The organism is Pseudoalteromonas sp. PSi26 (assembly GCF_054960575.1).
On the sequence record NZ_JBHNYT010000013.1, the window covers coordinates 1 to 57671 of the forward strand.

The 57671-nt window shown below is 40.6% G+C and carries 55 protein-coding genes (1 of these 55 running past the window's edge); 33 read left to right on the forward strand and 22 right to left on the reverse strand.

Features of this window, described 5'->3' with window-relative positions; translation table 11 throughout:
- Positions 1-135: 135 nt before the first annotated feature.
- Together gppA and rhlB are read right to left on the reverse strand one after the other, a co-directional pair.
- Positions 136-1629 carry a guanosine-5'-triphosphate,3'-diphosphate diphosphatase gene (gene gppA, locus ACFI34_RS13995; protein ID WP_462673917.1) on the reverse strand — a complete coding sequence of 498 codons (1494 nt, stop codon included), beginning with the start codon at positions 1627-1629 and terminating at the stop codon, positions 136-138.
- Between the two features lie 43 nt (positions 1630-1672).
- Entirely contained in the window at positions 1673-2950 is a 1278-nt protein-coding gene (gene rhlB, locus ACFI34_RS14000) for an ATP-dependent RNA helicase RhlB (protein WP_006792443.1), read from the reverse strand.
- Positions 2951-3041: 91 nt separating this feature from the next.
- Here rhlB and trxA point away from each other — a divergent pair, with 91 nt between their 5' ends.
- Together trxA and rho are read left to right on the forward strand one after the other, a co-directional pair.
- On the forward strand, positions 3042-3368 hold the full coding sequence (gene trxA, locus ACFI34_RS14005; RefSeq protein WP_006792444.1) for a thioredoxin TrxA: 327 nt from the start codon (positions 3042-3044) through the stop codon (positions 3366-3368).
- Positions 3369-3550: 182 nt separating this feature from the next.
- On the forward strand, positions 3551-4810 hold the full coding sequence (gene rho, locus ACFI34_RS14010) for a transcription termination factor Rho (RefSeq protein WP_006792445.1): 1260 nt from the start codon (positions 3551-3553) through the stop codon (positions 4808-4810).
- 64 nt (positions 4811-4874) lie between these two features.
- Here rho and ACFI34_RS14015 read toward each other — a convergent pair whose 3' ends face one another.
- The gene (locus tag ACFI34_RS14015; RefSeq protein ID WP_462673918.1) at positions 4875-7685 is read right to left on the reverse strand and encodes a tetratricopeptide repeat-containing hybrid sensor histidine kinase/response regulator; all 2811 of its coding nucleotides are present in this window, start codon (positions 7683-7685) and stop codon (positions 4875-4877) included.
- A gap of 76 nt (positions 7686-7761) precedes the next feature.
- Here ACFI34_RS14015 and ACFI34_RS14020 point away from each other — a divergent pair, with 76 nt between their 5' ends.
- Positions 7762-8337, forward strand: coding sequence for a DNA-J related domain-containing protein (locus ACFI34_RS14020; protein ID WP_462673919.1), 576 nt, complete (start codon positions 7762-7764; stop codon positions 8335-8337).
- A gap of 5 nt (positions 8338-8342) precedes the next feature.
- On the opposite strand, the gene dbpA is transcribed toward ACFI34_RS14020, so the two are convergent.
- The gene (gene dbpA, locus ACFI34_RS14025; protein WP_033019133.1) at positions 8343-9731 is read right to left on the reverse strand and encodes an ATP-dependent RNA helicase DbpA; all 1389 of its coding nucleotides are present in this window, start codon (positions 9729-9731) and stop codon (positions 8343-8345) included.
- A gap of 193 nt (positions 9732-9924) precedes the next feature.
- On the opposite strand from dbpA, the gene ACFI34_RS14030 reads away from it, so the two are divergent.
- The 3 genes from ACFI34_RS14030 to ACFI34_RS14040 all read left to right on the forward strand — a co-directional run bounded on the left by ACFI34_RS14030 (position 9925) and on the right by ACFI34_RS14040 (position 14583).
- Positions 9925-12012 (forward strand): TonB-dependent siderophore receptor, encoded by a 2088-nt coding sequence (locus tag ACFI34_RS14030; protein WP_462673920.1) that lies wholly within the window; start codon positions 9925-9927, stop codon positions 12010-12012.
- 139 nt (positions 12013-12151) lie between these two features.
- Entirely contained in the window at positions 12152-13555 is a 1404-nt protein-coding gene (locus ACFI34_RS14035) for a M20/M25/M40 family metallo-hydrolase (protein WP_462673921.1), read from the forward strand.
- Positions 13556-13641: 86 nt separating this feature from the next.
- Entirely contained in the window at positions 13642-14583 is a 942-nt protein-coding gene (locus tag ACFI34_RS14040; RefSeq protein ID WP_462673922.1) for a tetratricopeptide repeat protein, read from the forward strand.
- Between the two features lie 25 nt (positions 14584-14608).
- Here ACFI34_RS14040 and ACFI34_RS14045 read toward each other — a convergent pair whose 3' ends face one another.
- On the reverse strand, positions 14609-15520 hold the full coding sequence (locus ACFI34_RS14045) for a DUF808 domain-containing protein (protein ID WP_462673923.1): 912 nt from the start codon (positions 15518-15520) through the stop codon (positions 14609-14611).
- Positions 15521-15640: 120 nt separating this feature from the next.
- Between ACFI34_RS14045 and ACFI34_RS14050 the strand changes: the two genes are divergently transcribed.
- The 5 genes from ACFI34_RS14050 to ACFI34_RS14070 all read left to right on the forward strand — a co-directional run bounded on the left by ACFI34_RS14050 (position 15641) and on the right by ACFI34_RS14070 (position 20991).
- Positions 15641-15922: an MliC family protein gene (locus tag ACFI34_RS14050; protein WP_462673924.1), complete on the forward strand. Its 282-nt coding sequence runs from the start codon at positions 15641-15643 to the stop codon at positions 15920-15922.
- A 67-nt stretch (positions 15923-15989) separates the two neighbouring features.
- Positions 15990-18020, forward strand: a complete 2031-nt coding sequence (locus tag ACFI34_RS14055) for a methyl-accepting chemotaxis protein (RefSeq protein ID WP_462673925.1) — start codon at positions 15990-15992, stop codon at positions 18018-18020.
- A 73-nt stretch (positions 18021-18093) separates the two neighbouring features.
- The gene (ubiD, locus tag ACFI34_RS14060; protein ID WP_462673926.1) at positions 18094-19560 is read left to right on the forward strand and encodes a 4-hydroxy-3-polyprenylbenzoate decarboxylase; all 1467 of its coding nucleotides are present in this window, start codon (positions 18094-18096) and stop codon (positions 19558-19560) included.
- Between the two features lie 148 nt (positions 19561-19708).
- Entirely contained in the window at positions 19709-20422 is a 714-nt protein-coding gene (fre, locus tag ACFI34_RS14065; protein WP_462673927.1) for an NAD(P)H-flavin reductase, read from the forward strand.
- A 158-nt stretch (positions 20423-20580) separates the two neighbouring features.
- Positions 20581-20991 carry a CBS domain-containing protein gene (locus tag ACFI34_RS14070; RefSeq protein WP_006792457.1) on the forward strand — a complete coding sequence of 137 codons (411 nt, stop codon included), beginning with the start codon at positions 20581-20583 and terminating at the stop codon, positions 20989-20991.
- 92 nt (positions 20992-21083) lie between these two features.
- Here the strand turns inward: ACFI34_RS14070 and add are convergent, their stop codons facing one another.
- The 7 genes from add to cyaY form a co-directional block, all read right to left on the reverse strand.
- Positions 21084-22085 carry an adenosine deaminase gene (gene add / locus ACFI34_RS14075; protein ID WP_462673928.1) on the reverse strand — a complete coding sequence of 334 codons (1002 nt, stop codon included), beginning with the start codon at positions 22083-22085 and terminating at the stop codon, positions 21084-21086.
- A gap of 269 nt (positions 22086-22354) precedes the next feature.
- Positions 22355-23467: a heme biosynthesis HemY N-terminal domain-containing protein gene (locus ACFI34_RS14080; protein WP_462673929.1), complete on the reverse strand. Its 1113-nt coding sequence runs from the start codon at positions 23465-23467 to the stop codon at positions 22355-22357.
- Complete coding sequence (locus ACFI34_RS14085; protein ID WP_462673930.1) at positions 23464-25296, reverse strand: uroporphyrinogen-III C-methyltransferase; 1833 nt, start codon at positions 25294-25296, stop codon at positions 23464-23466. The genes ACFI34_RS14080 and ACFI34_RS14085 overlap by 4 nt, the downstream gene beginning before the upstream one ends.
- Positions 25297-26235 (reverse strand): hydroxymethylbilane synthase, encoded by a 939-nt coding sequence (hemC, locus tag ACFI34_RS14090; RefSeq protein ID WP_462673931.1) that lies wholly within the window; start codon positions 26233-26235, stop codon positions 25297-25299.
- 35 nt (positions 26236-26270) lie between these two features.
- Positions 26271-27263: a DUF2914 domain-containing protein gene (locus tag ACFI34_RS14095; protein WP_462673932.1), complete on the reverse strand. Its 993-nt coding sequence runs from the start codon at positions 27261-27263 to the stop codon at positions 26271-26273.
- 22 nt (positions 27264-27285) lie between these two features.
- A complete protein-coding gene (locus ACFI34_RS14100; RefSeq protein ID WP_006792463.1) occupies positions 27286-27942 on the reverse strand; it encodes an alpha/beta hydrolase in 657 nt (218 codons plus the stop codon).
- Positions 27939-28262 (reverse strand): iron donor protein CyaY, encoded by a 324-nt coding sequence (gene cyaY, locus ACFI34_RS14105; RefSeq protein WP_006792464.1) that lies wholly within the window; start codon positions 28260-28262, stop codon positions 27939-27941. Before cyaY ends, ACFI34_RS14100 begins: the two co-directional genes overlap by 4 nt.
- 157 nt (positions 28263-28419) lie before the next feature.
- On the opposite strand from cyaY, the gene lptM reads away from it, so the two are divergent.
- The 7 genes from lptM (at position 28420) to ACFI34_RS14140 (ending at position 33436) form a co-directional block, all read left to right on the forward strand.
- Positions 28420-28614: an LPS translocon maturation chaperone LptM gene (gene lptM, locus ACFI34_RS14110; protein ID WP_277053783.1), complete on the forward strand. Its 195-nt coding sequence runs from the start codon at positions 28420-28422 to the stop codon at positions 28612-28614.
- A complete protein-coding gene (gene lysA, locus ACFI34_RS14115) occupies positions 28615-29868 on the forward strand; it encodes a diaminopimelate decarboxylase (RefSeq protein ID WP_462673933.1) in 1254 nt (417 codons plus the stop codon).
- 64 nt (positions 29869-29932) lie between these two features.
- Complete coding sequence (gene dapF / locus ACFI34_RS14120) at positions 29933-30763, forward strand: diaminopimelate epimerase (RefSeq protein WP_010557932.1); 831 nt, start codon at positions 29933-29935, stop codon at positions 30761-30763.
- Positions 30760-31371, forward strand: a complete 612-nt coding sequence (locus tag ACFI34_RS14125) for a DUF484 family protein (RefSeq protein ID WP_462673934.1) — start codon at positions 30760-30762, stop codon at positions 31369-31371. Before dapF ends, ACFI34_RS14125 begins: the two co-directional genes overlap by 4 nt.
- Complete coding sequence (locus tag ACFI34_RS14130; RefSeq protein WP_462673935.1) at positions 31368-32312, forward strand: tyrosine recombinase XerC; 945 nt, start codon at positions 31368-31370, stop codon at positions 32310-32312. The genes ACFI34_RS14125 and ACFI34_RS14130 overlap by 4 nt, the downstream gene beginning before the upstream one ends.
- A 9-nt stretch (positions 32313-32321) precedes the next feature.
- Positions 32322-33032, forward strand: coding sequence for an HAD-IA family hydrolase (locus ACFI34_RS14135; RefSeq protein ID WP_462673936.1), 711 nt, complete (start codon positions 32322-32324; stop codon positions 33030-33032).
- 47 nt (positions 33033-33079) lie between these two features.
- Complete coding sequence (locus ACFI34_RS14140; RefSeq protein ID WP_462673937.1) at positions 33080-33436, forward strand: HopJ type III effector protein; 357 nt, start codon at positions 33080-33082, stop codon at positions 33434-33436.
- 37 nt (positions 33437-33473) lie between these two features.
- Here the strand turns inward: ACFI34_RS14140 and ACFI34_RS14145 are convergent, their stop codons facing one another.
- Positions 33474-33881 (reverse strand): GNAT family N-acetyltransferase, encoded by a 408-nt coding sequence (locus ACFI34_RS14145; protein ID WP_006792472.1) that lies wholly within the window; start codon positions 33879-33881, stop codon positions 33474-33476.
- Between the two features lie 40 nt (positions 33882-33921).
- Positions 33922-34227 (reverse strand): DUF6482 family protein, encoded by a 306-nt coding sequence (locus ACFI34_RS14150; RefSeq protein ID WP_006792473.1) that lies wholly within the window; start codon positions 34225-34227, stop codon positions 33922-33924.
- A gap of 92 nt (positions 34228-34319) precedes the next feature.
- Here ACFI34_RS14150 and ACFI34_RS14155 point away from each other — a divergent pair, with 92 nt between their 5' ends.
- From ACFI34_RS14155 to ACFI34_RS14165, 3 genes are all read left to right on the forward strand, one after another.
- A complete protein-coding gene (locus ACFI34_RS14155; protein ID WP_375277494.1) occupies positions 34320-35012 on the forward strand; it encodes a pseudouridine synthase in 693 nt (230 codons plus the stop codon).
- Between the two features lie 102 nt (positions 35013-35114).
- Entirely contained in the window at positions 35115-35489 is a 375-nt protein-coding gene (locus tag ACFI34_RS14160; protein WP_004588989.1) for a BlaI/MecI/CopY family transcriptional regulator, read from the forward strand.
- A gap of 9 nt (positions 35490-35498) precedes the next feature.
- Positions 35499-36710: a TonB family protein gene (locus tag ACFI34_RS14165; protein WP_462673938.1), complete on the forward strand. Its 1212-nt coding sequence runs from the start codon at positions 35499-35501 to the stop codon at positions 36708-36710.
- A 74-nt stretch (positions 36711-36784) separates the two neighbouring features.
- Here the strand turns inward: ACFI34_RS14165 and ACFI34_RS14170 are convergent, their stop codons facing one another.
- Positions 36785-37168, reverse strand: coding sequence for an MAPEG family protein (locus ACFI34_RS14170; protein WP_462673939.1), 384 nt, complete (start codon positions 37166-37168; stop codon positions 36785-36787).
- A 255-nt stretch (positions 37169-37423) separates the two neighbouring features.
- Here ACFI34_RS14170 and ACFI34_RS14175 point away from each other — a divergent pair, with 255 nt between their 5' ends.
- Complete coding sequence (locus tag ACFI34_RS14175) at positions 37424-38302, forward strand: EamA family transporter (protein WP_462673940.1); 879 nt, start codon at positions 37424-37426, stop codon at positions 38300-38302.
- Between the two features lie 81 nt (positions 38303-38383).
- Here ACFI34_RS14175 and ACFI34_RS14180 read toward each other — a convergent pair whose 3' ends face one another.
- The 4 genes from ACFI34_RS14180 to ACFI34_RS14195 all read right to left on the reverse strand — a co-directional run bounded on the left by ACFI34_RS14180 (position 38384) and on the right by ACFI34_RS14195 (position 43510).
- Positions 38384-38701 (reverse strand): DMT family transporter, encoded by a 318-nt coding sequence (locus ACFI34_RS14180; RefSeq protein WP_006792480.1) that lies wholly within the window; start codon positions 38699-38701, stop codon positions 38384-38386.
- Positions 38701-40233, reverse strand: a complete 1533-nt coding sequence (locus ACFI34_RS14185; protein ID WP_462673941.1) for a GNAT family N-acetyltransferase — start codon at positions 40231-40233, stop codon at positions 38701-38703. The genes ACFI34_RS14180 and ACFI34_RS14185 overlap by 1 nt, the downstream gene beginning before the upstream one ends.
- Before the next feature lie 88 nt (positions 40234-40321).
- Positions 40322-41170, reverse strand: coding sequence for an MBL fold metallo-hydrolase (locus ACFI34_RS14190; RefSeq protein WP_462673942.1), 849 nt, complete (start codon positions 41168-41170; stop codon positions 40322-40324).
- A gap of 57 nt (positions 41171-41227) precedes the next feature.
- Positions 41228-43510 (reverse strand): penicillin acylase family protein, encoded by a 2283-nt coding sequence (locus tag ACFI34_RS14195; protein ID WP_462673943.1) that lies wholly within the window; start codon positions 43508-43510, stop codon positions 41228-41230.
- Between the two features lie 147 nt (positions 43511-43657).
- Between ACFI34_RS14195 and ycaO the strand changes: the two genes are divergently transcribed.
- The 7 genes from ycaO to folX all read left to right on the forward strand — a co-directional run bounded on the left by ycaO (position 43658) and on the right by folX (position 52252).
- On the forward strand, positions 43658-45418 hold the full coding sequence (gene ycaO, locus ACFI34_RS14200) for a 30S ribosomal protein S12 methylthiotransferase accessory factor YcaO (RefSeq protein WP_462673944.1): 1761 nt from the start codon (positions 43658-43660) through the stop codon (positions 45416-45418).
- A gap of 109 nt (positions 45419-45527) precedes the next feature.
- Positions 45528-48884 (forward strand): ATP-binding protein, encoded by a 3357-nt coding sequence (locus ACFI34_RS14205; protein ID WP_462673945.1) that lies wholly within the window; start codon positions 45528-45530, stop codon positions 48882-48884.
- Between the two features lie 51 nt (positions 48885-48935).
- Positions 48936-49565, forward strand: coding sequence for a YceH family protein (locus tag ACFI34_RS14210; RefSeq protein ID WP_462673946.1), 630 nt, complete (start codon positions 48936-48938; stop codon positions 49563-49565).
- A 69-nt stretch (positions 49566-49634) separates the two neighbouring features.
- Positions 49635-50465 carry an ammonia-dependent NAD(+) synthetase gene (gene nadE, locus ACFI34_RS14215; RefSeq protein WP_462673947.1) on the forward strand — a complete coding sequence of 277 codons (831 nt, stop codon included), beginning with the start codon at positions 49635-49637 and terminating at the stop codon, positions 50463-50465.
- Positions 50466-50600: 135 nt separating this feature from the next.
- A complete protein-coding gene (gene folM, locus ACFI34_RS14220; protein ID WP_462673948.1) occupies positions 50601-51320 on the forward strand; it encodes a dihydromonapterin reductase in 720 nt (239 codons plus the stop codon).
- A 17-nt stretch (positions 51321-51337) separates the two neighbouring features.
- Positions 51338-51892, forward strand: a complete 555-nt coding sequence (folE, locus tag ACFI34_RS14225; protein ID WP_010557916.1) for a GTP cyclohydrolase I FolE — start codon at positions 51338-51340, stop codon at positions 51890-51892.
- Between the two features lie 3 nt (positions 51893-51895).
- On the forward strand, positions 51896-52252 hold the full coding sequence (folX, locus tag ACFI34_RS14230) for a dihydroneopterin triphosphate 2'-epimerase (protein WP_008129424.1): 357 nt from the start codon (positions 51896-51898) through the stop codon (positions 52250-52252).
- A gap of 12 nt (positions 52253-52264) precedes the next feature.
- On the opposite strand, the gene ACFI34_RS14235 is transcribed toward folX, so the two are convergent.
- Both ACFI34_RS14235 and ACFI34_RS14240 read right to left on the reverse strand, forming a co-directional pair.
- Positions 52265-52699, reverse strand: a complete 435-nt coding sequence (locus tag ACFI34_RS14235) for a YqaA family protein (RefSeq protein ID WP_462673949.1) — start codon at positions 52697-52699, stop codon at positions 52265-52267.
- Positions 52700-52768: 69 nt separating this feature from the next.
- Positions 52769-53134 (reverse strand): DUF4870 domain-containing protein, encoded by a 366-nt coding sequence (locus ACFI34_RS14240; protein WP_058403704.1) that lies wholly within the window; start codon positions 53132-53134, stop codon positions 52769-52771.
- A gap of 182 nt (positions 53135-53316) precedes the next feature.
- Between ACFI34_RS14240 and ACFI34_RS14245 the strand changes: the two genes are divergently transcribed.
- From ACFI34_RS14245 to ACFI34_RS14260, 4 genes are all read left to right on the forward strand, one after another.
- Complete coding sequence (locus tag ACFI34_RS14245) at positions 53317-54018, forward strand: spondin domain-containing protein (protein ID WP_462673950.1); 702 nt, start codon at positions 53317-53319, stop codon at positions 54016-54018.
- A 10-nt stretch (positions 54019-54028) separates the two neighbouring features.
- On the forward strand, positions 54029-54751 hold the full coding sequence (locus ACFI34_RS14250; protein WP_462673951.1) for a spondin domain-containing protein: 723 nt from the start codon (positions 54029-54031) through the stop codon (positions 54749-54751).
- 90 nt (positions 54752-54841) lie between these two features.
- Positions 54842-55567, forward strand: coding sequence for a response regulator transcription factor (locus tag ACFI34_RS14255; RefSeq protein ID WP_462673952.1), 726 nt, complete (start codon positions 54842-54844; stop codon positions 55565-55567).
- A gap of 10 nt (positions 55568-55577) precedes the next feature.
- Complete coding sequence (locus tag ACFI34_RS14260; protein WP_462673953.1) at positions 55578-57059, forward strand: sensor histidine kinase; 1482 nt, start codon at positions 55578-55580, stop codon at positions 57057-57059.
- Between the two features lie 46 nt (positions 57060-57105).
- On the opposite strand, the gene ACFI34_RS14265 is transcribed toward ACFI34_RS14260, so the two are convergent.
- Positions 57106-57671: the end of a S9 family peptidase gene (locus ACFI34_RS14265; protein WP_462673954.1), read on the reverse strand. Its footprint extends 1609 nt past the window's final position; the window shows 566 of its 2175 coding nt (coding positions 1610-2175); its start codon lies beyond the right edge, outside the window; the stop codon is at positions 57106-57108.

Below are 57671 nucleotides of genomic sequence, written 5' to 3' on the forward strand. Positions count from 1 at the left end.
GGGGTCGCATTATAGGGAGATCCGAAAACAGATCAACCCTTTTTTGTAGAAAACTTGAAAAAACATGCTGTTCGCACGTATTTTAATCGAAACGATTACTTTAAACACTAAAAAGGCCCATAAGAGCCTTTTTAGTTAATGAACGATTAGCTTCCAACCAAGTTTACTTTGCTGTTTAGACTCTTGTTGAAGCTCACTTGCCATTAGTGGATGTTCTTTTAACCAGTCATTTTCGAATGTTAATGTTAACACTTCATTTTTAGCAGTTAATTCAAAGTTTGGCAGAACATCATCTTGTCGTCTCATTGACAAAATAACAGATACCCGCAGCAATCTTACTATGTACTGCGCAAGAAGGTTGTTTGCACCTAACGTGCTAAAACTGTCTTTTGGTATATCAGAGCGATGCGCATTAGCTACTGCCACAATTAATTTGTGCTCTGATTGTGAGAAACCAGGCATATCGGTATTTTCTAGAATATAGGCTGTATGCTTGTGATATTGCTTATATTCAATTAATAAACCGATTTCATGTAACTGCGCAACCGCCTTCAGTAGAGGTAAGCCGTTTAAATGATTAATTGGCCAATCTTCATTGATGCTTTGTGCAAGCTCAATAGCTAAACTAGAAACTCGTGATGCTTGTTTTTGGTCAACATGGTACCGACTCATGAACCCATCAACTGTTCGCTTTCTTATGTCGCTATTATGAAACTCTGGAATCATGCTATATAAAACACCTTCACGAAGTGCACCGCCTGCAAGCCCCATTTTTTCAATTTCTAATGATTCAAACAAAGCAATCAGAATAGCAAGACCCGATACAAATACCAATCGACGGTCTTCACTTAAACCTGGGAGGTCTAGCGCAGCAATGGTTTTAAATGCAATTGATTGCTCTTTTATTGAATTAAGCTTTTTTAAAGTAAGAAGGTCATCAAGGTTTTGTGCCACCATTATTTCTTGAATAGCCTGCACAGTACCTGATGCGCCTGATGCAATTTGCCACCCTGCGGCTTTGTATTCAGGTGCTATATTATCAATAACAGCTCGAGCAGCCTTTATAGCGGTATTGAAATTACTATGTGTTAATAAGCAATCTTTAAAATAACGCTCAAGATAAGTAACACACCCCATGTTGAGGCTCTTATATAAAAGGGCATCAAATTCTTTACCAATCACTACTTCGGTACTTGCGCCACCAATGTCAATAACAAGCTGTTTGCCAGTACATGCTGAAGTGTGCGCTACACCTTTGTATATGGTACGCGCTTCTAGTTCACCACTAATAACATTGATTTTATGGCCAAGGATTTTTTCAGCTTGCGTTTTAAACACTTCAGCATTAGTTGCCAAGCGTAATGTAGCTGTTGCGACTATTGTAATATTTTGATTTGGAATATCTTGTAAACGCTCAGCAAAAAGCGCGAGGCACTCCCAGCCTCGCTGCATAGCCTCAGTACTTAATACATTATCTTTATCAAGCCCTGCGGCTAGCCTAACCTTGCGTTTTACACGACCAATAGTTTGTAAACCGCCAGCCACTGATTTGGCAATAAGCATATGAAAGCTATTTGATCCCAAATCAATAACTGCGTATACATTTTTTTGCGGTATAAGTTGCCCCACCGTTCAAAAACCTCTAGTTACTACTACTTATGCAAACGGTTTATTACGACCGTCCTTTTTGGTAACTATTATTTGGGCGACGTCCGTTGTTGTTACTACGATTACGAGGACCATTTGAATAGTTGCGCTTTCTTTGAATAATAGGCTTAGTTAGGTCATCTAACAAAGCGGCTTTATCGTAATGAGATAAAGGAATGCTGTGCTCTATATATTCTTCAATTTCATGTAGGTTGTATGCATATTGCTCACACGCAAAGCTTATTGCATGTCCTGATGCACCTGCACGACCTGTTCGACCAATACGATGAACATAATCCTCACAGTCGTCTGGTAAGTCAAAGTTAAATACATGACTTACTTCTGGTATATGCAACCCACGCGCAGCAACATCAGTTGCAACTAAAAAGTCTAATTCGCCTTTGCTAAATTGCGCTAAAATGCTTTGACGTTTTTTCTGGTTTACATCACCCGTTAGCATACCAACACGATGACCATCAGCTTTTAACCACGCATACACGGTTTCACAGCTGTGCTTAGTGTTTGCAAACACAATGGCTTTATCAGGCCATTCTTCTTCAATTAAAGTTAATAAAAGCTTAATTTTATCTTCTTGTGAAGGATGAAATAGCTCTTCTTTTATGCGTTTACCGGTTTTTACGTCTGGCTCAATTTGTACATGCTCTGGATTGGTCATGTGTTCAAAAGCAAGTTCTTGCACGCGGTATGATAAAGTCGCAGAAAATAATAAGTTTAATCGCTTTGACGTATCTGGCATACGATCAAACATGTAACGTATATCTTTTATGAAGCCTAAATCGAACATACGATCGGCTTCGTCAAGCACGACAACCTCAATTTCATTAAGGGTGTAACAGCCTTGCTTGTACAAATCGATTAAACGACCTGTTGTGCCAATTAAAATATCTACGCCTTTTTCTAATTGTGCACGTTGTTTTTCGTAATCTTCGCCACCATATACTAAACCTAAGTTAAGATTACAGTGTGGCGCTAAAATTTTTGCATCTTTGTGTATCTGAATCGCAAGCTCCCGAGTTGGGGCCATGATCAGGGCTCTTGGATGTTTACTAGGTGCTTTGCTAGATTGTAATAACCGATGGCACGTGGCAGTTAAAAATGCCAACGTTTTGCCTGTACCAGTTTGTGCTTGGCCCGCGATATCGCGTCCGTCACAAATAAAAGGTAGGCATTTTGCTTGAATAGGTGTGCAATATTCAAACCCATTCTCGGTTAAACCGGCAACCACTTCCGGTGCGATAGCAAAGTCTGAAAACTTTTTATCGGTTAAATGTGTCTTAGTCATAGCGTTTAAGCATAACGTTTAAACTTGCAATAAGAAACAAGAGTGTTTAAATACGCACTAAATATTTCGCCTAACTAAATCGGAGAGCGCAATGAGCGAGAAAATAATCCAAATTACTGACGATAGCTTTGAAGCTGACGTATTACAATCAGACAAGCCTGTACTAGTAGACTTCTGGGCTGAATGGTGCGGACCTTGTAAAATGATCGCCCCTATCCTTAACGAAGTTGCTGATGAATACGACGGCCGTGTTGCTGTTGCTAAACTTAATATTGACCAAAATGCTGGCACTCCGCCTAAATTTGGTATTCGTGGCATCCCTACTTTGCTTCTTTTTAAAGATGGCCAAGTTGCTGCAACTAAAGTTGGTGCACTTTCAAAAACACAACTTATCGAGTTTTTAGATAACAACATCTAATAGACTAGAACTAAAAAAGGGCTTTTTGCCCTTTTTTTGAATTTATTTTGTATAAACACTGGACGCTATGCCAGTGAAATGCTAGTTTATAAAGCCAACTAATCCTTAGTTATATTCAACCAACCTCACTCAACGATCAAAGCGACTTTGAGTATGACAATTGTAATAAAGAACCCACCAATATGCATTTACGCGAATTAAAAGACAAGTCTATAAAAGAACTTGTAAACTTAGCTGAGTCCATGGGGCTCGAAAACGTAGCCCGCTTAAGAAAGCAAGATATCATTTTTACCATATTAAAATCCCATGCCAAAGGCGGAGAAAATATCTTCGGCGGTGGTGTGCTTGAGATTTTGCAAGATGGTTTTGGCTTTTTAAGATCATCAGAAGCTTCTTACTTAGCTGGCCCAGATGACATTTATGTATCACCGAGCCAAATTCGCCGCTTCAGTATGCGTACTGGCGACTCAATTTCAGGCCTTATTCGTCCACCTAAAGACGGTGAACGTTACTTTGCATTACTTAAAGTAAACGAAGTTAACTTTGATAAACCTGAAAATTCTCGCACCAAAATTCTTTTTGAAAACTTAACCCCACTACATGCAAACGAACGTTTCCGCATGGAGCGTGGTAACGGTAGTAAAGAAGATATCACAGCTCGTGTACTTGATTTAGCATCACCAATTGGTCGTGGCCAACGTGGTTTATTAGTAGCACCGCCAAAAGCGGGTAAAACAATGCTACTGCAAAACATTGCACAATCAATTACGCATAATCATCCTGATGTAACGTTAATGGTTTTACTAATTGACGAACGTCCTGAGGAAGTAACTGAGATGCAACGCCTTGTTAAAGGTGAAGTTATTGCATCAACGTTTGATGAGCCTGCATCTCGTCACGTACAAGTTGCCGAAATGGTTATCGAAAAAGCAAAACGTTTAGTTGAGCATAAAAAAGACGTTGTTATTTTACTTGATTCAATCACGCGTTTAGCACGTGCTTACAACACAGTTATTCCTTCATCAGGTAAAGTACTTACCGGTGGTGTTGATGCTAATGCACTTCACAAACCTAAGCGTTTCTTTGGTGCAGCACGTAACGTTGAAGAAGGTGGTAGTTTAACAATTATAGCCACTGCGCTTATCGATACTGGCTCAAAAATGGATGAAGTGATCTACGAAGAGTTTAAAGGTACTGGTAACATGGAACTACACCTTAACCGTAAAATTGCGGAAAGACGTGTATTCCCAGCTATCGACTTCAACCGCTCTGGTACTCGCCGCGAAGAACTACTTACTAAGCCAGATGAGCTACAAAAGCTATGGATTTTACGTAAAATTGTTCATGAAATGTCAGAAATTGACGCGATGGAGTTTTTAATCGATAAACTGTCAATGAGTAAAACCAATGATGAGTTTTTTGATTCGATGAAACGCCAATAAGTACGTTGAAGTAAAATAAAAAAAGCGCCTAGGGCGCTTTTTTTGTATTTATTATAATGTGTATTTACGTTTCATTGTATTTTTGTAATACGGCTTGCAGCTCTGACACAAACTGTTTAATGTATTCTTTATCTTTAATCCCTTTTTGCAATAAGGCGCTGTCTAAATTTTTCGCAGCTGAAGCTATTTCATCTAAGGCAAACATTTGTGCCGCACCTAATATTCGGTGGCTATCTTTTTGCAAAGCATCATAGTTTTCACTTAAAAAATGCTGTGTAATGTTGTCGCTTTCTAAGCTGAAACTTTGTTTAAAGCTTATTACTAAGTCACTGATATCTATGTCACTTGGTGCATTAGGTCCGTCCGAATGAACCTGGTCTAAATTTTCTGCCAAGGTTTTATAAAATAAGTCTTTATCCAATGGTTTTGCAAGGTACCCGTTAAACCCTAATGTAAGGTAGTCGTCAATTTCGTGACTCATTGCATTTGCAGTGAGCGCAAAAATTGGCCGTTGAAAACCACATTTTTTCAATAGCTCAAAGGCTGCTCGACCATCCATTATAGGCATTTGAATATCAAGAAGTACAAGGTCTGGGTATATTTGTAAACATTTCTCTACAGCTTGCTCACCGTTTTCGACTGCAATTACATCAAGCCCTAAAGAGCGCAAATAACGGCTAATAAATCTGCGGTTATCTGCATGATCTTCTGCAAGCAAGACAGTACCGCTTAGTTGCACTTTATTTTGCTCTATTTGCCCAATATCACTTTGTTCACTGGATACTTGCGCACAAGGTAAAAAGAACGAGAATTGACTTCCTTTTTTATATTCACTTTGCACGCTAATATACCCACCCATCATAGAAGCGAGCTGCTGCGATAAACTAAGCCCTAAACCTGTACCACCAAACCGCCGACTAATGCTGTTATCTGCTTGGCTAAAGTATTCAAAAATGAGTTTTAATTGTGAGGAGTTCATACCTATACCGGTATCTTTAACTATCAGTACAATACCCTGCTCTGTTTTATTTAATGCAATTAATACCTGCCCTGACTGGGTAAACTTAATAGCATTGGCACACAAATTAATGAGAATTTGTTTTACTCGCATTATATCAAGGCGGGTGTAAAACTCATCGCCCACCTTATTTTCAAGCACAAGCCTGAGATTTTTTGCTTTTGCCTGAGGGTTAAACATTGCGTGCACATCATTAACCAGTTGGACCATGTCAAAACACGAAACATTAAGCTCTAACCTATTCGCTTCTATTTTACTTAAATCGAGTACATCGTTTATTAAGCTTTTTAAATGATTACTGTGCCGTTGAATAATAGCTAGCTCATCTTTTAGCTGTTCAGGCTCGTATAAACCATTCATTAAATCATCTGTTTGTCCGAGAATCGCCGTTAATGGTGTTCTTATCTCATGGCTAACATTAGCCAAAAATTGACTTTTAACATCATTAGCTGCTCTCAACTCTTGGGCAACACCTTGAAGCTCTGCTGTGCGTTGCGCCACCTGTTCAGCTAAATATTGTTTTGCCCGTTTTTCTGCGCCGCGTCGGTATAAAGCAACCCCTGTCACTATGACTAAAAATAACAGTACAAAAATAAACACCGTTAACTGCGAACGCTGATGCATTTTTAGTTCTTGTAATTTACGGTCTTGTTTCAGCTCTTTAATTTCTTGATTCAATTGTGTGGCTTTAAATTGTTTTTCTAGCACAGCTAGGGCTTTAACAATAGAGTCGCTTCTTAATTTACGTAATTCGTTATTGTACTTTTCATGCAACTGCATTGCATTTTCGTAATTTCCCCTGCTCGCTTCAATCAAAGCGTGGGTGCCAAGCCCATCTCGCATTATGCGATCATTACTATGCTCTTCAAGTAATTCAAAAACACGTTCAATATTCGTTTTTGCCTCATCTAACATTCCCCTTACAAGCTGGACTTTTGCGAGAGTTTGCAGTGCAGTGAGCTCTAAGTTTTTGTTATCAATTTTAAGTGAATACTCTATCGCTAATTGCGCTTGCTCATACGCTAATTCCACTTTATTAAGAATAATATTGGCGTTTGCAAGGTTAGTGTACTGAGTCGCTAACTTATTCACATCGTTGACGGATAGGTAATAACGGGTTGCTAATTGGTAGTAATGCACCGCTAAATCTAGCTGGTTGCTTTCAAAATAAACCACCCCCATATTGTTATGCACCAAAGCAATACCCAAATTATCATCTAACTTGCGAAAAATTTTTAACACATCTTGATAAATACTCATGGCATTTTCATAACGAGATAAGCGTGTATACACGCCCGCTATGTTAAGTAAAATATCGCTTTTATCTTGTTCACTACCTACTTTTTCGTAAATCTCTTTTGCTTTTAGGTAATAATCAAGCGTTGCGACCAATTTATGCATACCAAAATAAGCTAAACCAATATTATTCAATAAATTTGCTTGTTCTAATGCTTGGTTATTAATTTTTGCAATATCAAGCGCGCGGGTATATTGAGTAATCGCTTGTTTAAACAAGCCCTGATAAAAAAGCGCAACACCTTGCATTTTAATTGCACGAAAGTGCTCGCTAGGAAGAAGTGATCCAGAAGTTTCTTGCTCTAATAATTTAAAGTAATTAAAGGCATCGCTAAACTGACCGCTCGACAGCGCAGTATCGGCAAGGCCTGCATATATCAGAGTACGACTTTGAGTTGTAATGCGTTGGTTATTAAGTAATGTGTTACCTAACTCAAGCTTTGCATCCCATTGTTGTTGTTGTTTAAACTCTTCTAATAATGGTTCTGATTGTTGAGCATAACTTGGCAAATAGAACAAACTGCATACAATGAAAAAGAGGCACTTGAGCTTGCCATGCATAACTTTAATCCTTCAAATTGTTACGTGTAACAATGTAATCTGTACTGAAGATACACTAAACACTAGGACCAAAACAATGCTTAACCCACTGATTGACCGAATATTTGACTTAATATTAACCCAAAAAGTGTGGCAAGTTCATATCCTAGCAGCTGAACTTATTAATTGTGGCGCAATTAAGCCTCTTGATAAAAACCCTGAACGTGATTTATTTAAGCGTAATTTTTTAATTATGAATGCACTGTACCAGCTGCAGGAACAACTTCACCCTAAAAGTCTCTTAATATCAACACTTCATATAGAACTCATTGAAACGGACATAGAAAACTCTGCAACGGTTAAATCAAGCTTAAAAGATTATTATTTAGACTGGGGCAATTACGAAGCAAGCGAAGAGCAGATTAATGAACTACTCACAAGCTTTTGGCAGAAGTTTAAGAAGGTAGAGGGCACGCCAACTTTAACAGAAGATCACTTTGACGCACTTTTGGCGAAGTGGCAGCTAACAAATGATTTTTCGCTGAAAGAATTACAAAAACGTTGGCGACAACTTGCACTGGCGCACCACCCAGACAAACCTGCTGGCTGCGAGAATGCATTCAAGCAAATAAAAGTAGAGTACGAGCAGCTTAAACCGGCTGCTCGCTCATAACTTGATTAACGCGTTAGGCGACGAGCACGAATTTTGCGCCCTTTTATATTACCTTCGGTTAATTTACGAAGTGCCGGTTTAGACGCATTACGTTCAACAGCTACAAATGCGACGTTATCAAGAACATTTATTTTACCTACTTGACGCCCAGCAATACCGTCTTTACCCGTTAATGCACCTAAAATATCACCAGCACGCACTTTTTGCTTTTTACCTGAATCTATCATCAGAGTGACCATTTCTGGTTTGTACGGTGGTTTGTCCAACAAATTATATGAAGGCATTGGCTCTGGCTCAAAGTCGCGCTCATAGTGATCACCAATTTGCGCTACTTTAAATTGCTCTGCATCACCATAAATTGAGCAAGCAATCCCTTTTTTACCCGCGCGACCCGTTCGCCCGACACGGTGAACGTGTGTTTGCGGGTCATGTGCTAAGTGGTAGTTAATTACCATATCCATATCGTCAATATCTAAACCACGCGCGGCAACGTCTGTCGCGACCAAAATAGACGCACTTTTATTAGCAAAATGAATCAAAGTGCGCTCTCGGTCGCGTTGTTCTAAATCACCATGCAAAGCCACAGCGCTGAAACCTTCATCGGCTAAATCGTCGCACACTTGCTGCGTTTCTACCTTGGTATTACAAAACACAACACAGCTTTGTGGTGTAAATTTAAGTAATAGTAATTTAAGTGTTGGATAGCGCTGTTTGTTATTATCCATTTTGTAGAAGTACTGTTTTATTGTGCTTTTTTCTTGCTCTTCTTCTACTTTAATCATTTCTGGGTTACTAAGTACACGCTTTGCTATCGCTTCGATTGCGCGTGGAAAAGTAGCACTAAATAAAAGCGTTTGGCGGTTTTGTGGGATACATTCAATAATCGCATCAAGGGTATCTTGAAAACCCATATCAAGCATTTGATCGGCTTCGTCTAGTACTAATGTTTCTACATCATCTAACCGTAATGTCCCTTTGCGAATATGGTCATCTACACGCCCTGGTGTACCAACAATGATATGTGCTCCGTGTTCAAGCGACCCAATTTGTGGGCCAATTGAAACACCACCACATAGCGTTAATATTTTAATATTATGAATACCGCGAGCAAGTTTACGCATTTCAACAGCTACTTGTTCGGCAAGCTCACGTGTTGGGCATAATACTAACGATTGAATACGAAAACGTTTTACGTTTAATTTAGCAAGCACACCTAAACTGAACGCAGCCGTTTTACCTGAACCCGTTTTTGCCTGAGCAATGATGTCTTTACCTTCAAGTACAGGAGGCAAACTTTGTGCCTGTACAGGTGTCATGTGGGCGTAGCCAAGCGTTGATAAATTATCAACAAGTCCAGCTGGTAAAGCCAAAGATGAAAAAGCAGTTGAAGTCACAGTAAATTCCATAGCAGTAAAAATAACGCGGGAAAAGTCCCACTAAATATGTCGCTAATAATAGCAGAATTCGTTATTGGCAACCATTAGCAAACACATTATAAAATATTGTTAATAAAAACACATTGCAAATGATATTTATTTTCATTAAGATTTCGCCTTACTTTTTACTATACTGAGCTGGAAGCATCAAATGAAACTGAGTTCCCTTTACATCGCACTATTGGCAACAATAACAACAAATGCATATGCAAATTCTACCGACCTTGAACATATAGAAGTCAAAGGAAGTTACTTTAATGACTACAAAGTAGATAACGCAAATGGTGCAATGAGAACGTCAACTTCATTACTCGATACAGCTCAATCAGTGACTGTAATTGGCGACATTATTATCAACGAACAACTTGCAACAACATTAGGTGAAGTACTTTCAAATGATGCAAGCTTAACGGCCGGTTCAAAACAACGTAACCGTGAAGTATTTAACTTACGTGGATTCGAACTCAGCTCATCAACCGGTTATTTACGCGACGGGCATCAGCATTGGTCGCACTATCAACAACCCATTGAAATTTTACAACAAGTAGAGGTTATTAAAGGCCCATCAAGCATTTTATATGGTCAATCAGGTCCTGGTGGCCTAATTAATATGGTCACTAAAAAGCCGACAGCACAAACATTATTTAATGCCAGTGCCGATGTAGAACAGCATGGTTCAACACGCTTTATGATAGATGCTGCAGGCGCTTTAACGGATGCAGAAGATTTACGTGCACGCGGTATTTTAGTTAAGCAAGATGTTGATTACTGGCGCGAATACCAAAACGGTGAAAACCGCGAGCGTGACCGCTTTTTAGGTGCGTTGATTGTTGATTACGATATTAGCGACAATGCTCTAGTTCGAGTTCATTATGACCGCACAGACGACGAAGCAGGTTTAGACACCGGTGCATGGATAGACGACAACGCCAACGTTATTGGCGGCGATAAAACTATTCGCGATATGTCTTGGGCGTTTACCGACATAACGGTAGAAAATGCGGGCATTGATTTTCAAGTATTTTTAAACGATAACTGGCAAGTAAAGCTGGGTTATAACGAACAAACATTTGAACGCCAACGTTTTGAGTCAGCGCCACGTAAGCCGAGTAATTTTGTTGAAGGCGACAGCTATGAGTCTCGCCCTTACGACCGATTTGACGACTGGCAATTTAAAACCGCATTTATCGACTTTATCGGTGAATTTGAAACAGCAGGCGTTCATCATCAATTACTCATTGGTGCTAACTCGCTTGATTATTATTATGGCCAAATGCGTACAGTACCTTCTCCTGAAGACTATATATATTTTTCTGCTGGTCAAAACGAATCGGCCCGCCCAAATATCAGCTATAAAACACCGGATAGAACAAGCGAAACAGAATACGACTATTACGGCATTTATGTCCAAGACTTAATCACGTTTTCGCCACAATGGCAGCTATCGCTTGGTGGCCGCTACGATAAACAAACACGTGAAGGTGCAAATAATGAATCGTTTGTACCAAAAATAGGTGTTCTTTATCACCCTAATGCATCAGCTACCGTATACGCGAGTTACTCTGAAGGTTTTGAACCACAAGGCAGCGAGGTTATTGATAACCCTTTTGATATAAATGATGGTATGAAGCTTAACGCAGTTACCTCTGAGCAAAAAGAAATTGGCGTTAAGTGGCAATTGTTTGATGATCGCTTAATGCTAAGTGGTGCGCTTTTTGACATTAGTAAAAATGGCACACTAGTTACAGAAACACTTGATGTACCAGTGGGTGATTTAATCTCTGAAACAAACCAAATTGGTGAACAGCGCCACAAAGGCGTTGAACTAACAGCGCAAGGTGCGGCAACTGACCGTTTATTCGTAATGGCATCGACTATGTATTTAGATGCTAATTACGAGCGTGACGAAGAATTGGAAGGTAAGCGCCCTACCGATGCCCCTAAATGGTCTGCATCGCTTTGGACTCGTTACGAACTTAACGACGCGATTGCATTTAATGCCGGTGCATTTTACGAAGGTGAACGTTTTGCAGATAGTGACAACACGATTATTAAAGATGCCTACACGCGTGTCGATGTAGGCGCAACGTATAAAATTAATATCAGTAACACCGATGTTAACTTACGTCTAAACATAGAAAACCTATTTGACGAAGACTACCTAGCCGGTGGTGGCACAAACAACGTAACAATAGGTGAAGGCACTAACGTAAGACTAGCTGCACAATTTAGCTTTTAATTAAGCGCTTTAATTGCGAGCCCGCGCTTTAAATGCGCGGGCTTTTTTGATCACTTTAAGTCACTCATTCATCTCATCTATTTTTTTACGTCTTTATTACATGTTTTAATAGCCGCAATCATAAATAAGGCTAATTACCATGAAAAATCTCATCACCGCACTACTCCTTACCAGTAGTATGGCAGCTACTGCCAGCAGCAACGAATTTACAAGCAAACAATTACAACAAGTAGATGAAGTACGTACCACAGCCCTTAATAGCCACTTAAGCTATGAGCTATTAGAGTCACTAACAACCGAAGTTGGCCCACGTTTACCTGGCACCGAAAACGACAAAAAAGCCGTTGCATGGGCGCAAGCTAAATTTAAAGAACTGGGCTTTGATAAAGTATGGCTTGAAGAAGCGACCTTTCCAGAATGGCGCCGCTACAGCGAAAGTGGAAAAATATTAACGCCTAGCGAACAACCTCTTCATTTAACCGCACTAGGTAATAGCATAAGCACACCTAAAGAAGGTATCAGCGCACCGATTAAATTATTCGAAACACTTGATGAACTAAAAGCAGCACCGGCTAATAGTTTAAAAGGCAAAATTGCTTACATTAACTACAGAATGAATCGCGATATAGACGGCAATGGTTATGGACCCGCTGTAAAAGCACGTGCCACCGGAGCAATTGAAGCATCTAAAAAAGGGGCAGTTGCCTACATGATGCGCTCAGTAAGTACAGGTCATCATCGTTTTGCCCACACCGGCGGAAGCTATTATAAAGAAGGCGTTAAAAAAATACCTAACGTAACCATTGCTAACCCCGATGCCGATCAAATTGCTCGCTTAGTCGCTTTAGGCAAAGATGTATCGGTCAATATAAATGTACAAACCGAAAACCTTGGCGAAGGCACTAGTTACAATGTTATAGGCCAATTTAACGGTACCGAAAACCCAGAGCAATACGTATTAATTGGCGGACATTTAGACTCATGGGATTTAGGCACAGGCGCACTTGATGATGGCGCCGGCGTTGCATTAACTATGGCGGCTGCTAAACATATTAGCGATGTAAAACGCCCTAAACGCAGTATTCGCGTTGTCCTTTTTGCCGCTGAAGAGCTTGGTTTATGGGGTGCAAAAGCGTACTTTGCAAAACATAAAAACGATTTACACAATATTGTTGCTGCCGCAGAGTCTGATTTTGGCGCTGATGTAGTTTACGGTTTTGAATCAAATGTAGATGCAGCGTCACTGCCTGTAGTGCGCGCTATCGCAAAAGAGCTTGCCTCTTTAAATGTTGAGTACATTGGTAAAAACCAAGCCAACGGCGGACCCGATCTAATTCCATTTAAAAATGCAGTCTCGGCACCTATTTTTGAGCTGGCCCAAGATGGTACAGACTACTTTGATTACCACCACACCGCTGACGACACGCTTGATAAAGTAACGCCAGCAAAGCTTCGTCAAAATACAGCAACCTATGCGGTATTTGCGCTTATGGCAGCAGACGCAAAAACAACGATTAAACCAAAAATAACAACAAAAGAGTAACGGACATACTTACTTACAGTTTGTTGCTTTAAAAAATATGCCCCTTGTTTTACTTTAATAGAAATTAAAACTCGGGGCATTATTGCATGCTGCTTTTTAACACCGGTCAGTCCTTTCCTCACTTTTCACAAACGCAGTCCTGCCCAAGCTGTCAAAGCGATAGCTATCATTTAGTAAACCATAGCAGCTACTTACGTTTTACGATTATTCCAATAGTACCGTTAAAGCTAAACTACAAGCGCGAATGCTACCAATGTGGGCATAACGAAGCCATTAATATAAAAAAACTCCCCTTAATTGAAAAACTAAGCCTGCCAAAATACGGGATTGGCTTAATTTTATTATTGTGGGTAATTGCATATTTTTTTCAACAATACACTGACAACCAAGCACTCAAATACAACTACTTAAATAACCCACAGGCATTTGATACGTACTTAGTTCACGCTGATAAATTTACTCACGAACCATGGACACTGACTAATTTAAAAGTGGCCCAAGTGCTCAGCTTTGACGAGCAATTTATTACTTTTCAAATAAGCAATTACAGCTATAAACGCAACCGAGGCATAACCACGGCAATGCGCACCAGCTTATTAGTACAACGCGATTACTTTTCAACAAACACAATTACCTTACCCCGTGATGAGGTGAAGCGCTTATATAACAATGACGTGATATACGATGTACTGCGCCCACATGCTAATAGTTTGTATGGCGGGTTTGTGATGTTTCCGCCTAAACCAAAGCCTTTATACAAAGGTTTAAAGCTAGATAAAAATAACCAGCAAGGCATTATGTACTTTAAAGATGGGCAATTTGAAGAAGCCTTAGAGAGCTTTAAACTTGCTGCAGAGTCAGGCTCTCAATGGGGGCAGCTTAACCTTGCACAAATGTACCGAGACGGTCAAGGTGCAGACAAAAACACACAACAAGCTATTTACTGGTATAAAAAAGCAATTGCTCAAGGTAATAGTAAAGCAGCTTACGAGCTTGAGCAGTTGTGTAAATTTATAAAGTGCGAATAAATTATGTAGGGCAGTAAACACTGCTCTACTTTTTTGTTTTAAATAACCTTGTATAAGCTACATGCAAAAGCACAATAACCAGCCCGGCAACAACGCCTAACATCCCATCAAAAATAAGCGGAGCTAACACCTCACCTATATTGCCTAACATTGATTGCGCATAGCCAATCACATTAAGTTGTGTGTGGTGCAGTAACTCAATACCATGAGATAAAATACCCCCTCCCACCAAAAACATAGCAACAGTACCTGCAAACGCTAAAAATTGCATAAGTCGCGGTGCTGCTGCAAGTAAGCCTTTACCTATAATCTCTTTAACCATACTGCCAGAGACTTTAGATTGATTTACTAAATACAAGCCTGCATCATCAAGTTTTACAATGGCAGCCACAAGTCCGTAAACACCAATAGTCATAACAATGGCTATCACACACAGCACTAAGGATTGATTGAGTAATGTTTGGCCCGCGACAGTGCCAAGCGTAATAACAATAATTTCGGCCGATAGAATAAAGTCTGTCCGTATCGCACCTTTTATTTTTTGTTTTTCATATTCAACTAAATCAAGTGATTTTTCGTCATCTGCAATCTCATCATGATGAGGTAAAAATCGCGCAAATATTTTTTCAGCTCCTTCAAAACATAAAAACAACCCACCTAAAATTAAAAGCGGTGTAATGAGCCATGGCAGCCAAACGCTGATCGTTAAAGCTGCTGGGACAAGTATGGCTTTATTTAAAAATGACCCTTTTGCTACCGCCCATACAACAGGTAGCTCTCTGTCGGCTGACACACCCGTTACTTGCTGTGCATTGAGTGCTAAGTCGTCCCCTAAAACACCCGCCGTTTTTTTTGTCGCTATTTTACTCATGGTTGCAATGTCATCGAGTAAAGCCGTTATATCATCTAATAATGTTAAAAGGTTAGTGCCTGCCATGGAGCTTCCTAGCTTGTAAATAATTTAATCAACATAACGTAAAGCGCGCTTTTCACCAACGGTTAATTTTGCTCTGTTATTCTGAAATAGAATAGCCGGTAAAAAATAAAGGAAGGGGAAATGAAAGCAACAATCGTTTTAGTAGTTTATTTACTGTGTTTAATAGGGTGCAATGACAAAACAACAACCACACATTATGTATGTAATAACGAGAAAGCAGTACTGAGTACGTTAAAAAGCCAAGAAGCAGAGCTCACCTTTAATAATAAAACATACAACCTTTCTCATGAAGAAAGCACGTCTGGAAATAAGTATATAAATAAAGAAGTACTCTTTTGGGGAAAAGGCACTAAAGCTATGCTTATAATTTCAGGGAATAAACACCTTTGCAGCACAAAATAACAACCCACTAACAACATTTTAAAAAACTTGCTACACTAACAAAAGTCTTAATTTTGTTGATGAAGTTATGCGTTCTATTGCCATTAAACATAAAATAATTTTAGCCTTTTCTGCCATTGGCTTACTAATGCTTATTAGTAGCTTATTTTTTTACTGGTCCTTAAATAAAATAAGCACGACTACCTCACGAATAGAGAACCTTGCCGTACCAGCCCAACAAGTAAGTAAAGACTTAAGGCTATCGCTTCTTTCTATTACCAAATTCAATGCTCTAGCTTATAGTCAAACAAAACCTGATTTATTACTGACCAATAAAAAAGAAGCGCTTAGCGAGCAACAAGAATTCAGCAACATGCTCAATGCACTTAAGCCGCAATTGAGAGGTCAGAAAAACATGCAAACTTTGCTAGTTGACGCTTCAAAAAACTTTGAGCAACTAAGCAAAACAAGCGCAAACATGTTTAATGCCAAAGAACAGCGTTTTACGGCGCAGTCGGCTGCTACGTCACTAATTAAAGAGTTTGGTGATGAGCTAAGTAACCTCAGTAATGCCTTACTCGATATAGAACTCATAGAGATAAATGCAAAGCAGCAATCGTTACTAAACTCTGTATTTGGCACAGCAACACGGATTGACGACTTACTCTTTAATTTAAGCAACAATATTAAAAGTATTACGCAAACGACCAGTGTCAGCGACTTAAATGCCCATCAACAAGATACCCAATTTTTACTTGATAACATCCAGCCAAACTTTGTGTATTTAGAACAGCAAGCCACTCCCTTAGGTGAGCGTTTAAACGCGGCTCAATTTACCGAGCAATTTAATAACTTAAGAACACGATTGAATGGACCCGACGGTATTTACGCCCAGCAAAATAAAGCGCTTAAAAACACCAAAATGGCACAGCAAAGTTTTGAGCGCTTTCAACAAGAGTTTATAGACACAGAAAGTCAGTTATTACAGCTTAACAAGCTGGCTGACGAGCGTTTTAAAACTCTGCAAATCAGTGCTAAGTCGGCAATTAATATGGGCTCTAGCTCTGTTATTATAATTGCGATTGTACTTATTGGTTTACTTATTGTTATTTCAATTTTTACAACTAATGCCATGCTAAAACCACTTAAAAAAGTAAATAGCGATTTAGCACGTATTGCCTCGGGTGATTTTTCTAAACGCAGCCAACCGCGTAGCAAAGATGAGTTTGGCACTTTACTTAACAACATCAATAAGCTCAGTGACGATTTATCACACCTTATAAAAGCAATTAGTAATGATGCCCACGAGCTAGATAAATCGGCCATTCAAACAAGTGAAAAAGGTCAACAAATGACCGTTGTTGCTCAGCAGCAATTAGAACGAAGCGCACAAGCCACAGACCTTGCGCATAGCATGCTAAACAATTCGCAAGCAGTTTATGAACAAGCCGATAATGCATCTAACGAGATCACCAACGCCTCCCAGTTTGCGAACGACGTAAACCAAATAGCCAACGACAACAGTTTAAGTATTGAGGCACTGTTAAATCGATTAGATAAAGCGGTAAGTAGCACAGAAGAGCTGGCCGAATTTACAGATTTAATAGGCGCAATTGTAAATACAATTAGCAGCATTGCAGAGCAAACTAATCTACTTGCATTAAATGCAGCAATAGAAGCGGCAAGAGCCGGAGAAAATGGCCGAGGCTTCGCTGTGGTTGCTGACGAGGTTCGCTCATTAGCGGCACGTACACAGAGCTCCACAAGCGAAATTCACACCATGATCCAAACGCTGCAACAACACACAAAAACAACGCAGAAAGAAATTAACGATGGCCAACAACAAGCTAAACAGTGTGTTGAAAACAGTGCTGAACTAAATAAAGCGGTTGAGCGTATAAAAGGAACGTTATTGTCAATTAACCAAATGAGTGAGCAAATTGCTACAGCTTCTCATGAACAGTTAACAAACAGTGATGATATTCAAAAAATAATGGCTAAGGTGACCGAACAAGCCACTTTAAATGCCAATAACGCAACCACCCTAGCAAGCGAAAGTGAAGACGTAAATCAACTTGCACACTCTTTAACAAGTGCCGTTGAGCGCTTTAAGTTTTAAGTGCAGGTGTAATGACTTGCTTTGCATGAAATGGGTATAATAGTTCAACTCTTTTGCTTAATAGCGGCCCATAATGAAATATAAAGATCTGCGCGATTTTATCAATTTACTTGAAAAAAAAGGTGAGCTTAAACGCATCACCCAAGAAATTGACCCGTATCTTGAAATGACCGAAATTTCCGACCGCACACTGCGTGCAAAAGGTCCTGCCTTATTATTCGAAAACCCAAAAGGGCACAGCATGCCGGTGCTTACCAATTTATTTGGAACACCGAAGCGAGTTGCTATGGGGATGGGCCAAACTGACGTAAATGAACTTCGGGAGGTGGGTAAACTACTCGCGTTTTTAAAAGAGCCCGAGCCCCCAAAAGGCATTAAAGAAGCACTTGGATCTATTCCTGTATTTAAAAAAGTGCTGAACATGCCAGCTAAAGAAATCAAAAAAGCACCTTGTCAGCAAGTGATTTTACAAGGTGATGACGTCGACTTAACAAAACTACCTATTCAACACTGCTGGCCAGGTGATGCAGCCCCTTTGATTACATGGGGTTTAACCGTCACAAAAGGGCCATACAAGAAACGTCAAAATCTGGGTATTTATCGCCAACAATTATTAGGTAAAAATAAAATAATTATGCGCTGGTTGTCGCACCGCGGCGGAGCGCTCGACTTTCAAGAATGGTGTAAAGAAAACCCTGGTCAGCCTTATCCAGTATCGGTGGCTTTAGGCGCCGATCCAGCGACCATTTTAGGTGCAGTAACTCCTGTACCAGATACGCTTAGCGAATATGCATTTGCTGGGCTACTGCGTGGAAGCCGAACTGAAGTAGTAAAGTCAATTTCAAACGAGTTGCAAGTGCCTGCCAGTGCCGAAATCGTACTTGAAGGCCATATTATGCCTGGCGAAATGGCGCCAGAAGGCCCCTATGGCGACCACACAGGTTACTACAACGAAGTAGATGACTTTCCTGTTATGACCGTAACTCACATTACACACCGTAAAGATCCTATTTATCACAGCACATTTACTGGCCGTCCGCCTGATGAACCCGCTATTTTAGGTGTTGCACTTAACGAAGTATTTGTACCAATATTACAAAAACAGTTTCCCGAAATTGTCGACTTTTACTTGCCGCCTGAAGGGTGTTCGTACCGCATGGCGGTAGTCACAATGAAAAAACAATACCCAGGTCACGCTAAGCGCGTAATGATGGGAGTATGGTCATTTTTGCGCCAGTTTATGTATACCAAGTTCGTAATTGTATGCGATGACGATATAAATGCTCGCGACTGGGAAGATGTTATTTGGGCCATAACAACGCGCATGGATCCAGCGCGTGATACAACGTTGATTGAAAACACTCCAATAGATTACCTAGATTTTGCCTCTCCGGTATCGGGCCTTGGCTCTAAAATGGGGATGGACGCCACCAACAAATGGGCAGGCGAAACCGACCGCGAATGGGGTGAACCAATAGTGATGGACAAAGCCACCAAAGAACGTGTTGATGATATTTGGGATAGCCTTAAAATTCTCTAACAACTCAACAAACCAAGCGGTGGCCAATAATTTATTTGCCATCGTTCGGACAAGCTATAAACAGGCTATAAAATAACCCTGTAGATATGCTAGAATCGACTCATTCAATTGCGTATCTGCTGTCATAAGCGCTGCTAAAAGGTAAAAAATGCAAACATTAAAAGCTGAAGTTGTAGCTATCAGCCCACTTACAGAATTTGTTAACAAAGTAATTTTAAAGCCACAACAACCTGTGACCTTCGAAGCGGGCCAATACATGCAACTGGTATTAAGTGAAAAAGACAAACGCGCTTTTTCTATTGCTAGTCGCCCATCTCAATGTGACGAAATAGAGCTGCATATTGGTGCCTCTGGTGCAGACTCGTATGCAATGCAATCGCTTGAACATTTACGTAATGCGCATTCAAACAAAACAATGGTTGATATAGAGGCTGGGTTAGGTGTGTCTCAACTTCGTTTGCAATGTAACCGACCTATTATTTTACTTGCAGGTGGCACTGGCTTTTCGTATGTAAAATCAATGGCTGATCACCTAGCAGAAATAAATTGTGATCGCCCTGTACTATTTTACTGGGGTGTTAAAGAAGAGTCTGCTTTGTACGCACATGAAGAGATGAAATTATGGGCTGAAAGCCACGAGCATTTTGAATTTATTCCTGTCGTCGAAAACCCATCAGCTAATTGGCAAGGCCACACTGGTTTTGTGCACAAAGCAGTAATGCAAGACATCGTATCACTTGAACCTTACGACATTTACATGGCGGGTCGTTTTGACATGATAGGGATTGTACGTGACGACTTTATAGCTCATGGTGCTATTCGTGAAAACATGTACGCCGATGCATTTGCATTTATAAAGTAAACTCGTCGCATCGTTTAATAATAAGCACCTACGGGTGCTTTTTTTATGACTTTAAATTTTCAATAGTTTAAACCTATCACATTCATCAATATAAACAATTTCCTAAAATCCAATCTATAAACCATACTTTGTACAGAACATCAGCGGGAGAGACCCAAATGCTAAATACAAAAGTAAAAGATTTTATGCAACGTAAGTTGCCAAACATAACACCAGACACCGAAATGACGACAGCCATAGCCGAGTTACAAAAATTTAAATTACTTGGTGCGCCTGTATTCGATAACGAAAAATGCCTAGTCGGATTTATTTCAGAACAAGAGCTATTAAAGCCTTTAATGCAAAGTAGTTATTTTTGCGAAGGGGTTGTAAAAGTGTCGCAGCTTATGCAGACCAATGTAGTCACAGTGAGTAGCGATTTAAACATTATTGAACTAGCTGAACAAATGCAGCCAGGTAAGCCAAAAAACTACCCTGTAGTAGAAGGCGTAAAAGTGGTAGGAATGATAAATCGTGCCGATGTACTCAAAGCGCTCTACGATAACTACCTTAGCTGCCAAGAGCACTAATTTAAAATCTGAGCGTTAGTAAATCTCTTAACTAGCGCTCAAGTTAAATCTATAAATATACAGCTTTAAAGTGGCATATTTATTTGTATTGCTTAACGTGAACTCACTTGTGCTAATAGTGCTTTTTTATCGCCGTCGCTTAAAAATGCAATTTCCAAGGCATTAGCTTGGGCTTTTTCTATATCAGCCTGAGATAGGCCTGCTTTGGGTGCTGCAATGGTATATTCATGCTCTATTTCAATACCTTCAACAGCCGGGTCATCTGTATTAAGACAAGCAAGAATACCATGATCTAAAAACTGTTTAAGCGGATGCGTAGCTAGGTCGGTAACTGTACTGGTTTGAATATTACTGGTTAAACACGATTCAATACCAATGCGGTTATCACGCAGGTAATCCATTAATGCTGGATCTTCAATTGCATTTACACCATGGCCAATTCTACTTGCACCTAATTCATTAATTGCTTGCCAAATACTTGGAGCGCCAAGTGCTTCGCCAGCATGAATTGTTGACGCTAAATACGCATCACGCACTTGCTTAAAGTGCTCAATAAATAATTCACCCGGAAAGCCAATTTCATCGCCCGCTAAATCAACCGCCACTAAGTCATTTTTAAACGCAAGTAATGCATCAAGCTCATGCTGACAAGTTTTAACACCATAAGTACGCGACAAAATACCAATTAAGTTTGCTTTAATATTGGTATTCTTTGTTGCTGATTTAATACCATCAACCACGGCTTCTACAACACCTTGTGGGTGTAAACCTTGGCTTTGCGACATGTAGTAAGGGCTGAAACGAAGCTCAACGTAGTCAAGGCCTTGCGCTTGCGCATCTTCAATATTTTCAATAGCAATACGGCGGCATGCATCGTAATCGCCAAGTACAGTAACACCCCAGTCTAGCTTTTGTAAAAAAGCCACTAGGTTTGGCTCTGGATCTATCACTTGAACATGAGGGATTAATTGTTCAACGTTATCTGCGGGTAAATCAATATTAAACTGACGACCAAGTTCTAGTATGGTTTGCGCGCGAACATTACCATCTAAATGACGGTGAATATCTAGCAAAGGTAGTTTTCTATTGATCATAGTAGCACCCAGTTTAATTAAATTTTTGCGCATAATACGCAGATAGAGTTATTTTTCAAGTCTATACGCTTTGTAATATTATTAAGCGGTCATATGTCTGCTTTTTGTGCAAATATTCACGCACTTAACAATAATTTGTATAAAAATAGTATCGCCTTACTTTTATTGTTTCGCTAAATTTAAAAAATACCTATAAAAAAGCACAGGTGAAGCATTTATAAAACGCCTATAACCTGTGCCTAAAATATATAGCTAATCAGCTAGTAAACTTATTTGTTATATAAAACGAGTGCCTTTTCAGCCTGTGCCGTGTTTTTATAACTCAAGGCTGCTTGGTCTGCAAATTGGTGTTTATTATCACCATTAAGCGCTTTATCAAATACACGTGCCGCTAAATCATAGTCGCTTTGTGCATTAGCAAGGCACGCAAGCGACAACAGCAGCGCTGTATTGGTGTCGTCTTTTTTAAGGCGATCTTGAATACTGGCTTGTAATTTGTGTGCTTCGCCATGGTTTGCATTATTTAAAATAGCAGCAAGCTCACCATGTTGGCTGGTTTGCTTAACCATTTTAGTTAAATCGCCCTCAATAACGGCAAGCTGACCTGTTGCAGCCATTTGAGTTAAATACGCAGTATGCGCATAAGTTTGTAGTTTTCGTGGTAATTGCTTGTATTTACTTGTTAGTTCATCAGCTGATTGAGCCGAAAAATAGGCAGTAAATACACGCGTCCACTGATCACTAGAAAACACTTTTTTACGCAGTAGCTTGGGTAAAAACTCTTCTAGCACGCTAAAGTGTTGCTGTTGTACCAATACCTCAGTGTACAGTTTAAGCTCAAGTGCAGTGGCTTTTTTAGCTTCTGCATTAACGCGCAACTGAGATTCAATTGCACTGCTATCGCCACTTGCCAACCATAGTTTTGCTACTTTCAATTGCTGCTCAGGGCTTATTTCAAATAATCGTTCCAGTGCTTTATCTGCCTCGTTGTTAGCAAGTGCCGCTTTAGCCAATAGTGCTAAACGAATATCATCAAATTTATCTGGCACACTGTTGCCAGAAAGTGCGCGCTCTACCTGTTCGTAATCGTCGTTTATAGCACTGAAAAGGGCTTGTTCAATTGCGGCAAATTTACGCTCTTCACTGCGGGCAAAAAAACCATGTTTGGTATTTCTATAAATTGATAATAAATAGCGTATTAGTTTATACGTAAAGTATAAAGTTGCTGCAGTCATTGCAGCCATAATACAAAACGAAACAATGGTGCCTTCAATTGTTGTGTTATTAAACGAGATAAGCACGTAGCCTTTTTCGTCCAGTACAAAGGGGGTAACCGCAAGTACAACAACAATAGCTACAATTAAGATTATTAGGCCTATCATTGCACCCACTCCTTAACCGTTTGTGTACTTTGCAGAGTGACCTCTTGGCTAAAATTGAGCTGCTCTTTTTCTAATTTAGATAGCGTATTTAGTACTGATTTTGTGGCGTCATCGTCTTGCTTAAAGTACTCGCTAATTAAGCGCTTAGCTTCGTTTAACGCACTAAAGTATATACTCGCTTGCTTACTTAATAATGCGTCCTGCGCCTGTGCTATATTTAATTTAATTCGTTGATTAATTAAATTACGCTCTTGATCGGTTAGTAAAGGTTCAATAGCAATCCCTTCATGGCGCCTAATAGTAATAAAACTATCAACAATTTTATTCCAACTATTACTGATATTTTGCTGCCAATCGTTAATATCTTCGCTGAGTGCATGTTCATCAATTACCAATGTTTCCTCTGGTAAATTGACCGCATTAAACACCAATTCGTCAATTCGGTTAATAACACTATTTAGCTGTAAATAAATGGCCTCGGTAGCAACCGGTTTTAAACTATCAAGCGTTTGTATGTCTTGCATAATGGCTTGGCGAACTTCAATTGTGCCAGGGTACTCACTTAACAGTCCGTCTAAACGCTTTAGTACAGCGCTTGCGCCTTGGTAATCTTTTTCGGCCCACAGTTTAAACTCAGCCATTCGTTGTAAGCTGGTGACCTCTTGTGGGTTTAAAGATGAACCTTGCTGCTGCGCTTTTTGCAGCGCAGCTTTTAATGCTTGCTGATTTTCAAGGGTGCTTTGCGTTAATGCCTCAGATACTTTTTCTTCGCTATTAAATAACGCTTGTTGTAAGCTCATTTGAGAAGATTTAAGTGCAGCAAGCTCTTGCTGGAGCAGCTTGTTTTGCTCGCTAAGTTCATTAACAATTGTGTTTTGCGCTTTACCTGCATTTAGCTTTTGATAAAACTCGTAGCCAACTCCAGAGGCCACAACCAACGATATTAACAATGCAAGTGAAGCCACTTTACTTACTTTTTGTTTGTCATTTGCTGGTTTGTTTTTTACGTTTGCTTGCTCATTTTTAACTGCTGTTGAACTCGAAGCTGTTGATGTTGTGTTTTCTGTTGTTACTGACTTAGGTTGTTCACTCATGCTGCTACCTTGCTGATTAATACAGGTAAACATAGCGTTATCGCTAGCCCCTGCTGCAATATGGATATTTGCCAAACTAACATGTTGTTGCTGTAAATATGCGGCTATGCGCTCGCTGGCAACATAAAAGTGGCACTGTTGTAACCATTGTAATTGTTGTGCAGCAAGGGGGGTAAACATGGCATCAACTGCTGCATTACTTGTTATGACTATACCGTGTACATTGCTGCTTTTCCAGTGGTCAGTCCAGTCATTGGTTAAATCGGGCACTGGCTCACGTTCATAAACAACACAATTATTTAAAAACGCGCCACGCTCTTTAAGTACCTTGGCGATGTCTGGGCGACCACCTTGCCCTTTAACCAATACAATATTGCTACCATCAACCTGAGCCAACGACTTAAGAGCCAATACCCCTTCTGAATCGAACTGTTTGGGAGTTGCTGCACGCACACCAAATAATTCGTATATTGTATTAGCAGTTTGCTGGCCTACAGCATAAAACTGCGCTTTAATGTTTATATCGGGCTTTAATTGTGCCAATGCTTTAACAGCGTCCTGAGAGATAAAAATAATTTTATCTGCATTAATAAGTGGGCTTAGTTGAGTACTAGAGGGCGTTAAATAGTTTATATTTAAAACAGGAAACAACGACGTCTGATAACCCGCTTGCTCAAGTTGTTCTGCAAGGGCTACGCCTTTTCCTTCGGGCCGAGTTATCAGAATATGTGTCATTTATGCGTCTCTGTATACGTCAGCTAAAATTTTATCTGCGCCTTGAGCAAGTAATTTTTCAGCCAGCTCTATTCCGAGTTTTTCGGCATCGTTAATATGACCCGAAACTTCGTCACGTAAAATTTCGCTGCCATCGACTGCGCCTACAAGCCCTCGTAAATGGACCTGTTCGCCATCAACTAACGCATAGGCACCTATTGGCACCTGACAACCACCTTCTAAACGGCGGTTCATTGCACGCTCTGCATTAACACGAATACGTGTATGTGTGTGCTCAAGCGGTGCTAATAACGCTTTAGTTACTTCATCTTCAATCCGACACTCAATACCTACAGCACCTTGCCCATTTGCAGGCAACGATACTTCTGGTTCAATGTAGTCAGCAATACGCTCGCCCATTTCTAAACGAATAAGCCCTGCCGCGGCTAAAATAATCGCATCGTATTGCCCAGCATCTAATTTAGCCAAACGCGTATTTACGTTTCCGCGTAGATCACGGATTTCTAAGTCAGGTCTCAGTGCTCTAATTTGGCATTGGCGGCGCAAGCTTGATGTACCTACTACCGCTCCTTCTGGTAACTCATTCAAGTTAGCAAAGTGATTTGATACAAACGCATCGCGCGGATCTTCACGCTCACAAATGGTATGAAGCGCTAACCCTTCTGGAAATTCTACCGGCACATCTTTCATTGAGTGCACGGCAATATCAGCTCGACCATCTAGCATAGCTTGCTCAAGCTCTTTAACAAATAAGCCTTTACCGCCAATTTTAGCAAGTGGTGTATCTAAAATAATATCCCCTTGGGTCGACATAGGGACTAACTCAACACGCACGTCATCATGAAAATGCTCTAGCTGCGCTTTTACAAATTCGGCTTGCCATAGCGCCAGAGCGCTTTTACGGGTTGCTATACGTACTAATTTTGTTTTTTCTGTCATAGGGGTATCCAATTAATTACTGCGGTTAGCATTATTTAGTTAGCTAACACTCTAAATTCTTTTTGAGCTATTAAATTACCTTGCTCATCAACAACAGCTACACGCCAATGGCCTGTTTGCGTGTTCATAATATTTTTTGTCGAATAAGTTCTGTAGCGTGGCGAAGTAACATTAAGTGAAATTTCGGCCATTGTTTCACTTTCAAAAGACCAAACATGTTTTACGCGCTGGCCTTGCAGTCCTTTAAGCTCACTAAAAAATGATAACGAACCTTCAAACTGACTTAAACGCACGTCGGCTGCAAACACATTAGTAGGTTCGCGTTTTACTACACTGCGTGTAAGCACTGCGCGGCTTATTTTACTGGTATCAATCTGAGCACCGAGTGCCACGCTAGCAATATGGGCATCTTCAGAAAATTGCTCTGTAACAGGTTGTGCATCAATATTACTCGCAGGCTCTAATGCGATTGTGCCAAGCTCAGAAGTTTGCTCTGACGCAGGCACAGATACTGATTCACTTGTTGTATCAGCGCTTATTGCATTAGTGACCAACGCATCGTTTTTACTGTTATCAACTGTATTCGTTTTTTCAGTTATTGAGTCAACTGTTGATTGGGTTACTGTCGGCTCATCTGAGATTGGCGCAACGGTTACTGACTCAGCGTTTTCAAGTAAGGCATTGGTAATGTCCGCCTCTTGAGTTGTTGGTAGTTGCTCAGCAGGCAATGTTTCAGCATGCCCAGTCTCTATATGCAATTGGTTGCTGGGTGCATTATGTGTTTCGCTTTCAGTTACTTCATCACCTTGTGTGCTATCAGTAATTAAAAGCGCTGTTTGTTCATTGGGATGTGCGCCCTGATCTGCATTTACTGAGCTGGTTAAACCATATATCACAGCCGCAGACGTCATTACTATCAACATAGCCAAACTCACAATTCGACGCCAATGCCATTCATAGCTTACCGCAGGTAGGCTGTTTTGTGGTTCGCGTTTTACATTTGCTTTAATAACTATTTTTTGACTCATATTGACCTCAGCGGCTCCAAAATTAGCTTAAACGGGCAATTAACCATTGGCGAATAGCGTGTAACTCTTCTGCACACACTTGGTGTGCCATTGGGTATTCTTGCCAGCTTACATCCATGTTATGTGCTGTTAATACATCAAATGCACTTTTACCTGCACTCATTGGTACCACGTTATCGTGACTACCATGTGCCATAAATACATTTAAATCGGTATGCTTTGCTTCATCTGTAAATTTATGCGGCGCGCACATATACGTAGACAGTGCCATAACACCCGCCAACTTTTGTTCAAAGCGCGGAGCTAAGTGAAGCGACACAACACCACCTTGTGAAAAACCAGCCAAAATAATCTTGTTAGCAGGTATTCCGTTGGCTATTTCTGTATTTATTAACGCCTCTACTTTTTCGGCAGACTCCCTCACCCCTTCTTCATCGGCACGTTTATCAAGCTCTATTGACTTAATGTCGTACCAAGAACGCATTTCCATACCACCATTTATGGTGACCGGTTGCACAGGCGCATGTGGGAAAACAAAACGCACGCCCAGCTCGGCTGGTAAATTTAATTGCGGCGCTACAGGGGCAAACCCATCACCCGAATCACCTAAGCCATGTAACCAAATAACTGTCGCTTTATGCGCGCTCTGCGCGGGGTATTGAACAAACTCTAAACTCATAATGATGATTGCCACTTAATTTCTTGGCCAGCTTGGCGAGTTGACGCTTCGTTAATGAATTCCCAAAACTCTGCACCAGAGCGGTTATCAATCCATTGACCGTCACGCATTTCAAAATGGTGACCATTGAATTTAGTTGCTACCCACACTTGATGAAGAGGCGCTTGCTTATTGATGACAATTTTACTCTTATCAGGAAAAATAATTTCTAAAATACCTTGCGCTGATTCGTAATCTAAATCGGCTTCACAATCATCAATTTGCTCTTCAATTGTGAACATAAGAGCTTCGGCTAATTGGTGATATTCGTGTTCAGTCATTGTTGATTCCTTTGCAGGCGGGCCGCCTAATATTGGGTACGTAATTGCGTTAAAAATATGCAGCTAGTGTAACAGGAATAAAATCATCCGCGAATAGCTGCATTTTTTAGATATTCTGTTACTCTGCGATTATAAAGCCAGCAACAATATTAATCTAATGAAAGCGACACATACCTTACAATTAAAAAAACTATTAATTTGCACGGCCCTATTTAGCGCATTAGCTGGCTGCGGACAAAGCGGCCCATTATATTTACCTGAACAACAGGCCGAGCAAAACCAACCAGAAAACACTATGGCGCCTACCACAGAGGCCAAGCAATCTACAACACCAGTAAAACAGGAGCAATAAATGGATTTTTTTAACTATAAAAACAATCAATTGTTTGCTGAAGATGTAAGTATTGCCGCTATTGCTCAGCAATATGGTACGCCTTGCTATGTGTATTCTCGTGCAACGTTTGAGCGCCACTATCTTGCGTTTGCCAATGCGACTAAAAACCATAAAAGCTTGGTATGTTATGCCGTAAAAGCAAACTCTAATATTGCTGTATTAAATATTCTAGCCCGCCTTGGTTCGGGTTTTGACATTGTATCTAAAGGTGAGCTGGCGCGTGTAATTAAAGCAGGAGGAGACGCCGGTAAAGTAGTATTTTCAGGCGTTGCTAAAACCGCTGACGAAATAGCGTATGCATTAAAGTTAGGGATTAAATGTTTTAACGTCGAGTCGGCATCTGAATTAGAGCGTATTTCAGAGGTTGCGTGTGAGCTTAACTTAGTAGCGCCAATTTCTATTCGCGTTAACCCCGATATAGATGCAAAAACGCACCCTTATATTTCTACTGGCCTTAAAGAAAACAAATTTGGCATTGATATTCAAACCGCTGTAAGTGTTTATCAACAAGCCGCGGCTTTACCTGGCCTAAACGTAATAGGCGTAGATTGCCATATCGGCTCGCAGTTAACCGAAGTAAAACCATTTTTAGAAGCGCTCGACAAACTCCTTGCGCTAATAGATGAGCTAAAAAATGTCGGGATAGAATTAAGCCATTTAGACATAGGTGGTGGGTTAGGTGTCCCTTACGACAGCGAACAACCACCTCACCCTAGTGAATACGCAGAGCAAGTAACGGCTCGCCTAGAAAACTACCGCCATTTAGAACTTATTTTTGAACCAGGTCGTGCCATTGCTGCAAACGCAGGGGTATTAATTACGCAAGTTGAGTTTATTAAACAAAACCAAAGTAAATTTTTTGCCATTGTTGATGCTGGCATGAACGATATGCTTCGCCCTTCTCTTTATCAAGCGTGGCAAAAAATTATACCTGTGTCGGTTCGTGATGACGATACGCCAACTCACAACTTTGATATTGTTGGCCCCGTGTGCGAAACCGGTGACTTTTTAGGAAAAGACCGAGAACTGGCGCTGAAACAAGGCGATTTACTCGCGCAGCGAAGTGCTGGGGCATATGGCTTTACTATGAGTTCAAACTATAACTCTCGCCCACGCGTAGCTGAAATAATGGTAGACGGTGAACAGCACCATCTTATTCGCGAACGTGAAACCATTGAGAGTCTTTATCAAGGTGAGAAAATTTTACCATAAACGTTTTTGCCAACTAGCTGCTCTGTGGCATGATTACCACAGAGCAAACACGAATTAGAGCGCTATGTTAGTTAATTTTTCCAAAATGCACGGCTTAGGCAACGACTTTGTTGTTATTGATAACATTACACAAAATGTATTTTTATCACGAGATCAAATAAAAAAACTGGCTGATCGCCACTTTGGCATTGGCTTTGACCAATTACTCATGGTTGAAGCACCATACTCTCCCGATCTCGATTTTCATTATCGTATTTTTAATGCCGATGGTACCGAAGTAGAACAGTGCGGTAATGGTGCACGTTGCTTTGCACGTTTTGTGCGTATGAAAGGCCTGACTAACAAACATAAAATTAGTGTATCAACCAAATCGGGTAACTTAACGCTTTATATAGAAAAAGACGGCCAAGTTACGGTTAACATGGGGCATCCTAATTTCGAGCCAAGCAAAATACCGCTTAAAGCCAGCAAACGTGAACTCACCTACATTATAAGGGCTGAAGAACACACCGTATTTAGTGGCGCAGTATCTATGGGGAACCCACACTGTGTACTTGAAGTTGACGATATTACGACAGCGCAGGTCGATGTATTAGGTCCACTGCTTGAAAACCACGAACGTTTTCCACAGCGCGCTAACATTGGGTTTATGCAAGTTATATCGCAAGAGCATATAAAGCTAAGAGTATGGGAGCGCGGCGTAAACGAAACGCTCGCATGCGGCACTGGCGCGTGTGCTGCTATGGTCATTGGCCATATGCAAAGCAAGCTTTCAAGCGCGGTACAAGTCGACCTACCTGGTGGAACACTTCAAATACGTTGGAGTGGAGAAGGTCATCCAGTTCGAATGACAGGCCCTGCTGAACACGTATTCGATGGACAAGTAGCGTTATGAGCGAGCTAAATGAAGAGCAAATTACTAGCTACTTACTCGCAAATCCTGACTTTTTAGTTAAACACCCAAACGTGCTTGCTCAGCTAGACCTTCAGCAGCAAGCGCAAGGGGCAACGTCATTAGTTCATATTCAACAGCGCCAATTGCGTGAACACAATACACATTTAAAAAATCAAATAGATACAATGAGTCAGCACGCAGTTCAAAATGAGCTCGTATACCATCTCCTCAGCCAATGCCATCGTCAGCTTTGGAGCCATGACGACTTTGATACCATCGCTAAAAATTTACACGCGATTGTGTGCTCAAATGACGACATAAGTGACTTTAAATTAATAAAATACAGCCCTGACTACGACGAGCTTATTGAACACCGCCTCACAAACTCTGGGCATTACTTAGGCCGCATTACAGCGCAAGAACGGGCTCTATTATTTAGTGATGACACGCAATCTGCGGCTATATATTTAATTGGTGATAAAAAGCAACCGATTGCCATACTCGCGTTTGGCAGCAACAACGTAAACCATTTTGAACCCGCACAAGATAACCTGTTCGTTCTGGATTTTATTAGTGCCCTGCAGTTAAGGTTACAAAAACTCGCATGAGTGATGATGCGCCTAATATAAGCGAATTAAGTGACAACTGGCGCACACCCATTACGCTATTTAGCGACTACCTAAAATTTGAAAAACAATATTCAGCGCACACTGTAAATCAGTATGTTAGCCAACTTGGTTTTGCAGCCCTTTATTTTAATAAATTATGCGATGACTGGTTTGGCGTACAAGCAGAGCATATTCGCCGTTACAGTATGGCTTTACGCGCTAAACAATTAAGTGGCCGAACCATTAGCTTAAAATTGAGCTGTATCAGAAGTTTATATAAGTTTTTAAAAGCTAAAAATATTGCACAGCAATCGCATTATCACAATCCTGCTACCGGCATTAAAGGGCCCAAATTTACCAAGCCTCTGCCTAAAAATCTTGATGTTGATCAAATGGCACGGTTGCTCGAAATTCCTGACGACGACCCTTTGGCAATAAGAGACAAAGCTATGATGGAACTTATGTATTCATCAGGTTTACGTATTAGCGAGTTAGTTGGCGCTAACATGCAAGATATTAATGCCAAAAGTGGCGAAATATTAGTTCGCGGTAAAGGTAACAAAGAACGCCTTATTCCCGTGGGAACGAAGGCATTAGAAGCATTAAAAAAATGGTTAACCGTGCGCCCTCAATTTGCAAAACAAGACGAGCCAGGTGTATTTTTAAGTAGCCAAAAAAATCGTATTTCAATTCGCCAAGTGCGTTTGCGTATGCAAGAGTGGGGAATAAAGCAAGGGATTAGCTCACAGGTGCATCCGCATAAGTTACGCCATTCATTTGCATCACATATTTTAGAATCGTCGGGTGATTTACGCGCTGTACAAGAACTGCTTGGCCACAGCAGCTTGTCGGCCACACAAGTGTATACCCATTTAGATTTTCAGCATTTAGCCAAGGTGTACGACAACACCCACCCGCGCGCTAAAAAACAAACTGATTAGGAAATTATCATGATCCGATTTAATCGTGCAATACGCCCTTTTTCTGTCATGAGCTTCGATTTAGACGACACCTTATACAACAACCACCCGATTATAAAAGCAGCTGTTAACGCCCAACAAAATTACTTAAATGCATTACCACGCTACCAAGAACAAGGCCCACAATACTGGCAACAATGCCGAAAACTTGCCGCTCAACAACAACCCGATCTTAAAGATAATGTAACGCAGTGGCGCAAGCATACATTGCGTTTAGCACTATCAAAGTTAGGATTTACTGAACAAGAAGTAGCACTGCATGCCAGTAACGCCTATAACGCATTTGCCGATGCACGCAGTAACATTGTAGTCAGCGACGACGTATTAGCGCTACTTGATAACTTAGCGCAACATTTTACCTTAATCGCCATAACCAATGGCAATGTTGAAATAGAACGCTTTAATTTACACAATAAGTTTGAGCTAGTGCTACAAGCAGGCATGCACGGTAAAGCTAAACCTCATAGCACCTTATTTGACAAAGCAGCTGCGCACTTAAAAGTCACCAAAAGCGACATACTTCATATTGGTGATAGCCTAGATACCGACGTACAAGGCGCCAATAACACAGGTTGCCAATCAGTGTGGTTAAACGATCAAAACGCTAAGTATAACTACAAAGGCCTAGCTGACGTAGAAATCACCAATATTCACGCATTAACGCATTTTATTCGTTCATAAACTGCTACGAGTAACTTAGCCTTATAAATTAAATTTAGGGAACAATTATGACTATAAACGAATACCTTAAATCACTTGCTGAGAACCCAAAAAACATTCAATTTACCGATACAATGGCGGTGATTGAAGCCAATTACGATTTTACTGCTTGTGCCTTTAATAACCACGGGTTGCTGAGTTCAGCGAGTGAAAATAACGGTTCATGTAAAATTTTTGCGTTTGCCAAACTCAATGGGCTTAGCAAGCAAAACACTCTTGATTGCTTTGGTAAGTTTTACCGCGATGAGGTGCTTAAAAACCCTAACGGCGACGACCACATGAACATTCGCACGTTTATGTTAGCGCCAGAGACGACACCATTTTTAGGTGTTACGTTTGAGGGCGAGCCTTTAACTGCTAAGTAACTGGGCTCCGATTAAAAAACTTGAGTTATGCTATAAATTAAAGCGGTTTTTCCATAAAATAGCGGGTGCCGCAAAGTGGGTAGTTATCAAGTTGATACTTTACGCTGTATCCGCGTTTTTCATAAAAAGGTTTTGCTTGAAAGTCGAGAGTATCTAGCTGGGATTTTTTAGCGCCAAGCAAAATTGCAGCTTGCTCTAATTCTGTGAGCAACTGCCCTGCAAGGCCTTCATTACGAGCGATTTCACTGCACCAAAGCCAATTTATAATTAGCCAATTGCCAAATACGCAACCACTAATACCAGCCATTAGTTCGTTATTATTATCAACAAATTTATAGCCGAGTGGCACTCTTTGCGCATCAAAATGCTTGGCATTAAAATCAACTATTTTATTACGTAAAGTTGAGTTTAACGCATCACTGTTATCAGATTTTAATTGATACATATACCGCTCCTAAAAAAGCGATATTAGCAAACACACTTAATTAAAAAAGATTATTTTTACCGAAAGGCACTTCAAGTAAGTTGCTTGAAGTTTTTTCGGGCTGCCCGCACATTTCATCGTATGCGCTTGTGTGGCGAAGCATCATTTGTGCGTACGCTATTTTTTCAAACCGCTTTTGTACATGCAGCGGGCTTACAGCTCTTACAAATTCGCCGTCTTCCTCTGTTACATAATATTCAACATTATTAATGATCACAGAAACCTGATAAAGCGCCATTTCAAGTGAGTGAACAACTACTTTTTGTAGCGGCTCATGATTTTTTAGTTCAGAAAATTTCATACCCATTTTTGTTCACCTTAATTAAATATCGCTCTATCGATACGCAGCTTTGCTATAATCGCGATCAGTTTTTTATTGCCAACTAACGAGAACACTTTATGAGCAACAAAATCCGCCTTGCTAAATACATTGCTCATGCAGGCGTGTGCTCGCGTAAACAGGCATCGCGTTTAATAGATGAAGGGGTAGTAACGGTAAATAATCGCCCTGCTAATCATATTGATCACGTTGATGAGCAAGACGACATAATAGTTAATGGCCAAGTAGTTAAAGGGGCAGCCGATTTAGTTTATTTTGCGTACCATAAGCCTGTAGGTATTGACTGCAAATTAAATGAAAATGACCCCGCCAGCCTTATTCACCATTTACCTACCCTCACCCGGGTTTACCCCATTGGCCGATTAGATAAAGACTCTCGCGGCTTGCTTATTTTGACCAACGACGGTGACTTTTGTAATCAACTTATTCACCCTGACTTCCACCAGCCTAAACGTTATTTAGTCACGGTAGATAAACCGATTAATAACGCGTTTTGTGAAAAAATGGCTGCAGGTATCCCCGTTGATAAACAAATAACCTTACCGTGTGAAGTAACTAAAATAGCTGACAATCAATTTAGTATTATTTTAAAACAAGGGCTTAACAGACAAATACGTAAAATGGCGCATTACTGCGGCTTTAAAGTAATTGATTTATTTAGAGTGCAATTTAGCGAACTCGCCCTCTCAAACCTAAACCTACCTGAAAACCACTCTATACAAATTAATAAAGCTGATATTTCGAAAATCTAATACCAAATCGCTTAATTACACCGCAAAAAGTTAAAAAATAACCTTGCAAAAATAGATTACAGGTGTAGTCTTAACTTAAAGATTACATTTGTAGGCAATAAAATGATTGAGTTATCAAAAGCAGAGTTCGACGTGCTTGATGCGCTTTGGATTAATTACCCTGCCACCGCGAGCCAAATTATTGAGCGCTTAAGCGATGATAAGCAATGGCACGAAAAAACCATTAAAACCCTACTGGGTCGATTAGTTAAAAAAGGCGCACTGACCTTTGAAAAAGATGGCCGCCAATACATTTATACTCCCTGTATGGAGCGCGCCGACTACACATTAAAAGAAAGCAAAAATTTTATTGAGCGCTTTTTTAGTGGCCGTATAGCGCCGCTGGTAAGCGGGTTTGCTAAATCAGAGCAGCTTTCGCAGCAAGATATAAATGAGCTTAAAAAAGTCATTGATGACTGGGAAAAAAACCAAAAGTAAGGATTAGCTATGGATATTCAAACTGGGTTTAATTGGTTAATTGAGCAACAACTACTATTAAGTATTTTGTTTTTTGGATTTATTTTACTCGAGCGATTTGGTTTAAAAACCCTTGGCGCGCGGTTTGTATACAAGTTAGCGTGGTTAATGCCTGCGGCATTAGTTATCGCTAATTTACCCAATGCGATTAAACCACTGCAAAATAGCAATATTAGCCATTACTTAATTACCCCTAATCAGCCTTTTACACATGAAATGGGTATTAGCTGGGCACTTATGTATGTACTTATTACCGCTGGGTTATTAATAGCTAGTTTTATTACACATACTCGTTTTGTCAAAAGCCTGCAGCTAACTGAGCTAACAAACTTTAACCATACACTTACTACAAATGCTAAAGCTTATATCAGCCAACATGTAGCCACACCAATGGTAGTCGGTATTTTTCAAAGCAAGCTCATACTACCCAGTAATTATAAAAGCCAGTTTGATAAAACCACTTTGGCGCTTATTTTAGAGCATGAATCTGTGCACATAAAACGCAAAGATAACCTAATAAATGCCCTGCTATTACTGGCTACTATTTTATTGTGGTTGAACCCACTTGCTTGGTTTTGTTACGCAAGCATGCGCCGCCTACAAGAGCTGACTTGTGATGAACGGGTACTAAGTAATAAAACCACACAGCAACAAATTTTATACAGCAAAGCCTTAGTAAACTGCGCTGCCAATGCGCCAGCGGGTCTGATGGCTTATTCACACTACGGAGATAAAAAAACCATGTTACAACGACTTACTAATATCAAACATAACGGCGCACATTCGCGCCTAGCAAAAGGAAGCGCGTTACTTATAGCAGCAAGCTTGCTCAGTGGCTTAGCAGTAGCAAAGCAACCTGAAGCATCAGCTAAAAAAGAAACATCTATCGCTCCCGTAATGCGAATCGAACCGCTTTACCCAAAACAAGCGGCGGAACAAGGCATTAGCGGTTCAGTGGTATTAAAATACGACATAACCCCAGCAGGCAAAACAGCTAACATTACTGTTGTAAAAGCTGAACCAGAAGCAGTCTTTAACAAAGAAGCAAAAAGAGCACTGATGCAATGGCAATATACACCTTCATCAATGGGACAACAAAACGTACTAATACAACTTGATTTTGCACTCAACAGTACAGTTACAAAAAGTGATTTAATAGAGCGAGTTAACATATCGCATTAATGGGAATAAGTGTTTAAGACTATAAAGCAAGCACCCTTTTAGGCTGCTTGCTTTGTGGTTTTTACTTATTCACGTTACAAACTGACAGCGATCATGCCAATAGCGGTCCCTATTCCCACCAGCCAAGTGAACGATCGAATAATATCGAGGTTTAAGTAATAAAAAACACAAAATAAAATACGCGCTACAATATGCGTCATCGCTAAAGTTTCGGTTACGGTATTAACATTATTGGTGCCTAACACCACAGCCAAAGCAACGGCAAATACCGCTAGCGACTCAAAACAATTTTGATGTGCGGCCAACGCCCTTGCTCCGAGCCCTGTAAGTTGCGTTTGTTGCTGGCGCGGATGTTTATTATCGTAACCACCGAGCTTATTCATTTCTATAATAGCTGGGATCCTTGCAACATAAGGCATAGTCACTGCAATTAAGGCGCAAACCAATAAAGTCGTCATAATTTATTCTCTTATTATAAATCCTGATTATTTGAGCAATACATATAACATACACACACAAAAAAAGCCGCCAATACGTTTTATGACGAACGCTGGCGGCTAAACAATAACATCACACTTACTATAGCTAAGTTTACTCTTAAAGCAGTGCGGCATAATGTCGCAGGTGATGAATATTCACTATCACCCTTAATGCGTCGCTTTAATAACCAAAGATTGCTAACGTAAAGACCTTATTTTTTATCGACGAATACCATGACCTGGATCTTTTTCACTTTTTTAGCCGCTTTTATGCAAGCATGGCGAAATGCCCTGCAAAGTAATTTAAGCTCACATGCAAGTGTGGCTGGCGTAACGCTTTCACGCTTTATTTTAGCCGGCCCCATTGCTGCAGTGTATTTATATGGCCTTTATCAATATCAAGATATCGCCATGCCTACCTTTAATAATGCCTTTTGGGGGTTTGTTATTGGCGCAAGTGTTATGCAAATACTTGCCACGGGTTTAATGGTAAAGCTATTTAAAATGAATAATTACGCCGTAGGTGCAGGGCTTGCTAAAAGTGAGGCGTTAGTAGCGGCTATTTTAGGCGTATTATTTTTTGGCTCTGCGCTTAGCTTTCTTGGTTGGCTGGGTGTATTTTTAGGTGCTATTGCGGTGCTTTTACTTAGCGGTATAACCAGCGTAAAACAGTTTGATGCTAAAACAGCGTTACTTGGCCTTGCCTGTGGTACCAGCTTTGCCCTTACATCCCTGTGGGTGCGTGAAGCGAGTTTAAATTCAGGGTTATTATTTCCGCACTCGGCTGCATGGGTTTTACTATTTGTAATAAGCCTACAAACACTTATATTACTTGGCTATTTATTACTAAAAGAGCCGCATACTCTTAGTAAACTTTGGCAATATAAAGGCATTACAACAGCAATTAGTGTTTTTAGTTGTGTAGGCTCTATTGGCTGGTTTAGTGCAATGAGTTTACAGCACGTGGCGTATGTTAAAACGCTTGGGCAGGTTGAAGTATTTTTTACTATGCTAATTGCCATACTTTGGCTAAAACAACCACTTAAAAAGCAAGACACCGCTGGCTTAATCCTAATAGCCATTGCCGCTATTTTGGTGATGCTGCCAAATTGAGAACATAAAAAAGCGCAGGCTTTTAAACCTGCGCTACTATAAGCTGCATATAACGTTTAAAGCGAATGTTAAGCGCTTTTTTTAAGAGCTAATTTTTAGCGTTATCACACCGCAAATGATCATAAGTACACCCGCAATACGCCCAAACGTGGCTGCATCACCGTAAAGTAATATACCCACTAAAAACGTACCCGCAGCACCTATACCTGTCCATACGGCATAGGAAGTCCCCATTGATATTTGCTTTTGTGCAAGCCACAACATAAAACCACTGGCTGTTAAAAATGCAATGGCCATTGCTATTCCCTGCCAGCGTGTGTCGGGATTTTGTGAAATTTTTAAACCAATTGGCCAGCCTATTTCAAGCAAGCCGGCAATGACTAAATAAACCCAAGCCATTAAACATCTCTCTTTTTCAAAATTACGTCGTATAAATCTTCGCGGCGATCTTTTAAATTACGCACTGTCCCTTCGCTATGAAGAATTTTTAGCTTATCCATATCAAGGTCGCTAAATAATAACATTTCGGTATTAGGTGTTGCTTCGTTAAGTGTTGCATCGTGCGGGAACGAAAAGTCAGATGGCGTCAGTACTGCCGATTGCGAGTACTGTACGTCTAGGCTTTCTACTTGTGGTAAGTTACCTACTGAACCTGCAATAACCACATAACATTCGTTTTCGATTGCCCGCGCTTGTGCACAATGGCGAACCCGTAAATAACTATTTTTAGTGTCGGTCCAAAACGGCACAAACAGTATATCAAGCCCTTGCTTAGCTAATATGCGTGAAAGCTCTGGGAACTCTACATCGTAACAAATTTGAATACCTACGCGCCCAGCATCAGTGTCGAATACGGCAATTTTGTCGCCGCCTTGAATAACCCAATCGTTTTGCTCATGTGGGGTTATATGTATTTTGCGCTGCTCGTCTATTTTACCGCTACGGTGGCATAAATAACTTACGTTATAAATTTTGTCGTCTTCGGCAAGTGGCATAGAGCCAGTAATAATATTGGCGTTATATTCTATTGCCATACGCGACATCGCGTTTTTAAACGTTTCGGTGTATTCGGCTAAATAGCGGATTGCTTCAGTTTGATTGCTTTGCTCGGTTAACCCCATCAGCGGCGCGTTAAAAAATTCAGGGAATAAAATAAAGTCACTTTTGTAGTCAGATACCGTATCTACAAAATACTCTACCTGCTTTAACATTTCTTCAACCGACTCTACACAACGCATTTGCCATTGCACTGCCCCTATACGCACGATTGATTTAGTTGATTCGAGCACGGTGTCGGTAGGCTCATACATTATGTTATTCCACTCAAGTAAGGTGGCATAACCTACAGACTCTTGATCCTCCGGCAGGTACTTTTTAAGTAACCGCTTTACCTGAAAGTCGTTAGAAAGCTGAAAGCTTAAAATTGGGTCATAAAGCTCTTTTTGGTCAACCTTTTCAATGTATTCCATTGGCGTCATTTCACTGCTGTGATTGTAATAACGCGGAATACGGCCACCCGCTAAAATAGCGCGTAAGTTATATTGGCGGCACAATTCTTTACGGGCGTCATAAAGGCGACGCCCTAAACGCATACCTCGGTGGGTTTCGCTAATTGCAACATCTAAACCGTATAGCGCATCGCCATCGGTATCGCTAAATACACGGTCATGGCCGTCGGCAATGTCTTCGTAGGTATGCGGATTTGAAAAGCGGGCGTAGTCTACTTGCACGCTGAGTGCTAAACCCACCAGCACGCCGTCATCTACTATGCCTATTTGCCCTTCTGGAAACTGATCGATTAATCTAAAAATGGTATGGCTTGGCCATGCGCCACCTAAGTCTGGGTAAGCTTGATCCATTAGCGTTTTTATTTGTGGGTACTGCTCTTTGGTCAAGTTACAAATTTCTAGGTGGGTTTTTTCTGCCGACATACACAACTCCTTGGGGCATGGGAACAAAAAAGCTGAACAAATGCTCAGCTTAATAAACTATATTATGCGTGCTAACTCACTTTGCAAGTTACTTTAAGCTACGATAAAACAATGTGGTTACTCGCTCTTTTGGTAGCCATTTTGCATATTTAAGACCCAGCTCTGATAGTGGGTCGGCGTCAAGTACTTGCTGCAAACTTGCATCGTTTTGCATTGCCTTAAGCATAACATCTTTGGCTTTTTGCACCAGCTTACGATACGTTATCAGCCCTGAACGGTCACTTACTGGACCATGCCCCGGAATAACTTGAGTATTATCGTCAATTTGGTTAATAACATCGTCAACCGCAGCTAATACTCCATCAACACTGCCGCCACTATCTACATCAACAAACGGTAAGCTACCAAAGTTAAAATAAATATCGCCCATGTGCACTATGTTGTCGTTACTAAAAAAGATAACTGAGTCACCATCGGTATGGGCATGTTTGTAATGCACAACGTGTGCGTGTTCGTTATTAAAATGAAGTTTTAAATCGTGACCAAAACTAATACGTGGCAGGTAATCTGAGTTTGCACCGTGTTTTTCTTCTAATCGCTTATGTACGTTGTCGTGCGCAATGACATGTGCACCCGCTTTTGCAAAATTTTCATTGCCGCCGGTATGGTCGCCATGATGATGGGTATTAATTACAAACTCGGCGCTACCGGGTTTTAAATCGCTAATGGTTTTTTTAATGTCGTCTGAGAGCTTGGCAAACTGATCGTCAATAATGTAAATACCGTCATCACCCACACTTGCAGCAATGTTGCCACCTTGACCAAATAACACATAGACGCTTTCACTTAGTTTTTCTGCGGTAACGGGGTTATCGTCTGCATGAGCCGATGCGCTCAGTAATAAACCAGTTATTATCGCGGGTAGTAATTTTTTCATTTTAGTTCTCCATTGTTAGAGTTATATAGAACGTGATTACTTGCATTTTGGCTCACACTATTTTGGTGAGATAACTATTTGATGCGCTAGCGTTTGTGGCAATAGCGGAGTTTGCTTCCCTTCAATATAGTCGCTAAAACCAGCTCTATAAAACTCTGATAGCGGATGTCCCGACTGCCCACCCGGCACACTTAAAATAGCGCGCTCTAAATGCCCAGGTTGAGCAATAAAACGCTGCGATGCACCAAAATCTCGCCCTTGTACCGCGGGCATGTAAGTATCACCAAACCCTGCAGCAGTTGGCATGTTAAGTAACTTTGCCAACAGCGGGATTTGTTTTGCAAAAGGATGCTCTATAACCAGCTCGTTTACTTTACCCCACTGCCATTGCTTTATATTAGTGCCAAATTGCTCACTCAATTTCTTTACAGTGTGATCAAAAGCACCCTCTAATTGTTCATCCCAACTATTAAATTGAAAATTAACCCAAGATGCAGGTTTATTGTTAATAAGTTGCCACAGCGCAGGCTCTAACCCGCGTTTTATAGGTTTAAGTGTACCTTTGTGCTCATTAAGAGTGACTTCAATATGGTTAAACACAAGGTTAATAACTTCGTCTCTATAGCGTTTAACCAGGGTATAGCCTACCGAAGAAGCACATGCGCATTGCTGCCAGTTTTCAAGCTCTGTGATGTACTTCGCATTTTTAACCTCATTGGTTTTTAACTGCTTGAGTAACAACTCATGCCATGGCATTAAAAAGCGGGCTTGGTTATCAAGCTGTAGTGCGTAAAAGTCGCTCTCGGCAAAGATTTGTTTTTCAAATAAACGGTCACGAATTTGGCTTGAACGTGCGCCTAATGCGTAACCACCATTACCAAAACGTGCATTGTCACTGGCAGATACAACCCGAGAGTTTCCTGTCCATAATCGCCCGCTGGGTGGGTTTTTAACAAATGGACGATTAATTTCGTTTTGCTCAAAAAGTGCTGAGTACTGCTGTGCATTTACACTTAACTCACTGACATTTGTTCGCGCCGGAATACCGCCTATATTTTTCCATGCCGCATTACCTAGGCCATCAACAACCATTAAATTCTGTACAGGTATACCCACATTACTTGCAAGGGCGAGCGCATCGTCCACAGTATCTGCTTGCTCAAGCTTTAATAGCTGCATGTTAACCGCATAAGGTTGATGCGCTGCCCAACTAAGTGCATAAGGCTTTTCGTTAATGTATTTTACTGGGCCGTATTCGCTCATTATTAACGAGTAAGGTTCAGCGCTTCCCTCTGGTAATAAAATAGGTTCATCAACAAGCCATGTTTTGCTATCGCTATTTAGCGCAATCCAATCGGCAGTATCTAAATAACCGTTAGTGAAACCCCATGCAATTTTATTGTTGGTTCCCACTACAATGGCAGGAGTGCCAGGAAGTGATACGCCTGTTATTTGAGATTGTTTACCATTTTGCGTGTAATTAAGCTGCGCTCTGTACCAAATAACCGGCACCGCCATTGATAAGTGCATATCGTCAGACAGCATACCTGCACCTGTTTTTGTAAGCTCTCCGGTAACGGCCCAATTATTACTACCAAGCTCTTGAGGGGCTTCAATGTGGGTTGCAACATGAGCCGTTTGCGTTGCAAGAACCGGCATCTCACCTGCAAATGGGGCTAATTTACTACCATCAAGCGCAGCTTGGTATTGGCTAGGTTGCGTTAAAAAATCAACCATATTTTTACTGTATATTTGCTCTAATTGAATCAAAGTTTGATCGCGATTAAATGTCATGCTTTGTAAATCTAAGTACATGCTAAAAATCACTAATAAGCTGTCCTCGCTTTGCCACGGTTTTTGAGTTGCGCCGGTAAGTATATATTCAAAGCTTGCATACCCTACTTGGGCTAAACCTTCGTTTACGCCTTGAGCATAACTTTTTAACAGCTGTTTATCGCGCTCTGGTAAAGTATTTAAAATAGCACGGCTACGTTTACGCAGTTGATGAAAGCGCATTTTTTTATCAAGCCCAACAGCGGCTTTACCAAATAATTCACTTAGCTCACCTGCGGCGTTGCGCCTTAATAAATCCATTTGAAAGAATCGGTCCTGTCCGTGTGCATAGCCTAATCCGTAAGCACCATCGTTGCGGTTTTTAGCGTTGATAACAGCTTGGCCCAATGTATCGCGAGAAATTTTAACAGGTTCATTTACTGCCATACTGCGCCCGTTGCCATCAAGTGCTGGTAAACTCAAGCTAAGTACCCCATACACCACAGCGGTGCCACCCAGCCCTAAAATTACAATTAATAACAACAAGCGTTTGATTAATTTATACATTGAGTTGCCCTTCCACCCTTTACGTTGCCTATACAATAACCACAGCTTTATTAAATAATCATGATCTTGCTCGCAAAGGATGAAATAAACATCAAAATCCACGATAATGTCACTTCCACACATCGTGCAGAACTAGTTGAGATCAATATGACTGAAAAAACGTTTATCAAAGGTAAAGACCGCGATTTAGAATCGTCAATCTCTACCATGCAAAACAAGCTTAAAGCCCTAAACATTAATGTTGAAGAGGCGCTTTGGCTTAATCCTGTAGCTAACTGTTATTCGGTTCATATTAAAGACAGCGACTGCGGTGTTATGTTTACCAATGGTAAAGGCGCAACCGATAAAGCCTCTATTGCCTCTGCGCTAGGTGAATATTTTGAGCGTTTAAGCTGTAACTACTTTTTTGCTGACTTTTACCTAGGTGAAGAATTTGCCAACGGCGACTTTACTCATTACCCAAACGAAAAATGGTTTAAAGTTGAAGGTGAAGAAGTGCCTGAGGGCATAATGGACGAAAGCCTGTGGGATTACTTTGATCCAGAGCGCGAACTTAATGCATCACACCTTTTTGATTTTAACTCAGGTAATAACGAGCGCGGCATTTGTACATTGCCATACACGCGCCAACGCGATAACCAAGACGTGTACATTCCAGTAAACGTGATTGGTAATATTTTTGTATCTAACGGTATGAGCGCAGGTAACACCAAGTTTGAAGCGCGAGTTCAGGGCTTGTCTGAAGTATTTGAACGCGCAATAAAAAACCGTATTATTGCTGAAGGCATTTGTTTACCAATCGTGCCTGAAGAGGTTGTTAAGCAGTACCCACAAATTCACGAAGCATGTGAAGAACTGCGTAGCCATGGTTTTCATTTACGTATTGCCGATGCATCACTAGGCGGTAAATACCCAGTAATGAGCGTAACGCTGATTAACCCAACAGATGGCTCTGTATTTGCCTCGTTTGGTGCTCACCCTTCATTTGAAGTAGCCCTTGAGCGTACGGTTACCGAACTTTTACAAGGTCGCCGCCTTGATCAGCTTGATGTGTTCCAGCCAGCCACGTTCGATAACGACGAAGTAGCAACGCCTGAAAACATTGAATTGCACTTTATTGATTCTAGCGGTTTAATATCGCATGACTTTTTCCGTGCAACGCCTGATTTTGACTTTGTACACTGGGACTTTAGCGGCACAACAGAGCAAGAATACAACTTCTGTACTGACCTAATTCATAGCATGAACCACGACATTTACATTATGGATTACACGCATTTAAACGTGTATGCATGTCGTATTTTAGTACCCGGCATGTCAGACATTTACCCAGTAGATGAGCTTATTTGGCGTAACAACAACGAAGGCGCTAAATTCCGTGAAGCATTCCTATCGCTTGATCAGTACGATGCTGAGCAATGGATGGACATTTACGACAGCCTAGAAGAAGCCGGCCACAGCGATATTATTCGCGCAGCAGAGTTTATTGGCCTTGCAACCGATGCCGACACACCTTGGCACACACTGCGTATTGGTGAGCTTAAAGCGCACCTATGTTTAGCCGCAGGCAGCGAAGAAGCAATTGATTGGGTTGATTGGATACTGCATACAGGCCAAGTAAACGAAGAGGCAATGCGCCATTTCCGCTGCTTAAAAGCCATTCTTGAAATTAAATACGATGACGAACGTGAATACGCCGACTACCAAGATGCACTTGGTTTAATGTTTGGCAGCGACAACGTAACGCTTGCGATTGAAATTGCCGAAGGCCGTACATTATTTAACGGTTTAACCTTCCCTGGTTTGTCGCTTAATGGCTTTAAAAAGCACGCGGCACTCCTAGATGGCTACCGTAAGTTACATGTAGCTAAACAAAACCATTGGGCACGTGAAGTAAGCGACTCATAGTTTTAAACTGCTATTTATAAAAATAAAATGGCGCTTATGTATAAGCGTCATTTTAATTTGTACAATAAATAGCTATAGTTGAGTAGCCTAACCCAAGCCAATGTAGCTAATGCCGCCAACTAATAATAAAAAAACGAATATTCATAACTACAAACGAATCTTCTGGTTATCGATGACACTACTACTGCTTATTAGTGTTGTACTAGAGCGCATTAATTACAATCGCGTGAAAGACGCTCATCGCCTACAAATACTCTTTGAAGTAAGCACCTATAGAGCTCAACTAGAAGCCATTTTAATTTCAAACATTCAATTAGTCCGTGGTTTAGGCGTTGCGGTTTCTGCAGAGCCTAACTTAAATCAAGAACGCTTTGCACAAATTGCTGCCCCCCTTTTTAATACATCAAAAGAACTTCGAAATATTGGCGGCGCACCCAATATGATTATTAAAATGACTTACCCTATTAAAGGCAACGAAGGTGCGCTGGGCCTTAACTTACTGACCAATAAAAACCAACGCGCTGATGCAATAAAAGCACGCGATACCAATACAATTATAATGGCAGGCCCATTAACACTTGTGCAAGGTGGAGAAGCACTCATAGCGCGTGTGCCTGTATATACCCCGCCAGAGAATACGTTTTGGGGATTACTATCGGTTGTTTTAGATATCAATAAAATTTATAAAAACGCCGGTATTTTAGAGCTAGAAGACAATTATAACGTTGCACTTCAAGGCCGAAATGGGCTGGGTGATAAAGGCGAGTTTTTTTTTGGTGAAGCCACGATACTGAATCAAAACCCTCTGGCATTTTCCCTAAACTTTCAAGGCGGTAACTGGCAGTTATATGTTGCACCAAAGCAGGGCTGGAGCCCACCCAGCTCAGCAATTTGGCCATTACGTTTAGCAATAATTATTATTTGTGCGTTACTTACATGGGCATTTTTGTTTTTTTTAAAAATGCTTGAACGCCAGCAAAAAAATGAAAAAATGCTAGAAACCATGAGCGATTTAGCGCAAATAGGTGCGTGGTCGTTTAATTTAGAAACGAAACAAGTTTATTGGTCAGATATGACTAAAAAACTGTTTAAATACCCACTCAATACCCAGCCGCAATGGCCTGAAGATTTAAGTTATTTTAAAGAAGGTGAAAGCAGAGAAACCATCAAACCTCTACTCGAACGTGCTATTAAATATGGTCATAGTTATGAAGTTGAACTAGAGGTAATAAACGGTGAAGGGGAAGCCGTATGGGTACTGGTTAACGCAGAAGCTGAACATAAAAATGGTCGATGTGTGCGTATTTTTGGTTCGCTACAAAATATTGATACCCGTAAAAAAATTGAATTAGAAAACAGCTTTACAGCACTACACAATGAAACGTTAGCCTCATTAACGGTTAATAAGCTCATTTTAAACGGTAAACTTAGCCAATCAAAAGACATACTCACTGAAGCTATTTGCCATGCTTTAAAAATTGAACGCGCTAGCATTCGTTTTTATAACGAAGATCACACACAGTTAATTCCGTTCGCACTGCATAATAAATTAACACAAGCCGAAAGCGTTGAACTAACCTGGCTTAGAAAACATCTTCCTGACTTTTTTAATATGCTTGATCACCAAGCTGTATTTAATATTCCCGACGTTATTCATAATTCAGCGCTATCTCCTTTGTCGCCATATTACTTATTGCCATTGGGAATAAAATCGATGCTGTGCGTAACAATCCCTGCCGGCAACGGGGTATTAGGAATAATATGTGCTGAGCAATGCAAAACCACACGCTTGTGGACAAAAAACGAAGAAAGTTTTTTAATCACAGTGGCTACGCTTATAGGCAGTTTACATTCAAGCCAGCAACGCATAGAAGCAGAACAAGAATTAGTAGAAGCTAAAGAGTTAGCCGAACAAGCGGTGGCAGCAAAAAGTGAATTTTTAGCAACTATGAGCCACGAAATTCGCACTCCTATGAATGGGGTGCTAGGCATGCTAAATATAATTAAGCAAACAAAGTTAGATCAACAACAAGCGCACCACATTGAGTTAGCACAATCATCGGCAGAGTCTTTGCTTAATATTATTAATGACATATTAGACTTCTCTAAAATGGAAGCGGGTAAACTTAATATTGATAGTATTCAGTTTAATCTCCCAAAATTATTAGGTGAAGTGGTTGAATCGTTTGCACTAAAAGTAGAGCAAAACAATACAAAACTAATTTTAGACGCAACCCAAATTACAGTAAGTGAAATAATTAGTGACCCAAATAGGCTTAGGCAAATTCTTAATAACTTGATTGGCAATGCTGTTAAATTTACTAAAAATGGTGACGTTATTATTATAGCCAGAGTGGAAGACTCCACCGATGGCTCCTTTCTAGAGTGCTCAGTAATTGATACTGGTATTGGAATTAATAAAAACCAGCAAACATCATTATTTAATTCATTTACGCAAGCAGATGCCTCGACTACGCGCCAATTTGGCGGCACAGGCCTTGGCCTAACGATAGTAAAACAACTGTGTGAATTAATGGGTGGCGGCGTAAGTGTTAACAGTGTTGAAGGCGAAGGCAGTACGTTTGCATTTAATATAAAAATACAACCTAGATTAAGTAAAGAGCAAGCTTTACCAAGCCATCTAATAAACAACAAGCGTATTTTAATTATTGACGAATGCCACTTAAATACCAGTATTGCCACTAAACAGCTGCTGGTTTGGGGGGCTCATGTCGAATTTATAAATGACTACAGTGAAGTACTAACACACTTAGCGGATACGACTCATTTATACGATGCAATTTTAGTTGATTATCACTTTTTTTCTATTGCTGCAAAAACGCAAAAAACCGCCTTACAAAACTTCATTTACAAATCTAAATGTAAGTCGGTGATTATGGCGCCAATGAGTTACTCGCAAAAAAATTCAACGCTTGCAATGAACGTTGACTGCATGATTTTTAAACCTTTAACACCATCAGATTTATTCGACTCACTCACTAATGAAAAGTTTTTAGAGCAGCAATTAAATCAGGCACAACTCACTAATACACTTACAAAAGCACCTATTAAAGATTCATCAGAGCCCGTTTTATTGTTAGTAGAAGACAATAAGATAAATCAAGTTGTGGCCTCTGCATTGTTAAAAGAGGCCGGGGTGATCTTTGATATTGCTGAAAATGGTGAGCAAGCAATTAGCAAACTAAACGCCAAACAAAATAACCCGTATAAACTTATTTTAATGGATTGCCAAATGCCAATAATGGATGGTTACCAAGCCACGCAGGCAATCAGACAAGGCGGAGCAGGTGAAAAATACAGTCGCGTTTCAATTATTGCTTTAACGGCTAATGCCATGCAAGGCGATAGAGAAAAATGTATTGCTGCGGGCATGGACGATTACTTAACTAAGCCGCTTGATATGGCCGCCTTAAAACCCAAGTTGCAGCACTGGCTTGGCAGTTAAATAAGGCTTACCACTAATTAGCATTAACAATTAATATTTTTAAGGGTACTTATGCAGTTATCACCACACCAACAACGTGTTATTGGTTGTCTCCTAGAAAAACAAAGCACTACACCAGAGCATTACCCTTTATCACTCAATGGGCTAACCAATGCATGTAATCAAAAATCGAATCGCGTTCCTGTTCTTAATTTAACCGAAAGTGATGTGCAAATTGCGCTAGATGAACTTAGTGACATGCGCCTAGTTACTGTTGATGAAGCACTTTCGGGGCGAGTAAATAAATACGACCACCGCTTTTGTAATACCGAATTTAGTAGCTTACAGTTTTCAGCACAACAACGTGCCATTATTTGCCTATTGCTGTTACGCGGTGCCCAAACACCCGGCGAATTAAGAACTCGCAGCGCTCGCCTCGCTGATTTTAATAATGTAGATGAGGTTGAAAACGCCCTAAATAAACTAATTGAAAACGAGCAAGTCGCCAAACTACCGCGCGAAGCAGGTAAACGTGAAAGCCGATATATTCATTTATTTGGTGAGCAACCAATTACACCTGATAGCGATACCATTAATTTACCCAGCGAAGTGATTAAAGATAAAGAGTTAAACGATTTGTTGCGCGAAGTAGAAGAACTAAAAGCAGAACTTAACCAGATAAAAGCACATTTAGGGCTTTAAATAAGTAAAACTAAATCACATAATAAGCTTATTGCGTATCACATTTAAAAATATTACAAGGAGCCGGCAATGCGCGCCGAAATAATGGCTGAAATGAAAGTTCAGCCAACCATTGATGTAAACGCTGAGATCTCTCGTCGAGTTAACTTTATAAAAGCACGTTTAGTTGCGGCTCACTCACGATCGCTTGTGCTTGGTATTAGTGGCGGGGTTGATTCTTCAACTTGCGGCCGTTTATGCCAATTAGCTGTTAACGAATTAAATGAAGAACACAGCACTAATAAATACCAATTTATTGCTGTGCGCTTACCTTACGGTGTTCAAGCTGATGAAGACGAAGCGCAAATGGCGGTTGATTTTATTCAGCCAAGTAAGCGCATGACCGTTAACATTCAGCCTGCTGCCGATGCGTTACATGAGCAAGTGTTAATGGCAATGACTAGCAGCGGTGACGCATTACCAGAACAAGCACAACTAGATTTCATTAAAGGTAACGTTAAAGCGCGCCAACGTATGGTTTCCCAATACGAAATTGCCGGTTTTAGTCAAGGTTTAGTGGTTGGCACCGACCATAGCGCTGAAAATATTACAGGCTTTTACACTAAATTTGGCGATGGTGCATGTGATTTGGCGCCTCTTTTTGGCTTATCTAAGCGCCAAGTTCGCGCACTAGCGACTGCTTTAGGCGCACCAGCATTGCTTGTTGAAAAAGCCCCAACAGCCGATTTAGAAAGCGACCGACCAGGCCTCACCGACGAAGAAGCGCTTGGTTTAAGTTACAATCAAATTGATGACTTTTTAGAGGGCAAACCTGTCTCTGAAGAGGTGGAGCAAAAGTTAATCGGCATATATATGCGTACGCAACATAAACGCCAGCCAATACCAACAATTTACGATTGATATAAGTGATATAAAAAGCAATTAACCGTATTGGGTTTAATTGCTTTTTTGATCGCCCTATTCAAATATTACGTACACATTACGCTTAACGTACTAATATTTATTAAAAACTTGCCAAAGAGAACACTGCATTATATGACATCGCCCATTTTAATCACCGGCGCTGGCCAACGAATCGGCCTAGCCCTTGCTCAACACTACCTTACTCAAGGGCAAGAAGTCATTATTACTTACCGTACTCGCCATAATGCTGTAGAAAAACTAGCGCAGCAAGGGGTGACCTGTATTCATGCCGATTTTAGTACTGATGCGGGAATTAATGAGTTTATTAATACGTTGAAAGCCCATACCCAGTCTTTAAAGGCTGTTATACACAACGCATCTAGCTGGGACTGTGAAGCAAATAACCCAGACCACGCTAAGCTTTTTGATAACATGATGCACATACATGCCAAAACACCTTACTTAATTAATATGCAGTGCGCTGACTTACTTTTAGCGTACCAGCAAGCTAGTGGCACCGCCGCAAATATTGTGCACCTTACTGACTATGTAGTTGAAACAGGTAGTCCTAAGCATTTGGCATACGCGGCAAGCAAGGGCGCACTTGATAATCTAACAAAATCGTTTAGTGCTAAATATGCACCTAATATAAAAGTAAATGCGGTTGCGCCTTCGCTTATTATTTTTAACGAGCACGACGACGAACAATACCGCGCTAAAACACTCAAAAAATCATTGATGGGCATCGAACCTGGGTGCCAAGAAATTGTAAACAGCATTGATTTACTCTTACAAAGTCAGTACATAACAGGGCGCTCTATTCCTGTTGATGGCGGACGTCATTTAAAGTAAAAAACACTGAGACACCTATGCATAACGAATTAAAAGACAGCTACCAAAAAATTATAACCGCCGTAGGCGAAGACGCTGAACGTGAAGGTCTATTAGACACACCAAAACGTGCGGCAAAAGCAATGGAATACCTAACACAAGGTTATCGCCAAACGCTTGATGAAATTACCAATAATGCAGTATTTACCTCTGATGCCGACGACATGGTATTAGTACAAGACATAGAACTTTACTCTATGTGTGAGCACCACTTACTGCCATTTATTGGCCGCTGCCATATTGCTTATATTCCAAATGGCAAAGTGCTGGGGTTATCTAAATTTGCGCGTATTGTTGATATGTTTTCGCGTCGCTTTCAAATACAAGAACAGTTAACACATCAAATTGCCAAAGCCGTTGAAGAAGTAACTGGCGCAAAAGGCGTAGGTGTTATCGTTGAAGCAAAGCACATGTGTATGATGATGCGTGGTGTAGAAAAGCAAAACTCAAGCATGCGTACATCGGTAATGCTGGGTAACTTTAGAAGCGATCCTAAAACACGCAACGAATTTTTGCAGCTTATTAAAGGGTAATCTATGGCCAACGCAATTATTAACGTAACTAACTTACGCTTGCGTACATTTATTGGTTTTAATCCTGAAGAGCGTGAAAAAAAGCAAGACGTAGTCATTAATTTAGAGATTCACTACCCTGCCGATAACGCATGTAAAACCGATGAAGTAGACCAGGCACTTAACTATAAAGTGATCACCAAAGAGGTAATTAGTTTAGTTGAGCAAGGGCACTTTTTATTACTAGAAAAGCTAGTCGCTGAAATTCTTGCTGTTTGTCATTCACACCCGAGTGTAAATTATGCTAAAGCCCGTGTAGATAAACCGCATGCGCTTCGCTTTGCTGACTCTGTATCATTAACACTTGATTGGACAAAGTAGCGTACGTATAGCTTAAATAAGAGCTTCTACTCCCACTGCAAGGGCAATAACCGCTAAATAGCGTGCGCCTTTGCCAAGTGTTACTAAAAGTAAAAACACGCTAAACCTTACTTTAAAAATACCACCAATGACTGTTAATGGGTCGCCAACAATAGGCAGCCATGCAAACAATAGGCTGTATACGCCATATTTATTAAACTGATTTTGCGCCTTTTCAAGCCCTTGTTCTGATACCGGAAACCACTTTTTATGTTTAAAACGTAAAACTTGCGTGCCTAACCAATAGTTAATACAGCTTCCCAATACGTTACCTAGTGTTGCAACCAACCATAAAAGCCAAAGGTTAACTTGGCTTTGTGTGATCATTCCCACCATGATCACCTCTGAAGAACTAGGCAATAGCGTAGCTGAAATAAATGCGCTTAAAAACAGCGTTAGATAAAGCATAATAACCTTGTGGGAAAAGGTAAAACCCCAGCCTTAGGCTAGGGTCTGTTTATATAAATAATTGAGCGCTTATTTTATCAAATTTAAACTCAGTGGATAATTAAACTCTTTACCTTCATTGGCTTTAATACTCGCTAAAACCACCATCACAAAAGCAAATATAGCCACAATAGGAAGTAAAATTACACCGATCACAACAAACATCAGCACAAAACAAATAATATAGGCAATGGCCATGGTTATCTGAAAATTAAGCGCTTTTTTACCGTGCTCATTGACCATTTGCATTTCATCTTTTTTTATTAACCAAATAATTAATGGTCCTATTATTGAACCAAACGGCACAATAAATCCAGCAAATGCGCTTAAATGGCATAACATTGCCCATGTGCGCTCATCTTTATTTACTACTTTAACCTGTTGATTTTCTTCCATAACACAATCCTTTAATTTTTATAATGCGGTTTAATTATACACAGATATATAAATTTTCTGGCGTATTTACTTACAAAAATCACAGCCTGAATGTCTGTGATAAAAAAGTGATAAGTTTGTGAGAGTTTCTGGAGACGATTATTCAATACTTAACTCGAATCATCACTTACAGGAAATAAAAAATGAAAGCTTCAATATTTACACTTGCAACTCTTTTAGCGGTAGCTAGCCAGTCAACCACGGCTGCAGAGTTAGACTTAACAATAACCAACCTAACCCAAGGCATTCATTTCACTCCGCTACTCGTTACAGCACACAACAGTGAAGACAAGCTTTTTGAAGTTGCAACTGAAGCTTCTACCGCATTACAAACAATGGCTGAAGGTGGCAATATAGCTGAGCTAATGGCACAAGCCACTGCAGCAGGTAGCGATATGGCTGCAAACCCAGCAGAAGGTCTATTAGCACCATCGTCATCAACCATAACAACATTAATGACGACTGACGGTAACGATTACTTATCGGTGACCGCTATGTTACTGCCTACAAACGATGGATTTGTTGGCCTTGATAGCTGGAAAATACCAACCGAAGCAGGTACCTACACGGTTTATTTAAATGCATACGATGCGGGCACTGAGCAAAATAATGAGCTAGTGGTTGAAGGTTCTGGAGCACCTGGTACGCCAGGTATTCCTGCAGCACCAGGTGGTGATGCGGGTACCGGTGGCGCAGGCTTAACAAGCACCGATAGCAACATTAACGTGCATATTCACCCTGGTACACTAGGTGACGACGACTTAACCGCTGGTAATAGTGATTTAAGCAACACGGTTCACAGATGGTTAAACCCTGTAGCTAAGCTAACCGTTACGGTTAAGTAGGAGCGTAATCATGGTATCTTTAAATAACTTTAAAAAAAGCATCGTGGTTGTTGCACTAGCAGCTTCACTTGCAGCCTGTGGCGACAACGACAGTAACGATCCTGTTCAAGTTGTTACACCGCCAACACCTGAGCCTGTAAGCTATACATTTGATGTAACCGTAAGCAACTTAACTGCAGGGCAGCCACTATCGCCTATTGCCGTTATTGCACATACAGAAGGCACACTTTGGCAAATTGGCAGTGCGGCATCGGTTGCATTAGAAACCATGGCTGAAGGAGGCGACAACAGCCAACTGCTTGCATTAGAAAACGCCATTGCCAACGCATCAAGCGAAGGTCCTGTTGGACCTGGTGCCAATACCACGATCACAATAACCACGGACTCACTTGAAGCACTTAAACTGTCGCTTGCCACTATGATGGTGAACACTAATGATGGATTTACCGGTCTTAGTGCTTTAGACGTATCTTCATTAGCCGTGGGCGACTCTTTAACTCGCACCACCGTTGCTTATGATGCAGGTACTGAAGCAAATACAGAAGCAGCTGGTACGATACCCGGTCCTGCTGATGGCGGAGAAGGTTTTAATGAAGCCCGTGATGATGTTAATTTTGTAGCAAGACACCCAGGTGTCGTTACAAATGAAGATGGCTTATCTAGTTCAGTACTTAGCCCTGAACATAAGTTTGATAACCCATTAGCAAAAGTGGTTATTACCCGCACTCAGTAATTCGTTTATCAGTATTGACCTTGATATACCAGCTTGTAATTGGGAAGTAGGGGCGCATGGAAGCCCCCTTTTTTTTTACGAGGATAAACAATGCGTCATGAAAAATTACTCATAGTCGAAGACGACAGAGAAATTGGTAAATTAATTACCACACAGCTTACATCGCTAAATTTACATGTGGATCATGTTATCAGTGCTGAGCTGGCTCTAAAAAAAATTGCCAAGCACCCCTACGGGCTTATTTTACTGGATATAAACCTTCCGCAAATGGATGGATTGAGTTTATGTCGTAAAATAAAAGAGCACTATCCAACGACCTCCGTTATTTTACTCACTGCACTAAGTAGCGACATGGACAGGGTTATTGGCCTAGAAATGGGCGCCGACGACTATATTTGTAAACCTTTTTTTGCACGTGAACTACAAGCCAGAGTAAAAACCCAACTGCGACACAGAGCACAACTACTCGCTAGCCAAAACACTGAGAAGAGCTCTATTCAAAGCGAACAAACGCTTCATGTTGGCTCGTTACACATTGAGTTTGACTCTCATCAAGTGTATTTAGCCGAACAAGCAATTAATCTTACCGCCACCGAATTTGACTTGCTGGTGTACTTCGCACGCCACCCTAATCATGTATTTAGCCGCCAGCAACTGCTCGATAAAGTATGGGGGTACCAACACAGCGGCTACGAACATACTGTTAATTCGCATATTAATCGCTTGCGCGCAAAGCTCGAATTACATCAGCCAATCCCCATTATAGAAACAGTTTGGGGTGTGGGATACAAACTCAATCCAAACCAACTTAATTAAGACTTTTATTATGAAACTCTCTTTGTACCAAAAATTAGCAGTGTCGTTAGCCGTTATTTTTTGTTTTATTTGCGCGCTGGTTTATAGCTGGAGTAAACAACTAGAACTCAACTCTAAACACCATGGAGAACAAAATTTACATTTAGCGCTAGCTGAGCATTTAGTACAAGATAATCCATTAATAAAAGAGGGTGTATACGATTACGAAGCCCTTGAAAACCTATTTCATACTTTAATGTTACTCGGCCCCGCCTTTGAATTTTACTTTGTAGACGAAAACGGAAAAATATTAACTTACTCCGCAGAGCCCGGAAAAGTGAAGCGTACATATATTAATTTAACGCCATTAAAGCACCTTATAGCTAACCCAAGTGCTACACCAGTTTATGGCGACAACCCAAGAAACCCTGATCAACAAAAAATATTTTCTGTGGCGCCTGTTTTTAATAACAACACATTGCAAGGGTATTTATACGTAATTATTGGTGGTGAGGCATACGACACCTCACTCAATAATATAAAAAGTAACGACTCGTTATTAGTGGCTGCCATATGGCTAGGCTCAGCACTCGTTTTTCTATTTATTGCGATGCTTATTTTGCTGCGATTTTTTACAAACCCTATTCAACGTCTTGCAAAAGATGTGAGCAATATTGAAGCTGCTAACTACAGCCTAACCGATACAAAACTGAGTCAATACTCAAACCAAAAAAGTAACGAAGTCCACAGCTTAGGTCGAAGTATTCAAGCAATGCTAACGCGTATAAACGAGCAATTCAAAGCACTTGAGCAAGGTGATAAACAACGCAAAGAGCTACTTACTCACTTATCTCACGACTTACGTACGCCACTGGCTTCGTTGCAAGGTTTTTTAGAAGTGTTAAATCAGTCAGGTGACAAACTAAGTAAACAAGAACAGCAAGAATACCTGCAAGTGTCATTAAATAACTGTGGCCAACTGAAGCAACTTATAGAGCAAATTTTTGAACTCGCACACCTCGAAAATGGCGAAATAAACATCAACAAAGAAACATTTAACTTAGGAGAGCTCATTTACGATTGTATTGCTAAGTTTAGTTTGGCCGTAGAGAAAAAAGGCATTAATTTATCGGTTGAGCCAGAAATTTGTGACTTTCCTGTCATTGCCGACATAGCCAAACTTGAGCGTGTTTTAAGTAACTTAATCGATAACGCCATTAGGCATACCCCGCGTGATGGCAGTATTGCTGTGCGTGTAAAACGCGGTGACCACAATCAATTATTTGTGCAGGTTTCTGATACCGGCGTGGGTATTAAACACGAAGAGTTAAAAGCTATTTTTGATCCCCACTACCAAGCTAGTAATTCTAACAAAGCGGGCCGTCAACAAGGTGGGTTAGGGCTTGCTATTTGCCGCGGGCTATTAAAACTCATGGACAGTGAAATAAACGTTCAAAGTGAAATAGGTAAAGGCACTATGTTTAGCTTTAATTTGCCACAAAAAAAGGCGTAACTTAACGTTACGCCTTGGCTCATTACTTAGTTGAATTTGGGTGTGGCTATTTTTTTATACCCGCTAAATCAAGCATAAATGCATAATTTAACGCGGCATCTTCTAAGCGTTTAAAACGGCCAGAAGCACCGCCGTGTCCGGCTTCCATATCTATTTTAAATAATAGTTTATTATCATCTGTTTTGTAGTCACGCAACTTAGCAACCCATTTTGCTGGCTCAAAATATTGAACTTGTGAATCGTGTAAGCCTGTAGTTACTAACATATTAGGGTAGTCTTGCTTACTGACTTGATCGTACGGTGAATAAGACAACATATAATCGTAGTATTCTTTCTCGTTAGGGTTACCCCACTCGCCATACTCGTTAGTTGTAAGCGGAATAGTCTCATCAAGCATAGTGGTAACCACATCAACAAACGCAACCTGTGCAACCATGCCTTTGTAAAGCTCAGGCGCTTGGTTTGCCACCGCACCCATTAATAGTCCACCCGCACTGCCGCCTTGTGCAAATATGCTGTCTTTCGCACCATACTTTTGCTCAACTAATGACTTAGTTACATCTACAAAGTCGTTAAACGTGTTCTTTTTAGTAAGTAGTTTACCCGCTTCGT

Coding starts and splice junctions, on each gene's coding strand:
- ACFI34_RS14055 (WP_462673925.1), top strand. CDS start 15,990: ATGCGTTCTATTGCCATTAAACATAAAATAATTTTAGCCTTTTCTGCC.
- ACFI34_RS14095 (WP_462673932.1), bottom strand. CDS start 27,263: ATGAGTCAAAAAATAGTTATTAAAGCAAATGTAAAACGCGAACCACAA.
- ACFI34_RS14175 (WP_462673940.1), top strand. CDS start 37,424: ATGACCTGGATCTTTTTCACTTTTTTAGCCGCTTTTATGCAAGCATGG.
- ACFI34_RS14170 (WP_462673939.1), bottom strand. CDS start 37,168: ATGACGACTTTATTGGTTTGCGCCTTAATTGCAGTGACTATGCCTTAT.
- trxA (WP_006792444.1), top strand. CDS start 3,042: ATGAGCGAGAAAATAATCCAAATTACTGACGATAGCTTTGAAGCTGAC.
- folE (WP_010557916.1), top strand. CDS start 51,338: ATGCATAACGAATTAAAAGACAGCTACCAAAAAATTATAACCGCCGTA.
- ACFI34_RS14100 (WP_006792463.1), bottom strand. CDS start 27,942: ATGAGTTTAGAGTTTGTTCAATACCCCGCGCAGAGCGCGCATAAAGCG.
- ACFI34_RS14150 (WP_006792473.1), bottom strand. CDS start 34,227: ATGGGTATGAAATTTTCTGAACTAAAAAATCATGAGCCGCTACAAAAA.
- ACFI34_RS14050 (WP_462673924.1), top strand. CDS start 15,641: ATGAAAGCAACAATCGTTTTAGTAGTTTATTTACTGTGTTTAATAGGG.
- ACFI34_RS14205 (WP_462673945.1), top strand. CDS start 45,528: ATGCCGCCAACTAATAATAAAAAAACGAATATTCATAACTACAAACGA.
- ACFI34_RS14260 (WP_462673953.1), top strand. CDS start 55,578: ATGAAACTCTCTTTGTACCAAAAATTAGCAGTGTCGTTAGCCGTTATT.
- ACFI34_RS14165 (WP_462673938.1), top strand. CDS start 35,499: ATGGATATTCAAACTGGGTTTAATTGGTTAATTGAGCAACAACTACTA.
- ACFI34_RS14210 (WP_462673946.1), top strand. CDS start 48,936: ATGCAGTTATCACCACACCAACAACGTGTTATTGGTTGTCTCCTAGAA.
- ACFI34_RS14245 (WP_462673950.1), top strand. CDS start 53,317: ATGAAAGCTTCAATATTTACACTTGCAACTCTTTTAGCGGTAGCTAGC.
- ACFI34_RS14195 (WP_462673943.1), bottom strand. CDS start 43,510: ATGTATAAATTAATCAAACGCTTGTTGTTATTAATTGTAATTTTAGGG.
- ubiD (WP_462673926.1), top strand. CDS start 18,094: ATGAAATATAAAGATCTGCGCGATTTTATCAATTTACTTGAAAAAAAA.
- ACFI34_RS14045 (WP_462673923.1), bottom strand. CDS start 15,520: ATGGCAGGCACTAACCTTTTAACATTATTAGATGATATAACGGCTTTA.
- ACFI34_RS14235 (WP_462673949.1), bottom strand. CDS start 52,699: ATGCTTTATCTAACGCTGTTTTTAAGCGCATTTATTTCAGCTACGCTA.
- ACFI34_RS14070 (WP_006792457.1), top strand. CDS start 20,581: ATGCTAAATACAAAAGTAAAAGATTTTATGCAACGTAAGTTGCCAAAC.
- ACFI34_RS14040 (WP_462673922.1), top strand. CDS start 13,642: ATGCTGCTTTTTAACACCGGTCAGTCCTTTCCTCACTTTTCACAAACG.
- folM (WP_462673948.1), top strand. CDS start 50,601: ATGACATCGCCCATTTTAATCACCGGCGCTGGCCAACGAATCGGCCTA.
- ACFI34_RS14155 (WP_375277494.1), top strand. CDS start 34,320: ATGAGCAACAAAATCCGCCTTGCTAAATACATTGCTCATGCAGGCGTG.
- ACFI34_RS14030 (WP_462673920.1), top strand. CDS start 9,925: ATGAAACTGAGTTCCCTTTACATCGCACTATTGGCAACAATAACAACA.
- ACFI34_RS14240 (WP_058403704.1), bottom strand. CDS start 53,134: ATGGAAGAAAATCAACAGGTTAAAGTAGTAAATAAAGATGAGCGCACA.
- ycaO (WP_462673944.1), top strand. CDS start 43,658: ATGACTGAAAAAACGTTTATCAAAGGTAAAGACCGCGATTTAGAATCG.
- ACFI34_RS14160 (WP_004588989.1), top strand. CDS start 35,115: ATGATTGAGTTATCAAAAGCAGAGTTCGACGTGCTTGATGCGCTTTGG.
- cyaY (WP_006792464.1), bottom strand. CDS start 28,262: ATGACTGAACACGAATATCACCAATTAGCCGAAGCTCTTATGTTCACA.
- folX (WP_008129424.1), top strand. CDS start 51,896: ATGGCCAACGCAATTATTAACGTAACTAACTTACGCTTGCGTACATTT.
- ACFI34_RS14035 (WP_462673921.1), top strand. CDS start 12,152: ATGAAAAATCTCATCACCGCACTACTCCTTACCAGTAGTATGGCAGCT.
- ACFI34_RS14255 (WP_462673952.1), top strand. CDS start 54,842: ATGCGTCATGAAAAATTACTCATAGTCGAAGACGACAGAGAAATTGGT.
- ACFI34_RS14020 (WP_462673919.1), top strand. CDS start 7,762: ATGCTTAACCCACTGATTGACCGAATATTTGACTTAATATTAACCCAA.
- fre (WP_462673927.1), top strand. CDS start 19,709: ATGCAAACATTAAAAGCTGAAGTTGTAGCTATCAGCCCACTTACAGAA.
- rhlB (WP_006792443.1), bottom strand. CDS start 2,950: ATGACTAAGACACATTTAACCGATAAAAAGTTTTCAGACTTTGCTATC.
- ACFI34_RS14185 (WP_462673941.1), bottom strand. CDS start 40,233: ATGTCGGCAGAAAAAACCCACCTAGAAATTTGTAACTTGACCAAAGAG.
- ACFI34_RS14180 (WP_006792480.1), bottom strand. CDS start 38,701: ATGGCTTGGGTTTATTTAGTCATTGCCGGCTTGCTTGAAATAGGCTGG.
- hemC (WP_462673931.1), bottom strand. CDS start 26,235: ATGACAGAAAAAACAAAATTAGTACGTATAGCAACCCGTAAAAGCGCT.
- ACFI34_RS14130 (WP_462673935.1), top strand. CDS start 31,368: ATGAGTGATGATGCGCCTAATATAAGCGAATTAAGTGACAACTGGCGC.
- ACFI34_RS14190 (WP_462673942.1), bottom strand. CDS start 41,170: ATGAAAAAATTACTACCCGCGATAATAACTGGTTTATTACTGAGCGCA.
- dapF (WP_010557932.1), top strand. CDS start 29,933: ATGTTAGTTAATTTTTCCAAAATGCACGGCTTAGGCAACGACTTTGTT.
- nadE (WP_462673947.1), top strand. CDS start 49,635: ATGCGCGCCGAAATAATGGCTGAAATGAAAGTTCAGCCAACCATTGAT.
- ACFI34_RS14140 (WP_462673937.1), top strand. CDS start 33,080: ATGACTATAAACGAATACCTTAAATCACTTGCTGAGAACCCAAAAAAC.
- rho (WP_006792445.1), top strand. CDS start 3,551: ATGCATTTACGCGAATTAAAAGACAAGTCTATAAAAGAACTTGTAAAC.
- ACFI34_RS14135 (WP_462673936.1), top strand. CDS start 32,322: ATGATCCGATTTAATCGTGCAATACGCCCTTTTTCTGTCATGAGCTTC.
- add (WP_462673928.1), bottom strand. CDS start 22,085: ATGATCAATAGAAAACTACCTTTGCTAGATATTCACCGTCATTTAGAT.
- ACFI34_RS14250 (WP_462673951.1), top strand. CDS start 54,029: ATGGTATCTTTAAATAACTTTAAAAAAAGCATCGTGGTTGTTGCACTA.
- ACFI34_RS14085 (WP_462673930.1), bottom strand. CDS start 25,296: ATGACACATATTCTGATAACTCGGCCCGAAGGAAAAGGCGTAGCCCTT.
- ACFI34_RS14080 (WP_462673929.1), bottom strand. CDS start 23,467: ATGATAGGCCTAATAATCTTAATTGTAGCTATTGTTGTTGTACTTGCG.
- ACFI34_RS14145 (WP_006792472.1), bottom strand. CDS start 33,881: ATGTATCAATTAAAATCTGATAACAGTGATGCGTTAAACTCAACTTTA.
- lptM (WP_277053783.1), top strand. CDS start 28,420: ATGAAAGCGACACATACCTTACAATTAAAAAAACTATTAATTTGCACG.
- ACFI34_RS14125 (WP_462673934.1), top strand. CDS start 30,760: ATGAGCGAGCTAAATGAAGAGCAAATTACTAGCTACTTACTCGCAAAT.
- ACFI34_RS14015 (WP_462673918.1), bottom strand. CDS start 7,685: ATGCATGGCAAGCTCAAGTGCCTCTTTTTCATTGTATGCAGTTTGTTC.
- lysA (WP_462673933.1), top strand. CDS start 28,615: ATGGATTTTTTTAACTATAAAAACAATCAATTGTTTGCTGAAGATGTA.